The organism is Ornithinibacillus halotolerans (assembly GCF_014637405.1).
In the GTDB taxonomy this organism is placed as follows: Bacteria; Bacillota; Bacilli; order Bacillales; family Amphibacillaceae; genus Ornithinibacillus; species Ornithinibacillus halotolerans.
Map to the genome: position 1 here is coordinate 1 of NZ_BMEY01000018.1, position 56,913 is coordinate 56,913.

Sequence of the window (56,913 nt, forward strand, 5' to 3'; positions counted from 1 at the left end):
AGCTTATATCCAAGAGGTCCTTCCAGATATTCAGTCACAACTTCTTCCCTAAATTCCTCACTATACGTTGCCATAAAAAATCACCCCAAAAGTTATTTTTTACTCTAACTTTTGGGGTGCAGGTCCATATACGGAGACTCCTGTGGGAGGAAAGGCATCGGTGAGACCCCGCAAGAGCGTTAGCTCTGAGGAGGCTCACCAGCCGCCCACGGAAAGCGCAGTATATTTCCGGGGCGGGTCTGATGCTCTAGTTTAATGTTCGGTTTTTCCTATGTTAGAAATAGTTTTGTCTCAGCCTCTTATTTATTATTGAAATTTTCAAAGATACATAGGACTTCTTGACTATATTTTTAAAAATTTGAAACTTTTTCCATTCGATAAACGTCTATATATAAGAGAGTAGGAGAATCCTCACAATTTAATTCTAACCCTCGCAATGATAAAACTATATCAATATAAATTCCATATAAATAAAGAAAACGGGCACATACATATATAGCCTTAGTATAGGGAGGAGAAAATGAGAAAGTTACTGTTTTTTTTATTACTAATCCTCATCATAACTGGCTGTTCAACACAAACACTCGAAGGGGCTTTAAGTAACAGTGGTTACGGAGAACATGATATACCAGAAATTTTATATCAAAATGATGAGGTCGGTGTAGTAATTTTTCTTACTAAAGATTCAGGCGGAGATTATGTTATTTGTAGAAGTACTTTTGAAAAGAATCGATTTGGCCGGTATGTAATTAATACAAATGATGATTTCTCCATGGCAGTGGATATTGGTAGAAAGACTGAATTTATCCACTTTGATACATTAGGTGAAGAAGCGAATAATTCACTAAATATTATTTGGGGCGGTGTTTTTAATTATCCGGGTGCAAAACAAGTAGATTATGAAATTCGTAATGAGGACGGAACATTAATGAAAAATAAAGTAGATATTAATAAAAGGCATATTTTTGTAGATGTACTTTCTGAAGAAGTGGCGGATTCTCATTCGATAACATTTGATGTAATGGATCGGGACGGAAATGTGATGTTTAGTTATAATTAATAATACTAAACAATACTTAACTAGGAGTGACGAAAGTGCCGTTTCAAGTATTTATTGTACTTTTTATAGGTCTAGTGTTTATAGTATTCGGCTATCTTATTTTCTCTGGAAAAGCGCCTACTTTACTGGACTTTTTCCTAAAACAGGGTGTAACTTATGAAGATAAACGCTCTAATCGATTTTTTGGACTCATAATTATCATCATCGGAATTGCTATTATGTTATTACCACTTATTCTTGGTGTAGAAAATATGAATATATAAAAAGTCGTACCACAACTATTGTGGTACGACTTTTTTATTTCTCTTCTATTTTTGAAGTTTCATCCGGTGCTACTGCCGTTTCTGATACAGGTTTTCCAACCGGAACTCTTTTGATGAAAAAGGCCAAAATTAACGCAACAATTAATATAATCGCTGAGACTAAAAATGAAAAATTGATCCCATTTAACATGGCAATATTTCCAATTTGTGTCGGTACATCTACACTAGAATTTGGATCGATTAGGCTCATATCTACTGGTTCATTAGCCATTTCTTCTAATCGAAATTCCATTCGTTTATTCATCACTGTTACAAGTAGTGCTGAACCAATTGCGCCCGATACTTGGGACAACGTATTATTTACAGCTGTACCATGTGGATAATCTTTCATTGGCAATTGATTTAATCCATTGGTCATAACAGGCATATTTACTAGTGACATACCGAATGTACGAATAGAGAACATTAGCGCAACTAGTAAATAAGGTGTAGTTAATGATAACTTACTAAAGAAGAATGTAGCTACAATGACGATCGTTAAACCAATAATAGCTAATCCTCTTGCCCCATGTTTATCAAATAGTCGACCAGAGATTGGTGACATAATTCCCATGATAATTGCTCCTGGAAGCATAAGTAATCCTGCTTCTGTTGGAGAGAATGGACGAACAGTTTGTAAATAAATTGGGACTAAAATCATACCAGAAAATAATGCAAGTGATATCGTAACCGAGATTGCAGAAGAAAGAGCAAACATCGGATATTTAAACACTCTAAATTCCAATAATGGTTCTTCAAGTTTAAATTGGCGAAGAATTAACCAAACAAGTCCAATGACACCAGCGATAATTGTTCCATAAACAAGTGGATCATTCCAACCTAAATCACCAGCTGAACTGAAACCATATAGTAATCCACCAAAACCAATACTTGATAAAATAATAGATAACACATCTAATTTAATCTTATTCTGTGGTGTAAAGTTCTTCAGACGGAAGATTGCATAAACAAGTGAGAAGATGGAGAAAGGTAAAACGATATTGAATAGCATTCTCCAGCTAAAGTGTTCAACAATTACTCCAGATAATGTTGGTCCAAGTGCAGGAGCTACAATCATGACTAAGCCAAAGAATCCCATCACTTGCCCACGTTTTTCAATTGGGAATGCAACAAGCATAACATTCATGAGTAGGGGCATCATGATAGCCGATCCGGATGCTTGAATCATTCTTGCAGTTAGTAATATACCAAATGTTGGTGAAATACTAGCAAGTAACGTACCAATTGTAAATAACGACATCGCAGCAATGAAAATGCTTCGATTCGTAAATCGTTGAATAAAAAAAGCGCTTGCTGGAATTAATATCCCGTTAACAAGCATGTATCCTGTTGCTAACCATTGTACTACGGCAGGTTTCACTTGAAACTCTTCCATAATAGAAGGTAATGCAACATTTAAAAATGTTTCATTTAAAATAGCTACAAACGCCCCAATAAAAAGAATTGCAATTATACCATAAGGGGGTTTTTGTTCTTGTGTTTTAATTTCTGTCATTCACTTCAACCTACCTTCCGTTTCACATAGCACTTATGTATTTTATACCGACAGTACAATTTTGGCAATAGGGAAATTTATATATAACTGGTTTCATTTGAAATAATAAGGTTTATACGTTTAAATAAGATTATACTAATGTTCCAATAAGGTGATGAAAAATGAAAATAAATGAACGGAAGATGAGGATTATAGATACCGCTCATCAATTATTTATAAAAAAAGGATTCCATACAACATCTATTCAAGACATTATTGAGGAAGCCAAAATTTCTAAAGGGACTTTCTATAATTACTTTGTCTCGAAGAACGAATGTTTATTAGCTATACTGGAAAAGGTTCAGGCTGAAGGTGATCAAAAACGGATGGAGCTTGAACACGGAAAAAATCGTAATGATGAGGAAATTTTTATTCAACAAATTGCGGTTCGTTCGAATATGAATCGGAAATATAGTATGCTGGCATTATTTGATGCCATTGCTCATTTGGACGACCCTGGAATTAAAAAGTTCCTAAGGAAACAGTATCAGACAGAAGTTAACTGGACAGCGAAAAGAATTAGTGAGATTTATACTCCAGGAACAATTGATTATTCTATTGACCAAGCAGTGATGTTAGTAGGAATGATTCATCATTTTATGCATACATGGAAAATGGGAACTGAACAGGATGTTGAAGCAGAGACTGTTATTCGTTTCCTATTAAAAAGGTTGAGACCTATGATTAATAATCAACTCGAAACAGGTGAACGGTTCTTTTCTCCTGGTTGGCTTGGTAATGAAATGGATACGAATAAACCAATGGAAATTCGTGATCAAATAATACAAAAAATAGAAGAATTGTCCCCCTTTGCTAATGCAAAACAAAAGAAATACCTACTATTCTTAAAAGAAGAACTGGTAACTGATGAGCCGAGAGAGTTCTTAATCGAAAGTGTTATACTATCATTGCATCACTTATTTGAGAAAACGAAGTCATGGCATGAAGTTAGACAAATCATTCAATTAACGAAAAAGTTTCTCGATAAAAAGGAGGATAAAATTGGGATATAAACAAGCATTAGCGAATTATATTGAAGCAACAAATACTCATGATTTTCGTAATGTGCGTAAAGTATTAGATGAACAAGCGGTATATTGGTTTTCCAATCGAACGTGTGAAACACTTGAGGATATTGGTAATTATTTTGAAAACGCATGGAATACGATTAAGGAAGAAGTGTATTCTGCAGTAGACGTCAATTGGATTGTTGTAGAAGATAAAACAGCAACGTGTTTGTATACGTATCATTATGAAGGTTATTATAATGGTGAATTTATTAGCGGGGAAGGTAGAGCAACAAATGTTTTTGTTAAAAAATCAAGCGGAGAATGGAAATTAATACATGAGCATTTGAGTCCAATGCCTAATTAATAGAGGAACTATTGATAAAAGAAGGAGTAACATTTCTTGTAAATGTTATTCTTTTTTTGTTGATGGCTTAGTTGCATACATTGAGCGCCCTAATCTCGTTACGGCTCAATGATAATTTATGATTCCTGTTTCTTTCGTTATTCAATGGTACATAGTACTCATCCTATCTTTCTCCCCATTTTTATTACTTCTACTAATTGATCATTTCGCTAAATTCCATCTAATAATATTTTTACAAAATCTTCTCTAATTAAAGGATTTTCGACAACAAAACTAGAATAATAGAATAGGATCAATTTTGGAGGATTGATAACATGATTCGTCTATTACAACCTAGTGATGCTGAGCAATACTATGCTCTTCGTTTAGAAGCCTTACAAGAAAATCCAGAAGCATTTGCCACAAGTTATGAGGAAGTTATTCGAAATAAAGATGCAATAAAACAATATGAAAAAAGCTTTGCCCAAAAGAATTTTTATACTTTTGGGGCATTTGAAGATGAAAAGCTTATTGGAATGATAACATTACTTCCAGAATCTAAGGAAAAGCTAAAACATAAGGCAAATATTTTTGCAATGTATGTGACCCCATCTTTTCGTGAAAAAGGAATAGGGTATGGGCTGTTAGATGCCGCTATAAAAAAAGCCCGGGAACTAGATAGGATTATTTCTATAAATTTAACGGTTGTATCCATTAATCATGGTGCTAAAGCACTCTATAACAAGTTTGGTTTTCAAACATTCGGGTTAGAGGAGAGGGCATTAAAAATTAATAATGTATACTTTGATGAAGAATATATGACATTAAGTTTAGACAAAGAATAGAGGGAAGTAATTGAATTGGACAACTAGAAGGATGACGGATACATATGCAATAGAAATTCTTAGTTGGAAATATGAAAAACCGTATGATTTATATAATAATGTATTATCAGGTGAAGCAATTTTGGAATTAACTAGCCCTTCCTATCATGCAATTGTCTCGGACGAAAAAGTAATTGGTTTCTTTTGCACTGGTAAAGATGCTCAAGTACCTGCCGGTAACCAAGTTGGCGCATATGAAAATGACTGTATTGATATTGGTTTAGGGATGAGACCTGATTTAACAGGCAAAGGGTTAGGTGCTGAGTTTTTCAAGTATATATTAAAACAAGTAATGGAAAAGAATAGTGGCTGTTTGCGATTGACCGTTGCTGATTTTAACAAGCGGGCAATCCGTTTATATGAAAAGTTCAACTTCGAAAAAACATGTGAATTCCTACGAAACGACCAAAAGTTTATAGTAATGGTAAAGGAAGATTAAACAATGAAGGTTGGTCCAATCAATCATTTATTATTTTCTGTTTCTGATTTAGAAAAATCTATTAAGTTTTACGAACAAGTATTTAATGCAAAGCTACTAGTAAAAGGTAGAACTACTGCATATTTTGATTTAAATGGACTATGGCTTGCGTTAAATGAAGAAAAAAATATACCAAGGAATGAAATCTCTCAATCCTATACGCATATTGCTTTTTCAATTGATAATGAGGATTTCGATAGTTGTTATGAAAAATTAAAAAGTCTAAATGTAAAAATACTACAAAGTCGTAAACGAGATAGCCGAGATAAGAAGTCTATCTATTTCACTGATCCAGATGGACACAAATTTGAGTTTCATACAGGTACATTGAAGGATAGAATGGATTACTATAAGGAAACAAAGCCACACATGAAGTTTTTTGATTAGTGACTGTTAGGAAGCTAATTAGTATATTTATTGAAAGGATGTCCTAGATGAGCAAAACAGAAGTAACATCAAAAATGAACATAAAAAGATCAGCAAAAGAAGTGTTTGAAGCGATTGTAGATCCAAATAAAATCGGGAATTTTTGGTTCACCTCTAGTTCAGAACGTTGGGAACAGGGAAAACAAATTACATTAACATATGCGGAATATGAGGCAGTAGGAACAATTAATGTTCAGGAAATCAAGCAAGATGAGAAAATTGTTTATACGTGGGGACAAGAACAGGGAGAAGTAACAGTTGTTACCATTACCTTTCAAAAATTAGAAGATAATAGTACGACCATTGAAGTAACGGAGTCTGGCTGGAAAGCTGAAGACAAAGAATTATTTAATAAAATGTTGGGCCAAAAAGAAGGTTGGGTGTATACGCTATCTTGTTTAAAAGCCTATTTAGAGCATGGAGTTAGTGATTTAAGGGCCTCATTGGTTCATTGATAAAACGGAAGGAATTTCCTTTAATAGGTGAATTCCTTCATTGTTTATACATGCTTATGTAACTGCCATTTCAACATCTGTTTTTCTACTCCAACTACAGTCATTCCTAATTTCTTTAACACCTTTATAGATGCAATGTTATCTTCGAGGCATTCAGCAATAACCATATCTACATCATCATGAGTAAAGGCCCAGTCTACTATTGCCTGTGCTACTTCAGTAGCAAACCCATTATTTTGTGCAACAGGGACGACCGCATATCCAATCTCTACTGTGTTATTTAAAGTTGGCTTTCCTTTAAATCCGATATCACCAATAATTTGGTCTGATTTTTTCTCGATAATTAACCACGGTCCCCAACCTAATAGACTAGAATCAATAAGAAGATCTTGTAAGTGCATTTTTATATGAGGTCTTAATTCATATGTGACAGATGTCATTAATTCTTCGGTGCACGGTAATAACTTTAATCTCTCCGTATTAATTTCCATTAAACTCTTCCTTTTTTCAGTATTAGCTTTCCGTATCTACTATTTTATTTTACAATGTAATTGGAGTTAAAACATTATTATTTTTCAGAAAAAAAATAACAGTTGGATTGGGGGAATTAATATGAATAAAACATACCAACAATTTGAGAGTACGATTGATGAGATTACTAAAATAAGCGATACTGAGTATACATTATTATTAGAACCAATACAGGAAGGGAAATGGTCAATTCGAGAGATTATTGGACATTTATATTATTGGGATAAATATAATGTGGAAGTAATGGTTCCGAAGATGCAAGAGAACGCAAATTTGCCACCATTCCCAGACCATGATGAACATAATGCCGAGGGAATTGCTAAATTAGAAGGTAAAAGCTTAGAAACTATTATTGATCTATTTATTAAAACAAGAAAAAGACTCATCGACAGCATTTTAGAAGTAAAGCCTGAAACTAGATTTACGATAGGAAAGGGAAAAAGGCAATTTTCTGGTGAAAGCTTTATCAAAATCTTTCTGAAACATGATCAACACCATTTAAAGCAAATACATAATAAATTAGCATGAAATGAGTAAAACACAATAAAAAGGAACCCCATAACAAATAAGGGGTTCCTTAATATTATTTATTCAAATCCCAGCTGCTCAATTTGATTCATCAAATTCGTTATACTGTCAATCGTCTTAAATAACTCTGTATTTTTAATTTCTTCAATTGCTACTTCGCCATTTTCTTGTATATGATCAATTGTCTGAATAAGTTTTTCATTTTTTTCTACTAAATTATGATGAACACTTTCAGCAATGGCAGGAACTTCAATCGTATTAAATTGCTCCGCCATCCCTTCGATGTCTGTTAACATATTTTCTAATTCTTGCTCATTTACATTTCCATCGAAAGAAGATTGAATTTCTTCCGCAAAGGTACTTAGTTCATTCAAATATTCAGTTGCTTCTGTTGCATAGTTAATTGTATTTTGAGTCTCTTCTAAAAATCCACATCCAGATAAAAATAGGATGGTAGATAGTAGAAAGATGCTAATTATTTTCTTCATGTAAGGTCTCCTTTGATGAATAGGTTACCATTAGGATAACATGTTTAGCAAAAGTTGTCGTCTTCCTATTATTTAACACTTTTCTGAAAATTGTTGACATGAAGGTTATAATACGATAACCTATATATAACCAAATGGTTATATAATTGAGGTGAGAGAAATGACAGATGTATATCGTGCATTAGGGGACCAAACAAGGCGAGAAATTTTACAGTTATTAAAAGAAGGTAACAAAACCCAAAAAGAAATAGTAGAGTCATTTGCAATCTCTCAGCCAGCAATTAAGAAGCATTTAACGGTTCTTTTAGAAGAGAAAATGATTACATCATATGTTCATGGTAGATTTAGGGTTTATTCCTTAAATACTGAATTACTGCACGAAGCTTACCAGGAAATGCTTCAATACATCGGAGATTTACTAGATGATCAACTCGTAAGTTTAAAAAAATATGTGGAAGAAGGAGACATTCGAGATGATTAAAGTGAAAGATTCCGTTAGTCGAGAAATTATTGTGAAAGCAGCGATTCAAAAGGTTTGGGATGCATTAACAAAAGAGGAACATTTAAATCGCTGGTATACGAAAGAGGCTAAAGTAGATTTTCGGATCGGTGGGAAGGGATTCCTAAACCATGGCTGGGGTGCAACATCGGAAGGTATTTATACGGAAATTGAACCTTTAAAACGTTTTGTGATGCAAAGCCAAGATGGAGATTTTCAGACGATTACAGAATTAGAAGAGGTTGATAATGGAATTCGTGTGCGTATAACATATCATGCACCATTTATTAATGAAATGGATGCAGTAGCTAAGGAGAACATGCTCTTTGGAACAGGACAATTTCTAGGCAATTTAAAGAGTGTATATGAGGCAAATCAAGATCAACGGAACAGGTTTTGGAGAGTGTGGATTGGTATTTCACATTCTTCTAATGAGGAAATTCCAGGTACAAAAGTACAAGCAGTGAAAGAAGGAACGTCAGCTGATAAAGCAGGATTACTTCCAGGAGATATAATTATAAAAATGGATCAAGATCGAGTAACTGGCTATCAGTCATTTGAGCAGCTATTAAATGCGAAAGATTCTAGTTCTACTGTTACATTAACCATCTTACGTGGCAAAGAGGAAGTTAGCATGGAATGTCCATTGGATGCATATCCTGTACCATATTAACAATAAAAAGAAGATGGGACAATAATAAATTTCTAATTTAAAAGCCGAATAATACGATACATTAGCTCCGGAAATATACGTAGACTCCTCGAAAAAGGAAAACGCTTTTTCTTCGTGCGATGTTTCGCTGACGAAGCGTTCCTTGTCCTGCGGGAGGAAAGGCATAGGTGAGACCCCACAGTGTGATAGCACGAGGAGGCTCACCAGCCGCCCGCGGAAAGCGAAGTATATTTCCGGAGCGGGTTAGTTGCACCCAAATCGTATAATCCGGTTTTTATGTAGAAGAACGTTCGCCTCAGCCCCAAAGAAAATTTATCGCTCATTATAAAAAGCAAGGTAGATCCCAAATATAAATACAATACCAATCAGAAAATAAGGTAAATAATTAGTTTCCTCGCTGCCGAACCCAGCTGTAAAAAACATCGCATCACTTAAATTTAGTAGAACAATAACTAAGGCCAATGTTAATAAAGAAAAACCGGCTAATAGGATTCCTAATTTTCTCAAACTACTCATCCCCCTTTTCTTCTGCAAACTTTTTTAGTTCCCTTGCTCGATTGCGAATAAATGTTGCCATGTATTTTTCTAAGAACCATTTATCAGCTAGTACACCAATGAAACCGAAAGGAGAGCGATAATCAAAAATATCGACCATCTTTGTTCCTCCATCTATTTCAAAGAATTGGTGTGTATGTCGAAAGGAGTGGAATGCACCACGAACCATAATATCAACAAATTCGTTCGGTTTATCCATCGAAATAATCTTAGCTGTTAACCTTTGTCGTATTCCAAAATGAGTAGCTTCCCAAGTGACCATATCGCCTTCTTCTAATAAACCTTCTGTCACTCCTCCGATTGCTATTTCCTTTGATTTTCCAGTTGTTTTTATATGGATATCTACACTTCTAGCAAGATCAAAGACTACTTCCACAGGTGCAGAGATAAATTCTTCATGTTTTACGATTGGCATTTTATTCTCCTTTACCTCATCAAGTAACGCTAATTCCATATTATCATAAATTTCAAAAAATTGTCACAAAAACAACTCCTATTTCGTTTAATTTATAAATAGAAGATAGGGGTTGAAATTGTGTCTACGTTAACATGTATCATAATCGGTGGGGGCTATGCTGGAATTCATGCTATCCGGTCGATTCAAAGAAGGATGGGGCAAACAGTTAGGCTTCGTATAATATTAGTCGATCCAAGTCCATATCATGTACAGAAAGTTCTCCTTTTTAAACCAGCAGCTATAAAAAATTCAACCATTAAAATACCATGGAAAAAAATATTCCCTACTAATCTGAAAGTAATCCAAGGTGCAGTGACATCAATTAATCATGTTGATAAAGTTATTCATTTGAAAGAAACATCAGATGAAGATAACACACTAGCATATGATATAGCAGTCGTAGCGGTTGGAAGTGTGTTTCAATCTGTCGACTCAAACAAAGGTGGAATACCTCTTATAAGTGCTGAACATGGAAATAAAATATATATTCCTTACAACAAGGAAATGTTGACCAATTACTCCCATTATTATCTGATGAAATTACGATTTACTCAGACGGTGGAGGCAAGGTTCCAGCAGCCATTCGACCAATACATTCTCCCGAAATGGTCCTTCGTTTCCTAGCTGGCTTACTGAAGCGACTGCCTTTATTTGGTGAACATACGGAAATTGAAAATAGTCCATTAAACAATGAAGAAGCAATCATTGTTCGAGTAAACAGTCAAATAATACTGGCAGCATTGTTTGATATTAAAGCAAATAAAATAAATAAGATCTACTTTGTGCGAAATCCAGATAAATTAGAAAGATTGGAATAAATAAATAATAGAGGCATTCTTGCTATTTTGGCAAAAAATTCAAGTGGAAACCGAACAATCGAATAAAATAAATGAAATAAATTCGGAAAAAGGGGTTGATTTTCGAAAGGTATGCCATTATACTAAAAACAATTCAATACTATTTTCATATAATCGCGGGGATATGGCCTGCAAGTTTCTACCAGCTTACCGTAAATGAGCTGACTATGAAAAGTAACTGAATGACAACACGCCAATCTTTTTGGTGTATTTCATCATTCTATTTTTCAAGCATATTATGCTCGGAAATTTACTTCTTCATAGGGAGGAGTATATTTTCGAGCTTTTTTTGTATTTGAAATTACTTTCATAGCTTCTGGTAAACAATCAATCGGAAAGGAATATGAACATGAATCTATTAAAACAAGCAATAACCGAAAAGGGTAAAGTACTATCAGATGAAGTGTTAAAGGTAGATGCTTTTCTCAATCATCAACTAGATCCAGAGCTAATGCAACAAATTGGAAAGGAATTTGCGGACCTGTACAAAGATGCGGGAATTACCAAAATCCTAACCATTGAATCATCGGGTATTGCACCAGCAATTATGGCAGGATTAGAGCTTGGGGTACCTGTAGTTTTTGCTAGAAAACGAAAATCTCTTACTCTAGTAGATTCTCTTTTGACAGCAAACATTCATTCCTTTACTAAAAATGAAACGAATGAAATATCTGTCTCCAATGATTACTTGCAGGAGAACGATACCGTCTTAATTATTGATGATTTTCTTGCGAATGGTCAGGCGGTTCGTGGTCTATTAAATATTGTTGAAAAAGCAAATGCGACGTTAGCCGGAGTTGGAATCGTCATTGAAAAAGGCTTCCAAGCTGGTGGGGATTTGTTAAGAGAACAAGGTGTTCGTGTCGAGTCATTAGCAATTATTGATTCAATGAGTGAGAACAAAATAACGTTTAGGGAGGAATTTTAATGAAGACAACAGCTTTAGGAATCCAACATGTGTTAGCAATGTATGCAGGAGCTATTCTCGTTCCATTAATTATTGGAGGATCATTAGGTTTAACGGCTGAACAATTAACGTATTTAGTAGCCATAGATATTTTTATGTGTGGTATTGCTACACTTTTACAAGTTGTGAGAAATAAATTCTTCGGTATCGGCCTCCCGGTTGTTCTTGGATGTACATTTACTGCAGTAGGTCCCATGATCGCCATTGGTAGTGAATTTGGCATTAGTACTATGTATGGAGCCATTATTGCTTCAGGAGTAATTATTGTAATTATTAGTGGATTCTTTGGAAAACTTGTGCGATTTTTCCCACCGATTGTTACGGGAACAGTAGTAGTAATCATTGGGGTGACGCTAATCCCAGTTGCAATTAATGACTTAGGTGGCGGTCAAGGAGCAGCTGATTTTGGTTCAATTTCTAATATTGCGTTAGGATTTGGTACGTTATTATTTATTATTTTGACATATCGTTTTTCAAAAGGATTTATGCGTTCAGTTTCCATTTTACTTGGCTTAATTGTTGGGACAATTGCTGCTGGATTAATGGGTAAAGTTGATTTCAGTGCGGTAGCAGAAGCTTCTTATTTCCGTTTACCGGAACTATTTTATTTTGGAACGCCTACTTTTGAATGGTCATCCATTCTTACTTTAACATTGGTTGCTATGGTTTCCTTAGTAGAGTCAACTGGAGTTTACTTTGCAGTTAGTGATATGACGAAGAAAAAGTTAACAGAAGCTGAACTATCAAGAGGATATCGAGCAGAAGGATTAGCTATTTTCTTAGGTGGAATTTTTAATGCTCTTCAATATACGGCATATTCTCAAAATGTAGGACTATTACAATTATCTGGTGTTAAAACTCGAAAAGTTATCCTTGTTGCTGGAGCGATGTTAGTTGGATTAGGTTTAGTTCCGAAAATTGCAGCCTTCACAACGATCATTCCCAAATCTGTTTTAGGTGGAGCAAGTATTGCTATGTTTGGAATGGTAATTGCTCAAGGAATTAAAATGTTAAGTAAAGAAATTTCCATTTCTACTGGAAATTCCATGATTGTTGCTTGTTCTGTTGGTATGGGGCTTGGTGTTACGGTAGTACCAGAATTATTTGCTCAATTACCAAGTGGAGTACAAATCTTAACAAGTAATGGAATTGTTGCAGGTAGTATCACTGCAATTGTACTGAATATTGTATTTAATATGTTGCCTACTAAACAACCTGTACCTGTGTTACAGGAAAAAGAAGCATAAAGGAAGTATTGAAGTGGAAGGACACAAGCCGAGTTGGTTTGTGTCTTTTTGTTGTATTTGTAAGGAGTGATACATTTGGATTTGAGTTTATTTGGGGTGGAAGGGTGCATGATCCAGGGGGAAGGTCACAAATGCGAGAAGATAGGGCACATAGTTCAGTGGGAAGGTCACATATGCGAGAAGGAAGGGCACATAGTTCAGAGGGAAGGTCACATATGCGAGAGGAGCGGGCGCATATTTCTTTGGGAAGGTCACATATGTGAGAGGATAGGGCGCATACTCCAGAGGGAAGGTCACATATGTGAGAGGATAGGGCACATAGTTCAGAGGGAAGGTCACATATGTGAGAGGAACGGGCGCATAGTTCCTTGGGAAGGTCACAAATGTGAGAGGAACGGGCGCATAGTTCAGAGGGAAGGTCACATAAGTGAGAGGATAGGGCGCATACTCCAGAGGGAAGGTCACATAAGTGAGAAGATAGGGCGCATACTCCCGTGGGAAGGTCACATACGCGAGAAGGAAGGGCGCATACACCAGAGGGAAGGTCACAAACGTAAGAAGGAAGGGCGCATACACCAGAGGGAAGGTCACATACGCGAGAAGGAAGGGCGCATACACCAGAGGGAAGGTCACATACGTAAGAAGGAAGGGCGCATACACCAGAGGGAAGGTCACATACGCGAGAAAGAAGGGCGCATACTCCCGTGGGTAGGCCACAAATTCGAGAAGAAAGTTCACACCCCCCACGAGATCGAGCACATACTCAAGATGGACAGTCATAAATGTGAACAAAAAAATACCCAAGGCAAATTAAAGCCTTGAGTATCTTAAAAATTTACTATTAATTATTAGCTACAAACTTATTATAAGCCCCATGCATAACAGGACCGACGTAATCATTTAATTGCCATCCATATTCAATAGCAGCGGAAACAAACTTTTTCGCATTTGTTACTGCATCTAATACAGATTGTCCATTGGCAAGGTTTGCTGTTATTGCAGCAGCAAAGGTACAGCCTGCACCATGGTTATAGGTGGTATCAATTTTTTCACTTTCTAGAAGTGAGAAATCTTTACCATCATAGAATAAGTCTACTGCTTTGTCATGTTCGATGGCACGTCCACCTTTTATTACCACATGTTTTGCACCAAGTTCATGAATTTTTACTGCAGCTTCTTTCATTCCATCAATCGTTTTAATTGGACCAGAAGTGCCTGCAAGTTGCCAAGCTTCAAATAAATTTGGTGTAGTTACAAGTGAAACAGGTAGTAATACTGCACGCATTGCATCGGTATTTTCAGGTAAAAGAAGTTCATCTTCTCCTTTACATACCATTACTGGATCAAGTACATATTTATCAATATGATGTTCGTGGATTTTCTTAGCTCCAAGTTCAATTACATCAACGGTGCCAAGCATTCCCGATTTCATCGCATCAATACCAACAGATAATGTTGTTTCTAATTGTTTCTCAACAACGCTCACATCAATTGTTGTTACATCATGATTCCATCCATCAGGTTTCATTGTCACAATAGATGTTAAGGCATTCATACCATAGACACCATGTTCTTGGAACGTCTTCAAGTCAGCTTGAATTCCCGCTCCGCCACTAGTATCTGAACCTGCTAGGGTTAATGCTTTTTTTAATGCCATGGTGTTACCCCCTCAAATTAAGTCATACTACTTTACTAGGATATAACATTTTTTTCTATAGATAAAGAGGTGTGACTCAAAAATTCACATAAATTCCTTTATCAAAAGTATAAGTCCCTGTACAATAGTAATAATAGTAAATACTTCAACTAAGATGAGCCTCCATGATATAAATGGGGGCTTTCTATGTTTATAGGAGGTTATATGAGTGGCAACGATTGATGATTTTATGAAGCTCGATTTGCGGATAGGGACTATTGTTAAGGCGGAAAATTTTCCTGAAGCACGAAAACCTGCCATAAAACTAGAAATTGATTTTGGTGAACTAGGAATGAAACAATCTTCTGCACAGATTACCAAACGATATGAAGCCGAACAACTTATCGGCAGGCAAGTGGTGGCGGTAGTTAACTTTCCACCGCGAAGGATTGCAGGATTTAAATCTGAAGTTTTAGTGCTTGGTGGGGTACCAGGGGAGGATGATGTTGTTTTATTACGTCCAGACGAAGAAGTAGAGAATGGTACGAAAATCTCGTAATAGCTCGGTTTACAAAAAAGGAGAATCATTCATGGCAAGGAACTCTGAAAGATTTATTACAGCATTTAATCGAATTGATAAGGCAATGGATGCCGAGTTAGAAAACAGTAAAGGATTTGGTTTTGCAAAATCGGTTAGGATATTAACAAAATATAATGCAATTGTTCGTAAGTATAAAGATGATTTATTAGAATTTGCGGAGTTAAGAAATGCAATTGTACATAATCGAATGGATACTGAACTAGTTATTGCAGAACCACATGATTCGATCGTCGAAAAGATTGAACAAATTGAAGTGGAAATGACTAAGCCAAAATTTGTTACCCCCCAATTTGAGAAGAAAGTTAAAACTTTTGATATGAAAGATACGTTTACTCAATTGTTAGATGCAATACAAGAAAAAGGATTTTCTAAATTTCCTGTGTACAATGGGAGAGAATTTAAGGGGTTAATGACGGAAAACGGCATTACAAAATGGCTTGCTAAAAATAAAAATAAAAATAAACATGTAGAAGATGTATTAATTGAAGAGATTTTAACGTATCAGAAAGAAAATAACTATCAATTCATTAGTGCAGATACTTCTGTTTATGAAGCGGTTGAAGTATTTAAGGAACAAATCGGTAAAGGAAACAGGATTGATGCATTATTGATTTCTAAAAATGGACAGATAGATGAAACATTAATAGGTATAATTACTGCTTGGGACATTATGGGGATTGAATGAAAAAAATGAAGTTCAAACACAAATAAATGGTTTGAACTTCATTTTTTATTTACTTCCTATTTGAAATTCGTAGGTTACTTCATCTACGAACTTACCAGCTTTATATGTTCTTTCTTTAAATAAGACTTGGTTATTTTGATCAATTGTTAGTACAGTGGAACAACGTGTCCCATAATCAGGTAAATTGATAAATAATGGGGAAAGCTTTTTTTCTAAATCAAGTCCGATACCAGTATCAGGCAGAGATTCTTCTCGTGCTTGTTCTGAATTAGCTAAGATAGTAAATAATTCATTCGGATCCACGATATTGTTGTTTGATAAATATTCTTGCATATTCCTTTTCCCTATTTCTACTTTGGGCCAAGGTGTATTAAGGAAATGGTTGCTTAATCCATGCACACCAGGTTCAATTACTGTTTTTCTATCTTCTATATTGTTGTAATACATCAATTCATCAGGTTGGCCAATTAATACATTAAAACCAACATAATCTTCTTTTTGACTGCTTAACTTCTCTAAATAAGTAGCAGTTGATTCCTGTCCTTTTAAAAAGTTCGTTACAATTTCTCCTCGCGAAATTTTGCTCGGGCGCATGTGATCAGGATGGCGGTAATTAGTAAGAGCACTAAAACGTCCTTCTCGTGTAATTCCGAGCCATGTCCCCATCTGTTCTAAATCTCGACCAGCTAAAATATTTGGTTCGTCTTCCCAATAACTAGCTTTAGCAGTTGGTCGATTATATGCCTCATCACGGTTAGCGGCTAATACGAATTTATAGTGAGGATGATTTTGATATTGAAATAAGATTAAACACATATGCTTGATCCTCCAAAAAAGTTATATATTCATTATAATCGTTATGTTTAGGAGAGGAAAAGAATAAGTATGCATGATATTCGTCATGTTTAATTGAATAAACAATTAATTCGTGTCTAGAAGTATTTTTTGCTATAATTGTAACCTACCTATTTGATACGGAAAAAAATGGGTATTATTTTACCGTTTTAAATTAAACATAAAAACTCATTATGGTGGTATCAATAATAGAAGAGATAAAAGAGAAAGTAGGTTACAATATGGTTCATCATCATGAGATGCAACCAAGTGAACCCATACGTAAAGGCCCGTTGTTAATTGTATTATTAACGGGTGCTTTTGTAGCAATCCTGAACCAGACGTTATTAGTTACAGCATTACCAGTAATTAAAGCTGATTTAGGAATTGGCGATACAACGGTTCAATGGTTACAATCGATATTTTTATTAGTAAATGGAATTATGATCCCAATTACTGCCTTCCTAATAGCTCGATTTACAACAAGGGAATTATTTCTATATGCAATGGGGTCATTTACATTAGGTACATTAATCTGTGCAATTGCACCTGAGTTTTATACACTACTTTTTGGACGGGTTCTTCAAGCGGCTGGTGCTGGCGTAATGATGCCACTAATGCAAACAATTATGTTTCTCATTTTTCCAATTGAAAAAAGAGGAACTGCTATGGGACTCTTCGGATTAATTATTTCCTTTGCACCTGCAATAGGTCCAACTTTATCAGGTTATTTAGTGGAGCATTATCCTTGGAGAAGTTTATTTTATGTTGTCTTTCCGATAGCAGTAATTGATATTATACTAGCTTATGTTGTATTAAAGAATGTCACGAAACAAACATTTCCAAAAGTGGACATCTTATCAATTATCTTATCTACTGTAGGATTCGGTGGATTGTTATATGGATTTAGTGTGGCTGGAGCAAAAGGATGGTCCAGTGCCGAAGTCATCCTTACGATGTTAATTGGTGCATTAACATTACTATGGTTTATTTTAAGACAGTTAAAATTAAAACAACCTATATTAGAATTTCGGATTTTTAAAGACAAAATTTTCACGTTAACAACCGCTCTAGGGATGACAGTATTTCTAGCGATGATAGGTGGAGCAGTTATTCTACCACTACTTATGCAAGATATGTTAGGATTTTCACCAGTAGAATCTGGATTGGCATTATTACCAGGGGCTATAATGATGGGACTGATGAACCCAATTACAGGTCGTTTATTTGATAAGTTTGGTGCCAAATGGTTGTCATTGATTGGATTAATACTGGTAACAGTAACAACTTTTATGTTAACTGTATTAACGCCAAATACAACTTTTATGTATATTGCAACCGTACATGCTTTTCGAATGATCGGTGTTGCCATGGTTATGATGCCTGTTACAACTGCAGGCTTAAATCAGCTTTCTAGGGAAATGCTCCCTCATGGTACGGCTATGAATAATACGTTACGGCAAATTGCTGGTGCAATTGGAACAGCATTACTTGTAACCATTATGACATCTACTGCTCAACCTGAAAGAGGACTGGATGGAATTATTCATGGAGTAAATATGGCCTTTGCAGTCGCTGGTATTACGGCAGCGATAGGGTTAGTGATTACTTTCTTTATTAAATATAATCAACCAAACAAAAGGAAAATGAATACGTAAAAGCGGAGCACTGAAATGGCTATTTCAGTGCTTTTTCTATTTGGTTTGGAATAGTTTACATACCGTCTATCATAGGTTAAGTTATAGATATATATAATCTAAAAGGAGAATGCCGATGAGGATATTAGTTGTTGGTGCGAGTGGGACAATTGGGAAAGAAATATGTAACGTGTTAGCACATCACGACCTGATTCGTGCAGGGAGAAATGGATTAGATGTTTCTGTTGACCATACATCCGTACAGAGTATTAAAGATATGTACAGTAAAGTAGGAAAAGTAGATGCCGTCATTAGCGCAGCAGGTGGAGCAAATTTTGCTTCCATATCGGAACTTACTCCTGAGATAAATGAACGGGGAATTGAAAGTAAATTAAAAGGTCAAATTAATCTAGTATTGCTTGGTTTAGATTATGTAAATGATGGTGGTAGCTTTACGTTAACTACTGGTGTCATGATGGATGATCCAATTCGTTTTGGTGCCTCTGCAGCAATGGCAAATGGAGGAGTAAGATCCTTTGTAAAAGCAAGTGCCATTGAAATGCCTAGAGGAATTCGCATAAACAGTGTTAGTCCCAACATTGTCCAAGAATCATGGGACAGATTAGAGCAATACTTTATTGGATTTACACCTGTTCCAGCAAGCCGTGTAGCCCTTGCTTATCGTAAAAGCGTAGAAGGAGCACAAACCGGCCAAAATTACGAAGTGTATTAATCGTGGTAGATACCGAAGTAGAGAATTCTTTGCTTCGGTTTTATTTTTGGGTTTGGGCGGAGTTGAGGGAAGTGGGGTGGGGAATCAGTTGATTGGTGTATTAGCCCGAATTGTGGTCTAATCATCCAAACAGCGGTTTAATCAGCCAAAAAATGGTTTAATCGCCCAAACAGCGGTTTAATCAGCCAAAAAATGGTCAAATCGCCCAAACTACAGTGTAATCAGCCAAAAAACGGTCTAATCGCCCAAACTACAGTCTAATCAGCCAAAAAACAGTCTAATCGCCCAAACTTCGCCTCTAATCACCCAAAAAACTGATCTAATCGTCCAAACTACAGTCTAATCACCCAAAAAACGGTCTAATCGCCCAAACTAAAGTCTAATCAGCCAAAAAATGGTCTAATCGTCCAGACTGCGGTTTAATCAGCCAAAAAATGGTCTAATCGGCCAGACTTCAGTGTAATCACCCGAAAAACCGATCTAATCGCCCAAACTTCAGTGTAATCACCCGAAAAACAGTCTAATCGCCCAAACTACAGTCTAATCACCCGAAAAACGATCTAATCGCCCAAACTTCAGTCTAATCATCCGAAAAACAGTCTAATCGCCCAAACTTCGCCTCTAATCACCCGAAAAATCGATCTAATCGCCCAAACTACAGTGTAATCACCCGAAAAACGATCTAATCGCCCAAACTATAGTCTAATCACCCAATCCCTCATCCCACCCCACAAAAAAACATCCCAACTATGATAAACTAAAATTAAAAAAGGTGGAGATAAAATGAATGTTTTTGAAGCGATTCAAAATCGTCGTGAGATTACGAAATTTGAAGACCGAAAAATACAAGAAAATATTCTTGAGCAAGTCGTAGATGCAGGTCTATTTGCTCCAACAGGAAATAATCTACCATCGAAGAATTTGATTGTCGTGCAAAATCGAGACATGTTAGATCAATTAGCAGAAACTACTCCGTATATGAAATGGTTAAAAGAAGCGACTGCAGGAATCGTTGTTACAGGAAAGCCTAATGTGAGTAAATATTGGTTACAAGATGCATCATTTGCTTGTGCGTTTATATGGCTGGAAGCTGTTGAAGTAGGGTTAGGTTCCGCTTTTGGTGCGGTGTATCATTCCGAAGACCAGAAGGAAACGGAGAAGAGGGAAGGGTATGTAAGGGATTTATTGAATATTCCTGATGAACAGCGAATTGTTGCGGTATTAGGGCTTGGATACCCATCAATGACACCAGATCCGAAGAAACATGTACCGAGAGAAGAAGTTGTATTTTATGAAAAATTTGGCGAAAGCTCGAAATAGGTGAAACGAATGCTAAAGGCTATCATTTTTGATTTAGATGATACATTATTAAATGATAAAAAAAGTATTAACAAAGCTTTTGAAGCAACCTGTCAATTAGCAACAGAAAAATACGGGACTAATCCAAAACAGCTTGAGGAGCATGTTCGCTACTATGCTCGTGAGTTATATAAATCGTATTCCACTTATGAATTTACCCAGAAAATTGGTATCAATCCATTCGAAGGGTTATGGGGAACATTTGAAGATGAAGGGGAAGAATTTAAAGGACTACATAAAATTATCTCAGAATATCAACATGCAGCATGGAGAAAGGGATTAGAAGAATTAGATGTTATAGATGAACAATTTGCAAATGAATTAGCGGAAGCTTTTCCAACATATCGAAAACAATTTCCGTTTGTATACAAAGATACCTTTGCCATTTTAGAGAAGTTAAAGAATAAGTTTCAATTAGTCATGTTAACGAATGGAGCTCCTTCCCTTCAAAACACAAAACTAAATCTAATCCCAAAGTTAAAAACCTATTTTCACACCATCGTTATTTCTGGAGAATTCGGCGTTGGAAAACCCGATCCATCTATTTTTCAACATGTGTTAAGACTTACGAACTTAACTAAAGATGAAGCAATCATGGTTGGAGATAATTTACACACGGACATTTTAGGTTCTAATCGTATTGGAATGAAAAATGTGTGGATTAACCATCATAGTAAACCAACACAAGACATACTACCAACCTATGAAATTACTCATCTAATGGAATTACTTCCTATTCTAAAAGAAAAGGAAAACTAGCATCCAATTGAAAAGGATGCTAGTTTTTTATTACCCAAACTTTTTCAATCCTCTAAATACGGCCCAACCTATTACAATAATAAGCCCGCTAATAATAAATAGATCCAACGGCAATTCTTTTACACTTCCCAGTTTCCGAACGACTCCATGCCAAAATGGTTCTGGAATATGCTCGAGACGGTTTTCTTCATAATGAATATGATGGACAGAATATCCACCTAACACGGGTTCTAATCCATGCTCGGAATCATCTAACCAAACTTCTACCACATCGTTCACGACAATATCCATTCTTTTTCCACCAACATACTCCGCACTATTCCAACTCGGGATATAATGATAAACAATTTCTACAACGGAGTTTAGTTCAGACTGAGATTTAATAATTTCATCCAATTGAATCTTCATTTTTCGTAATTGTTCTGGATGCTTATCATCGGTCGTAACATCTTCTATTAATTCATCTGAAATTATTTTTCCACGAATATGGTATGGTGCTTCTTCGTGGCGTTCTTGTATGATAGCTGGATCGATGGCTGCAAATATAGTTAGTGGGCTTAAAATGCTAATGATTACTAAAACTAATACAATGATACTGCCACTAAATAAAGATTTATTCATACCGAACTTCCTTCTTTACAAGTCTATTGTTTTCACATCATGGATATCGTTTAAAGCTAGGAGTTCAATTAAAACTTTTCCCTCTATATGTTTGTCGACGGTTAACATCATAATTGCTTCACCGCCAATGTCAGCACGATCTACTTGCATCGTTGCTATATTTACATCGTGCTTGGCTAGAATACTTCCCATTCGTCCTATTACGCCAGGTTGGTCCGTATGCTGTATGACAATGATATGTCCTTTCGGTGTGACATCGACTCGGTAATGGTCGACTTTAACAATCCGGGGACCGAGGCCATCTAGCAGTGTCCCAGCAACGCTTTTCACTCCTGATTTCGTGCTTGTTTGTACAGAGATTAAATTAGAGAATCCTTGTTTTGTATAGGATTTGTTCTCTTGAATTCGAATTCCTCTCTTATCTGCGAGAAGGAGTGCGTTTACTTCATTGACATGGGTGCCAAGATGTCTTTTTAATATCCCTTTTGTAATTCTTCGAGTAAGAGGAGATAATTCATGTTCAATGACATCACCATGATAGGAAATCACAATTTCTTCGATAACATCATCTGTTAAGTAAATCAAAAATTCCCCGAGTTTCTCTGCAAGGTAAAAAAATGGTTCTACTTTGCGAAGGATTTCATTATTTAGGGAAGGCATGTTCACTGGGTTTCTGACCGACTCTCCATTAATGAAATGAAGAATGTCATGACTAACATCAATAGCCACATTTTCTTGCGCCTCCACCGTACTTGCTCCTATATGCGGAGTTAGAATAACTTCAGGTAAATCTAATAATCTATGATGGTAAAATGGTTCTTCCTCCATAACATCTAACGCAGCTCCAGCAACTTTCTTTGATAGAATAGCTTCATATAATGCATCTTCATCAATGATTCCACCGCGTGCACAATTAATTAACTGTACGCCAGTTTTCATTTTTTCAAAAGCGTCATGATTGAGAAGATGTTTTGTTTCCTTAACTAGAGGAGTGTGAACGGTAATAAAATCAGCTTTACGAAGTACATCATCCAGATTTCCGTATTCGATGCCCATTTTTTCTGCCTGCTCTTTTGTAAGAAAAGGATCATAAGCAACGACATGCATTCGCTGACCCTTAGCTCGATAAGCTACTTCAGCACCAATTCGTCCAAGCCCAATAATTCCTAGTGTTTTATTTTTGATTTCTACTCCAACATATTTTTTGCGATCCCATTGTTTTTCTTTCAATGCCAAATAAGCTTGTGGGATTTTTCGAGATAATGCCATCAGCATAGCCATCGTATGTTCTGCAGCAGAGTTCGTATTGGCGTTCGGTGCATTTACGACAATTATGCCTTTCTCTGTTGCAGCCTCAACATCAATATTATCCACACCAACTCCTGCTCGACCGATTATTTTTAGATTTGGAGCGCATTCTATCACTTCACGGGTTACTTGGGTTTGGCTCCGAACAATAAGCGCATCAAAATCAATAATGTTCTGCTTTAATTCCTCCGTATTCCAATTGGTCTGTATAACAATATGCACTTCTTTTGATTGCCTAAGGGGACTAATTCCTTCCTCACTAATCGGATCTGTAATTAACACTTTAAAGGTCATTGTTTATCCCTCCTTTATGTACAATTCTTGTGCAGCGCGTACACCATCACCTAATGGAATGTTTTTGCCAATTCTTTGGATTCCAATCTCGATACAACTAATGGTTTGTAACACATCTTGCGGAGTACAGTATCCCAAATGACCGATCCGAAATATTTTCCCTTTTAAGTGGTTCTGCCCACCTGCTAGTATAAGTCCAAATTCTTCTTTTACTATGTTGCGAAACTGATCTGGATTGAAATCTCTAGGTTGTATCGCTGTTACAGTAGGAGAAGCATCGGTATCATTGGTTAGCAGTGGTATTCCTAGCGCTTTAAATGCTGCTCTTGTCATTTTTTTCATCATTTGATGTCGGTTATAAACATTTTCTAGACCTTCTAATTTTAGTAAGTTTAAGGACTGTTCTAATCCGAATAGTAAGGATAGTGCTGGTGTGAATGGTGTGGAATCTTCGATGAGGTTAGTTCGGTATCTTCTTAAGTCTAAGTAAAAGCGGGAATGATGGTTCTTTTCAATACGATTCCAGGCTTTTTGGCTGACAGCGATGAAGGTGAGTCCAGGCGGTAGCATAAGTGCCTTTTGGGATCCTGTAACACAGATATCAATTCCCCAATCATCCATCATCATTGGCGTGGCACCGATAGCAGACACACCATCAACAATGATTAATGCGTCAGAAACTTCTCTTACAACAGATGCTAGCTCTCGCACGGGATTTAATACACCAGTCGATGTTTCACAATACGTTGCAAAAACGGCTTTTATTGAAGGATGCTTTTTCAAGTAACTTTTGATTTCTTCTGGGAGGAAAGCCTTCCCCCAATCATACTCATAACGATGGACATTCATGTTGTAGCTCTCACAGATTTTTGCAAAGCGCTCACCGAATGAACCCGTTACGATGACAAGCACTTCATCTCCAGGACTTATTGTATTGACAACTGCGGCTTCCAATCCCGCAGTTCCACTACCAGCCACAATCATCACATCTTCTTTTGTACCAAATATATGTCGTAGACTAGGTTTAATTCGTTTTAGTAATGCTTTTGTAGTATGGTCTCGATGGCCAATCATTGGCTTCATCATCGCTTGTTGTACACTTGGTGGAATTGGAGTTGGACCTGGGATACGTAATAATTGATATTCATCCTTCATGATAGGACTCCTTTCTTATATAGCAAAAAAACATCAGGTATCACCTAATGCTTTCGTCTTAATCTTCTTTGTTTTCTTGTATTTTCTGTTTCTACTGGTGTATTATCAAGTTGTTCTTTTGGTTGTTTATTAAAGGCTAAACGATTAAATAGATAATACAAGCCTTCTTCTAATATAATTAATAAAACTATTCCAAAAATAATCCAATATAACATTGGAGCTTCCTCCTGTATAATAATATGTAAGAATTCGATTATCTTTCATTTTACCAAAGTTCTTACAATAATATTAGACTTTTTTTAAAATTATGTGGGGCAAATCCCTAAATAGAAAGGTGGGTGTGTATGACACAGTTAAGTCCAGAAGAAAAAAGGGAGATTGTACGTGAGGAATTACATCAGCTAGTTAAAGCTCGATATATATCATTAAATGTTGCTGCAAAGATAGTAAATGCTCATACGAAGTATTACAAAAATCTCCCTAACGTTACTCAAATTAAACAAAGTATAGAAAAAACAACGAAACCAGCTGTAGAACCACAAGTTAAAATCACTCCTCAGAATCCTACAGAAAAAGAGATAGAAAAAACAAGCAGTATTCAACAACCTACAATACCAGTCACCAAACAGAAGAAAAAGTTAACAGATAAACAAATAAGAGACAGAAATATTACGTGGGGATTAAGCCTCGGTGTAATTTTATTACTTTTGGGTGGATTAGTGTACGCTACAAGTACATGGGATACTCTTGGAAATTGGTCCAAAACGGGCTTGATTGCTACTGTTTCATTCTTATTTTTTGGATTAGCATGGTTTACTGGTCGGGTGTTACATATTCAAAAAACAGCTTTTTCCTTCTTAATATTAGCTAGTCTATTTTTACCTATTGTCATAGTTTCAGCAGGCTATTTTGGACTATTTGGAAATTATTTATCCTTTTCGGGAGAAGGAAAGTATTTATTTGGTGCGATTGGTACAGGTATTTTATTACCAATCTATGTTTATTTTGCCATGAAACTTGGCTCGCGTTTATACGTTTGGTTTTCTTATCTTTCACTTAGTGTATTAATTGGGTTACTTATTGCAACATTATATCTTCCAGTAGATGGGTTTTATTTAGGTGTTATGTTGTACAATGCCTCTTTAATCTTTGCTTATCGTTTGCTAAGAGGAAATAAGAAATTACAGCAATTTATAAAAGAGTTTATACCATTTATCCAAGCGAATCTTATTTTATCAACCTTATTAATGCTTGTATTTTATGAAAGTGAATTAATGTATAGTTTTAACTTACTATTAACTGCTTTAATCTATTTCTCAATGATCTTTGTCTCTAGGCATAAGTCTTACCATTTTGTATTTACTGCAATGTTAATTTATGGTGCACATCAATTCGTAGAGAACTCAATTTTAGTAGGAGTAAGCGAGATAGCATATGCTGTTTTAGGGATTGTTTTCCTAATTATTCCGTTGTTAGTAAAGAACGCGAAACACATGCAAAAAGTGTTTCAAATTACGAGTGCAATCGTTTCTTCTTTAGCCTTTTTGTATATTAGTTTTGAAGGGTTAATGATACGAGTAGGGGAAGGTTCGATTGTATTAGTCATCGCTTATGTTATTATTGCAATGAATTTTAGTTACCTTGTATCTGTCGTGAAAAATAAACTTTTCACTTATTTAAGTCCTTTCTTTCTAATCAGTGCCTTGTACCAATTAGCACTCTTAGGAAAAGAATGGTTTCATGTTGAATCAACAATTCTACCTTTTTATATACTAGTCATCTTTTTCTATATTACTGGCGGCTGTCTCGTTGCCCATTCGTTTTGGAAGCCTATAAAGAATAGTACTCGTGATATAAGTGGAATTGCATTATTACTTACATTATTAATGAGTACAATCGATACATCTTTATTCCAACAGGGAATTATGCTTATTCTTTTATCTGGAATAGCAATAGTCATGGATCGTTATGAAACTAGGGATAGTTTTAAACAATTTGCTCCATGGATACATGCATTATCGTTAGGAACAGCGGTAGCAGTCATAGCTAGATTTATAGAACTCCAGTCACCGTCACTTTATATGGAACCTATTTATGCTGAACATATTGTACTTGGAAGTATTGTTGTTTTAGGGATTAGTTTTATTTGGAGAATGGCAGGTCAAGAAAGATTCTCAAATAGTAGTTTTTATATTGCGCAAGCTTTCTATGCGTTTGGAATTCTACTTAGCTTAGGGTTTGTAGCAGATGCATTAATTAGAACAATAATTACTGTCGGAGGAATCGGTATGGCTTATTTCATGTACAAGAGAACGAAATGGCCTGCCATACCATACGTCGTTAGTAGTATGTCACTAATTGCATACTCGAGCATACTAGTATTAATCCATGAGGGGACTGTCCTCCATTTATTCAAACTCTATGAATTTATCATTGGTGCGATACTTCTTCTAGTTATAGGGATTTTACTTAGGAAAAAAGACAGCAAGCTATCAAAAGCCTTTTATTGGATTGGGCAACTATATATTCCTTTTGCTTTACTACTAAGCTTGCTTTCAAATGGAGAAGATGCACTCTGGACATTTTTAATTACTACCATTATTTATATGTTAACGGTGAAACTAGTAACAATTGAATGGAAAATAAAAACATTCTTCTATAGTGGAATTACTGTGTTGTGGATATTCTTTCAACTATTGTTTGCAAAATTAAGTTGGAACAATGAGTTTTCTTACACATATTTAATTGTAAGTATACTGTTATTGTTGGGTTGGTTTGTTACGACAGACGTATGGAAAAAACGAATAGCTTATTACTTTGTACCATTCTCCATCCTAGGCTTATGGAGTTTTACAATGAATTACCCATTTGACTTAATGTTATTTAGTGTAACACTCGCGTATGGCATACTGGTTCTATTTATGCTACATCGTAGTAAATGGGATGTATTTTCTATTATTCCATTAATCTTGCTATATACAGGTGTAGGGAATATAAATGTTACTATATTTGCCGATGGTCCATATCTATATGCTTTATTTGGGGTAGTTGTAGTCCTTGCCGGTCAATTTCTTTATCGAACATTCTATGAATCTAAATCTAAGTACGTACAGATTGACTGGTACTCTTTTATAGGCTTGATTGTTTTCCTTAATTTATATCAATATAGCTTTGGAAGTTTATTTGCTAAAATTCTTCCAGGTATTTTAATAGTTACGACGTTAATTATGAATAGAAGTCGTATAAATGGTGTTCCTTCTAAATGGATTACTTTTACAGCCCTTGTATTTCTTTTACAACCATATTATTCGTTGCTAGGTCATTTTGAACTACCACCTTTATTCGAGCGAGAGTTCTATGTCTTGCCTTGGGTTGTTTTAGTTATAGGATTACGGAGTTTTGTGATGATAGAAAAACGTGAGATGGCAAGCTATATTCAATGGGCAGTACTTGTCATTGTTGCTCTTATCTTAGTTCAAGATGGATTAGCAAGTAACACGATTTATGATGCATTAATAATCGGTGTATTGTCCTTAGCATCTTTAATCGCTGGGATGGCATTCCAAATGAAATCTTTCTTCTTCGTCGGTACAGGAGTGTTATTATTTAATGTCTTTATGCAAACAAGGCCATATTGGGGGAAACTTCCTTGGTGGGGTTACCTCGTTATCGCAGGATCTATTTTAATAGCTATTGCAAGTTACAATGAATGGCAAAAACAAAAAAGTTCAGAAGGAAAAGACACCATTGTATCGAAGTTTAAAAAGAATGTTGTCAATCGAATGAAAGAATGGGATTAAGAAGTGATATTTCCAAGTTGTTTTTTTAGTTCAACTCATTAAAAATTAAAGATAAAGCAAGTCCCGAGTGAATCTCCTCACTCGGGACTTATTTTAACCCCAAATTTCTTTTGTAATCTCTACTATAAATCTCAATTTCTCCCACTGTTGTTCTTCTGTTAGCTTATTACCATGGTGAGTAGAGGAGAAGCCACATTGTGGACTTAATGCTAATTGCTCAAGTGGTACATATTTAGAAGCTTCTTCGATTCGTCTTTTAATAGTTTCTTTATCTTCTAATTCACCAAACTTGGAGGTGACAAGACCTAATACAACTTTTGGTCCACCATCCGGTATATGTTGTAACGGTTTGAAGTCACCAGAACGCTCATCATCATATTCTAAGAAAAATCCATCGACATTCTCCTTAGCAAATAGAGTAGGAGCGATTTGCGCATAACTACCTTCAAAAGCCCAACGAGATTCATAGTTACCACGACATAAATGAGTCGTAACATATAAATCATCTGGCTTATCTTTAAGTACACCATTTGCAACATATAGAGCCAAGTCTATTAATTCCTCGCGAGTTAATCCAGGCTCATAAGCTACTAAACTATCTGCATTTAAACCTGCGATATACACATCATCGAACTGTAAGTATCGTACACCAGCATCATAAAATGCCTTTAATGCATCACGATATGCTTGAATAATGTCATCTGCATATTCCTGAACAGTCGGATAAACTTCTGGATTGCGAATACCGCGATGGAATAACTGGTCTGGGCTTGGAATGGTTTGTTTTGCAACCGCTCTCCCAGCTACAAGGTCATTGAAAATACGGAAATCCTCTAAAAATGGATGATCTAGGTTAAATGAAATTTTTCCGGTATTCCGTACATCATATGGTTCTGTTTCGATTCCTTGGAAAGGAATACCTCGTTCTGGTACATACCCTTCAAACCCATTTAAATTTTCTAGAAAATCAATATGCCACCAGGAACGACGGAACTCTCCGTCAGTGACTAATTCTAATCCAACTTCAATTTGTTTATCAACGATTCGTTTTAATTCTTGATTTTCAATTAGACGTAAATCATCTTTGGTTATATTCCCGTTCTGATAATCTTTTCTTGCTTGTAACAGATTTTTTGGACGTAATAGACTACCAACATGATCTGCTCGAAATGGTGCTGTTAATGTTGTTTGACTCATATTATATTCCTTCTTTCTCTTATTATGGTAATAATGCAAATGAACGTACTGGAAATCCAGAGGCTTTCTCAGCTTTTGGAACAATGTTAAAGATTACTGCCCCTTTTGTTGGAACTTTATCTAAGTTAGTTAATAATTCCACTTGGTATGTATCTTGTTCCAACACATAATACTCACCAAGCAGTGCGCCATTCTTTCGATAATCAACAGCAGAATCGGTATCAAATGTTTCATGGCCAACTGCTTTTATATTTCTCTCTTTGAATAAGAACTTCAACGCCTCTAATCCCCAACCAGGTGCATGAGCGTTTCCTTCTTCATCTTTGTTGTTAAACAAGTCTTTATCTGGCCAACGCTTGCTCCAGTCCGTTCTCAACGCTACAAAACTTCCTGCTTCAATTTGTCCATATTCTTCCTCAAATGCAAGAATATCTTCCACGGATAGCGTAAAGTCATTATCTATAGCTGCCTCTTTTGATTTATTAATAACAACTAAAGGTAAAACTAGTTCCTTCAAATCTAGTTCTTCTAGATAACGTGTGTCTCGAACAAAATGAATAGGGGCATCTATATGTGTTCCATACTGCCCAGGGAAGGTAAAGCTTTGAGCAAAAAAGCCATCATCATGTGTGAAAAGTGTTTGAAATTCAGCATCTTCAAATGCAGAAAAATGTGGAGAATCTGGACCGAATGTATGAGTTAAATCGATCCATTCTTTTTCTTTTAATACTTCAATCGCTTTTAATAATTCATTCGATACTTGCAAATTTTCCTTTGTCATTTTCATCACCTCATGTTTTTTTCAATTAAAAAACCTCTTCTCATAGAATAAGAAGAGGTTTGTCATATCAAAAAACAAGGTCACTCTTCTTATCTTCAAGCATTACACTACTGGAATTGGCACAGTACTCGCATGAGTCCGCTGCCGAGGCTTCAAAGGGCCAGTCCCTCCACCTCTCTGGATAAGAGAATTCGGTAATTTAATTGTTAGACATCAATTTACACTGTATCTAGAAAATTGTCAAGGGAATTATTGGTCTATTTTAAAAATTATAGTAAAAAATTAATAATCTACATTAATTGACTTGTAAGGCCTTTCAAAGGTTAGAATAGATGGTAATGATGAAATAAAGGAGTATATGAATGGCTGAACAGAAAAGTATGATATTTTTTGATATCGATGGAACGTTATTAGACCATGAAAAAAACTTACCAAATTCAACTAAAGAAGCAATTCAAGAATTAAAAAGAATGGGGCATATTGTTGCTATTGCAACAGGAAGAGGTCCATTCATGTATAAAGATCTTCGTGAAGAATTAGGGATTAATACATACGTGAGCTACAATGGTCAATATGTTGTTGTGGAAGGGGAAGAAGTTTATACGAACCCATTAGACAAGTCTTCATTAAAAAAATTGACTGAACAAGCGTTATTAAATAAACATCCAGTTGTGTTCATGGATCCAAATGTAATGAAAGCAAATGTACCAGAGCATCCATTCATTACAGAAAGTATTCAAACACTTAAAGTTAATTTACCAGCGTACGCACCATTACACTATGAGGAAAATGAGATTTTTCAAACGCTTTTATTCTGTGAAGAAAAAGATGAAAAGCAATACAAAGAAGCATATCCTGAATTTGATTTTATCCGTTGGCATCCTTATAGTACGGATGTGCTACCAAAAGGTGGATCAAAAGCAAATGGGATAGAAAAGGCGATTCAAAAACTCAACATTACAATGGAACGAGTATATGCTTTTGGAGATGGATTAAATGATGTTGAGATGCTTTCTACTATCGTAAATAGTGTTGCGATGGGGAACGGAGTAGACGAGGCAAAAACTGTTGCCAAGTATGTAACGAAGTCTGTCGATGAAGATGGTATTTATCATGGATTAAAGATGGTTGGTTTATTATAATTTTTTAAAGCTGCTGTACCTTGTAGGACAGCAGCTTTTTTGTGTGGGGGAGAGGGAGGCATGGAACTTGTTTGGGAATGAATGAAATTAGTAGTAGGGATTTTAGTGAAATTATCGTTGCTAGCGCTGATGAGTGCCCGTAGCATCATAAAAAGGATAGCAACCGTCACTCATAGAGCTGATGAGTGCCCGTAGCATCATAAAAAGGATAACAACCGTCACTCATAGGGCGAATGAGTGCCCGTAGCATCATAAAAAGGATAGCAACTGTCACTCATAAAGCTGATGAGTGCCCGTAGCAATGAAAAAAGGCTCGCAACTGTCACTCATAGAGGCGATGAGTGCCCGTAGCAATGAAAAAAGGCTCGCAACTGTCACTCATAAAGCTGATGAGTGCCCGTAGCAATGAAAAAAGGCTCGCAACTGTCACTCATAGAGGCGATGAGTGCCCGTAGCAATGAAAAAAGGCTCGCAACCGTCACTCATAGGGCGAATGAGTGCCCGTAGCATCGAAAAAAGGATAGCAACCGTCACTCATAAAGCTGATGAGTGCCCGTAGGATCATAAAAATGCAAGCAACCGTCACTCATAGGGCTAATGAGTGCCCGTAGCATCGTAAAAAGAATCACAACCGTCACTCATAAAGCTGATGAGTGCCCGCTGCATCGAAAAAAGGATCTCAACCGTCACTCATAAAGCCTATGAGTGCCAGTAGCATCAAAAAATGAATCACAACCGTCACTCAGCCCGCTTAAATACTTTACCCAACCAAGAAAACACCCCCTCCGTCATCAATTAATTCCCTAAATTTATTTCAGACAGATAAAGAAACATGTTATGATACATATATAAATAATCTTATTAAAGGAAGATTTAAATGAACTTTGTGTCGATAGATTTTGAGACGGCGAACGAAAAAAGATATAGTCCTTGTGCGGTTGGGATAGTAATAGCTAATGAAAAAGAAATACTAGATGAATATTATAGCTTGATTAATCCAGAAACCTATTTCAATCCATTTAATATTCGTGTGCATGGAATTAGGGAAGAAGATGTACAGGATGCTATGACTTTCCCAGAGATTTGGCCTACACTTAATAACTATTTAACTGGGAATTTGGTTGTTGCACATAATGCTAGTTTTGACATGAGTGTAATTAGACAATCTCTTGATCGTAATCGGCTAAACTATCCAGAAATGGACTATCTATGTACAGCAAATATTGCGAAACAAGTGTGGCCAGAGATGGAAAATCATAAATTAAATACATTGGCAGCTCATCATGGAATTAATTTTAACCACCATAATGCGATAGAGGATGCTAGAGTTGCTGCGAAGGTAATGCAGCGTGCTATGGAGACAGTTGAAGAAAATTCTATTGATTCGTTCTTAAAGCAATGTAATATGACAAAAGGTAGAATTTTTGAAAGAGGGTATTATCCACCTAAGGTTAAACGAATAAAAAAGTATACGACTTTAAGAGTAAGATAAAAAGGAGAAACGTGAAAGGACGTTTCTCCTTTTAAATTGATTACTTCCTAAAACTACCTTGATAATCCTCGATTTTTGACTGTAGTTTATTAATCAATCCTACAACCCATTCAGGGTACTTTGTATTACTTTCAAGATCTAATGAATCTAATAACTTAGTATAGGTTAAAAGATTGTATAATCGTAAAAACATGGATATGTTTTCAACTTCATCATCTGTTATATTTGTTTTACTTTTATACCCATTTAAGAATTGAAGGAATATTGGGTTAGTAAAATCTACTTCCTGTGCAAACACATCTCTTAGTGCAAATGCGATATCAGCAGCATACCACCCATCTATACTACTTTCAAAATCTATCATTTTTATATTGTTTTCATCCCAAATTAAATTATCCAGTTCAAAATCAAAATGAATTCGTCCATAATTTTGGCATGTAACATTTAAATTTTCTATCCAACTCTTAATCTCTTTAAATTCTTGTTGCGAGGAAACATCCTGACTTGGTATAGATTCTTCTACACTTGGTAGTAAGTCTTGCAAGGTATAAATTTTTTTATCATTATTATAGGAGTTATACTGTTTAGAATTATGATGTAAGTTGCCCAACGCTTTTCCCCATTTATATAGCTGTTCGTCACTCAATTCTTCTAGTTCATATTGCTTTCCCTCAACAAAATTAAAAACAACAGCATAGAAGGTACCTAGTGCACTAGGTACTATTTCTATTGTATTTCCTTCTCTAGAAATAATCGGATAATTAACATGTACATTGTTTTTCCTAAGGTACAAAAGAAAATTAAGTTCGTTTTTAATCTTAGGAAGGTCTCCATGAGGTGTGAGTCTTAATATATATTCTGTTCCATCCTTCTTAAAAATAAAGATAAAATTACTGCTTGCTCTTACTAATCCTACTGAACCATCATCAAATCCCCATTTTTGCAACACATCCAAAACGATAGGAGATTCTGATTCAAGGAAATCATACATCGTTGATAATTTCATCATATTAATTTGTCCTCCTAATTAATTAGCAAGAACAAAATCGTCAGGATGCTATGTATCCCCACATTTGGACAAGTAAAAAGGACTACCATAATTCACTACGGTAGTCCTCTTAATAATGCATAAGTCTATTTGGAACGAAGGCCAATATTGGGTAGCGTAGTTTTTTGTTCTTGCATGAAATTTTGAATAACCACAATATCACCTTCCCTTTTCTAATCATTTCCTAACAAAAGTAATTATATCATTTTAAAATGTTTCAGTAAATGGAATGTTTAGATAATTAATTTTAAAACTCAGCCACAATAGGTAACATTATTGGTGTTTCCATTAACTCGAACTCTCCTCTAACCATAAGATAATCGACATCATTATATTCTACTGCCTCAAATTCCTCAGGAAATAAATCTGGACTAAAATATATGTTAATATCCGTAAATGAAAAAGGAATTACTGAACAAATTTTTTCTAATGATGGTAATTCTGGTCCAATAATATCGTAAAGTTCTAATACACCGTCATCAACTTCATAAATGATTATTACGTTCAATTCAGGAGAGAAAAATACCATTTCATGTAAAATTGGATTATACATATTTAAGTAAAATGATGGTGCATAGTTAATTGGATAAAATCGTGAGGAAGATGGTTTATTATTAGCAAATGCCCAACGAATTATTTGAATATCATTCGAGTCAAACATATCTAAATGGATTAGGCTCGATTCAGTCTGAGCTGCCGTGTGAGTCCATTTCCTTGTAAAGTAATATTCTTTAACTATTTTAAATCCAAATTTCATATACAAATCTGAATTGGAAGTCATTAAAAATGTTTGCTCGTACTTACTATCAATATACTTCAATGCTTTATTCATGAGAGAATTCATTAATCCTTGTCCGCGATAATTAGGATCTGTCATGACCGATTGAATTCCTGCAGCAATTTTCTTTTCTCCATTTATTACGAGCGGCATGTCAAATACCGATACATTCGCAATAGCCCTATTCCCATGAAACAAAGTAAATGGGGTATATGTTGCATCCCAAAATCCTCTCGCATAAAAATCTTTAAACGTATCTACTTCAATACCAAATACCGTTTCAAACAAAGGATAAAGCTTTTCACGTAAATAATTATTATTTGAGTAATTTGTTTCTAATTTAAACTGTTTCAATAAAAGTCCTCCCTATTTTTTCATCTTAAGGTTGGATAGTAGTTCCTGGCATTGTAATACCTCCTTAATTTGGCACAAATATTCATTATAGTCAAAAAATAGTACGTTATTATTCCATAAAATTAGAATTTGCTTTATAAATAGTGTATCCTTTTTACTGTACATATTTTGGTAAAACAGGAGGATTTTACATGAATAAGAAACGTTGGTTTGCGCTACTTGCTGCAGCCGTTTTATTTATCGTCTCTATTGGTTTTCAGTTTGTAACAAGTGTTGCAAGCACTAATTTTGACCAATTATTTGCCTTTCCAGAAAGTAAATTTGAAGAGGAAGTCATAGAAGAAGGAACTAGAGGTAAAATTGTAGTTCTTCATTTAAATGGGGTCATTCAAGACACCACTCCAAGTACGGTACTTAATACAACTTCTTACAATCATAAAGTATTCTTAGAAATGCTTGAAGAAGCTGGGAAAGATAGTAGTGTAGATGGAATTGTATTACGTGTAAATACACCTGGTGGTGGCGTTGTAGAAAGTGCAGAAATACATGATAAGATCGTTGAAATTAAAGAGGAATATAAAAAGCCTATTTATGTTTCCATGGGGAATACAGCAGCATCTGGCGGATATTACATATCAGCACCAGCAGATAAAATTGTAGCTCACCCTGCAACATTAACAGGGTCAATCGGTGTAATCATGCAAGGGTATGATATTTCCGGGTTAACTGAAAAATTAGGAATTGAATTTAATACGATAAAAAGTGGCGAATACAAAGATATTATGTCCACTTTCCGTGGGATGACAGACTCCGAACGAGCGCTATTACAAGAAATGATTGATGACATGTATGGTGATTTTGTTCAAGTTATTGTAGATGGCCGAGGAATGTCCGAAGATAAAGTTCGTGAACTTGGTGATGGACGTGTTTACACTGGTAATCAAGCAAAAGAGAATGGTTTAGTGGACGAGATTGGATCACTAGATGATACGATTGCTATGATGCAAGAGGAACATAAATTAAAAAATGCTCAAGTTGTTCAATACAATCAACCACAGGGTTGGGAACAATTATTTGGATTGACGGTTGAGAATTTTGTAAGTAAAGATGAAGAATTAATCAATGTGCTAAATATTGTACAAGAATCTAATATCCCTAGAGCAATGTACTTATATTCTAATTAAGGAGGGCCAATGATGAGTGAGGACAGTGTAATTTATCAAGGTACCCAAATATCTGAACAACGCTTCGCAGGGTTTTGGATGAGATTTTGGGCATATATCATTGATTTGTTGGTCATCGTTAGTGTGAATGGTATCTTGCTCTCACCATTTAAATTTATTAATGATGGAGTAGCGATTGATATCGGCTTCTGGACTGTTACCGGTATTCTTGGCGGGATAGTCTTTTATGCATACTTTTTACTCATGACCAAATATTTTGGACAAACAATCGGAAAGATGATCCTTGGTATTAAAGTTATTCGTGAAGATGAAAAGCCCCTACAATGGAGCGATTTATTTTTTAGAGAAGTGATTGGCAGATTCATCTATCAAGTGTTTGGATTTCTAATGTTGTTGTATGTTATTGTTGGCTTCACAGATGAAAAACAAGGACTTCATGATATGATTTGTGATACAAGGGTAATATTTGACAGATAATCGATGCAGACACGGGCTTTAGGGTTCGTGTCTTTTTATTTTCATGATGATAAAATATAAGGTAAATCTCTAATAGTCATTCTTTTGTGCAACTGATAAACTATTTATAATAAGTCTAAACTTGAAGAGGTAATTATGACAATACATACTAATACATTTCCAATACTTGAAACTAACCGACTAATATTAAGACAAATCACAGAAAAAGATGCAGAAGATATTTTGAAATATCTTTCCGATGAAGAAGTGATGCAATATTATGGATTAGAACCTTTTGAATCAATTCACGATGCGTTAGAAGAAATATCGTGGTATCAATCCTTACAAAATAATAAAACAGGTACTCGATGGGGTATTACCTTAAAAGAGAGCGACGTAGTCATTGGGAGTTGTGGTTTTCATAATACTAACTCAGAGCACTATCGAACAGAAATAGGATTTGAATTAAGTAAAGAATATTGGGGAAAAGGCATCGCTCGTGAAGCAGTGGAAGCAATACTAACTTATGGTTTTAATGAGTTGAATCTCAACAGAATCGAGGCCTTAATTGAACCGCCTAATCAATCGTCACAAAAGTTAGTAGAGCGGTTAGGCTTTATAAGAGAAGGATTATTAAGAGATTATGAATTTACATCTGGTAAATTTGATGATTTATATATGTATTCGTTGTTGAAAAAAGACAATAGACATGATTAAAAGTTAGAAAAATACTGTATCTAAAACATTGATGAACATCAACAGTTTAGGTGCAGTATTTTTATTTTTAAATCCCATTAGGTCGAATATTGTGGAATTCTTAATTCTTTTGCCAAGCTATTGATTCTATGAATTATCTGAATTAAAATAATATATAGAATTTTGTTTCGTGAAAGTCATCAATCTATTTGGAGGAGTGGTAGGAGAATGAACACAGATTCAAATGTACTTGATGGACTAGAGAAATTATTGAAGCGGGCTCGAAGAAATACATTAGGGGATCTACTAGCAAGAACGAGAGAGCGGACGCCAGATAAATTTGCGCTTGTATACCGGGATAAACGGTTAAATTACGAAGAACTTGATTCTTTAGTTAATCAAACAGCCTATGCTTTTCGCCAGCGAGGAATGAAAAAAGGTGACATGATAACAGTAATGTCTAAAAATAGTTTGGATTTTGTCGTTGTGAATTTTGCCCTTGCAAGAATTGGTGCAGTCATGGTTCCGATTAACTATATGCTGACAAAAGAGGATGTTGCTTACATATTAGAACATGCAAAAGTATGTGGATTAATTGCCTCGGAAGAATACGCACCAGTTTTAGAACAAGCATCTCTTGGACGAGAGATGAAATTCCGATTTCTAATGGATATTGATGACGGGGATATATTAGATGGTAGGATGGAGGATTGGTCGGCATTACGTGACATCCGACAAGATCAACCAACTGATTTTGTTGATGCAGATATATCCGATGACGATTTATGTCATGTTCTATACACAAGTGGAACAGAGTCACGTCCAAAAGGTGTCATGCTTACTCATAAAAGTATTGTAAGTGAATATGTAAGTTGTATTGTTGATGGAGACATGGCTGACGGTGATGTATTAATTCATGCATTACCGATGTATCATAGTGCACAATTACATTGTTTCTTAGGTCCGAGTATTTATCTCGGGTCGAGTGGAATCATTCTCGATGGAGCAAGTCCAGAAGTAATTTTGCATACGATTGAAAAAGAAGGAGCAACCCAATTATTCTGCCCACCAACTGTGTGGATTGCTCTATTGAGACATCCTGAATTTGATACGAGAGATTTGTCTACATTAGAGAAATGTTACTATGGTGCTGCCATTATGCCACGAGAAATATTAAAAGAACTTTCCGAGCGATTACCAAATGCACGTTTTTGGAATTTTTATGGTCAAACAGAGGTAGCTCCACTTGCCACTGCTTTACAACCAGAGGATCAATTGAGAAAACTAGGTTCAGCAGGGAAACCAAGTCTAAATATGCAAACAAAGATTGTCGATGAAAATGATGAAGAAGTACCACGTGGGGAAATTGGAGAGATTGTTCATCGTACACCACATGCTATGAAAGGTTATTTACATGATCCAGAGAAAACATTAGAAGCATTTCGTGGTGGTTGGTTCCATAGTGGAGATTTAGGAGTAATGGATGAAGAAGGTTATATTACGATTATTGACCGTAAAAAAGATATGATCAATACTGGTGGTGTCAATGTCTCCAGTCGAGAAGTTGAAGAGGCGATTTACCAATTAGAAGGCGTTTCCGAGGTAGCTGTTATCGGCATCCCAGATAAATATTGGATTGAAGCGGTAACCGCAATTATTGTCCCGAAAGAAGGTAGCGACCTAACAGAAGAATCAGTCATAGCGTATTGTAGAGGAGTCTTATCAAAATTTAAAGTCCCAAAATATGTTGCATTCGCTGATTCACTTCCGAAAAACCCTAGTGGTAAAGTATTGAAACGAGAACTTCGTGATGAATATGAAGGATTAGGAGAAGAGAATTAATTGAAAAGGCAAGCATTCCAGATGGAGTGCTTGTTTTTTTATGGATGGCGGATTATTGCTGAGTTTGGCGGATTAAATTGTGATTTGGCAGATTAAGCTGTGGAATGGCGGATTATTGCTGAGTTTGGCGGATTAAATTGTGATTTGGCAGATTAAGCTGTGGAATGGCGGATTAAATTGTGATTTGGCAGATTAAGCCGTGGAATGGCAGATTAAATCGTGAAACGGCAGATTAAGCCGCAGTTTGGCAGATTAAATCGTGAAACGGCAGATAAGGCCGCGGTATGGCAGACTAGACCCGAGAACGGCAGATTATTTTTTTATATCATAACCCGCTCATCTAATTTACTATCCCCCTTGGATAAAATATTCCAAACCAACTAATACTACTTAATGGAGGTGTTTATGATGGCAGAAAAAAGTGATAACTGGAGCAAAAAACGTGTTGTATCAAGTGTTAATCCTCAAGGCTTAACTGAGGAAACTGCAGACCACCGTCCAAAATCACAACTTGAAGATCGGGCAAAGAAAAAGAATACAAAGATATGAAGTAGGTGAAGACAATCGATCATACTTTACATTACTTACGTGAGTCATTGTCCAATTATGAAGACCATGAATTAAGTACGACGATATATAACAAGTTAACAAACAATACTTACCAAAATGAAAAGGCTTTTGTCGATGCATTAGATGATAAGGAAATGCAGTATTTGGAAAAGATTTTAGAAAGAGAAATTAATTATGCAGAGAATGCACAAGATCCACTAAGGGTAGAGCAATTAAAAGAAGTATATGAACAGATTTTTTAAAAAAGAAAACATAGGACATAGGCCCATTTTCCATTATTGGATGACATTAACATTGCTATTTTAAGATGGTCATAGTAATATATAAATACAAGCTACGATGTTCGTATTTCAATAAGTTTTAACCTCTAATTGGATAATAGGGAGTTTTATATTGGAACTCTAATGCCGAGCCGTCATTGCGTTGCGGAAGGCAGGAAGGTTTCTGCAAACACCCACTTGGTGAAGTGGTGGTTTAAAACTTTTTATATCAAATACGGCATATGTGGCTGCTGAATATGTAAATGTAACGACCAGTTTCCTGTCAGGAGACTGGTCATTTTTGAATCTTTTTAATATCTTCTGGTAAAGAACTATTCGTTATCCAGCCTTCTACTAAATCATTAAAATAATTTGGATTTGCAAGGCTTATCCCATGCCCAATCTTAGGGATGATAATGCCTTCCGCTTGGTGGTGCAATTGGACAAGTTTTTCTGCTGACTCTTTCATCATTGGTTTTTCCTGTTCTCCTACAGTTATTAAAATATTTGCCATTGACTCAGAATAACGTTCAGGAATTTGAAAGGACATATTTTCATTCATTACTTGCATAAATGTATTCAAGTCAGTTTGCGAACTTTCTTTGAAGTATAGTTCAAACTGATTATTATCTATATACAGTACTTTAGATTGAAGCTTAGCAAATGACCTTAATTTCACTAATGGATATGTAACTTTCAAAATAGGTAATAAGAGCTTTGCTCCGAATTTAATAGGAATAGTTAAGGCACTATTTATTATCGCAAAGTCTATTAAATCTTTCTTTATACTTAGCATATGTAATAATATTTGTGCTCCTAAAGAAAAGCCAATTACAATAACAGGCTTCTCCTTACCTTTGTCTTGAATTAATTGAATTACTCGTTCTGCACTATCCTGAATTGAAAAATTTTCCCCACTACTATTTCCATGTCCGGGTAAATCAGGTACTAAAATATGATATTTTGAGGCAAAATGAGAAACTTGTTTATCCCACATCCATCCACTAACGCCTCCACCGTGTAAAAATACCATTAATGCATCTTTGTCCTTAGAATATTCCTTGTATTCCATGTGTAAGCCAGCCACCTTTCCTATCATTAGTCTATCATAAGTATATTAATGATAAGTAAAACTTTTCGAATACAATTACTTTTTAGTATTATCTTTTATCATAAGATTACACTATCATTAAAGTTAGAGGGGGAATGGAGATGGAATTTAGATATGAGCAATTAGACCATGTACAGCTAGCCGCTCCTAAAGGGGCAGAAAATCAGGCTAGGGCATTTTATCAAGATTTACTAGGCTTTATGGAGGTAGAAAAACCTGAAAACTTGAAGCAGCGAGGTGGGGTTTGGTTTTCAGATGGAAATATCTGTATTCATATTGGAATAGAAGACCCATTTCAACCTGCTAAAAAAGCTCATCCTGCATTCCAGGTAAAGAATATAGAAGCGATGAAAAAGTATTTACAGATAAAACAAGTAGATTTTATGGATGATAAGAACCTTCCAGGTGCTAATCGTTTCTATTTACATGATCCGTTTGGGAATCGACTAGAATTTATTGAGTGGATATAAGTAAAAAGGGATTTCTCAGTCAAGTAGTGAGAAATCCCTTTTTTATGGTAATATTATTTGAAAAGTAAATTATTTAGGGGGACCTGTGTTGAAGAAAAAGATAGCAATCATTCTAGGTAGTATTGTTGGAATACTGCTAATTGGGTTAATAGTAGCTGGCAATTACTTTTACAGTGAAGGGATTAAGCGAGGGACTGAAGTAGAATTACATCAAGAGCCAGAAAGTGTTAATGCACAAGCAAACGAAACTGCACGATCTATTATAGAAGAAGCAGAAACATGGTATAAAGATCAAGAACTAGATGAGTTAGAAATTTTATCTTATGATAATTTACGATTGAAGGCGGGTTTTTTTGACAATGAGGCTCAAACTGGAAAAGCAGTCATTTTAGCACATGGCTATCGAGGAAATCGAGATCATATGGATGATTTAGTAAAGTTTTACTTTGATCAAGGATTTGATGTGTTATTACCTGATGCGAGAGGTCATGGAGAGAGTGAGGGTGACTATATCGGGTATGGCTGGCATGATAGACTTGATTATGTGAAATGGATTGACTTAATGATTGAGGAGTATGGTGCCGAACAATTGTTATTACATGGAAATTCCATGGGAGCTTCCCTTGTATTAATGACTAGCGGTGAGGAATTACCAGACGAAGTAAAAGGGATTATTGCTGATAGTGGATATACGACTGTGAAAGAAGAATTAAAACATCAGTTAAAACATCTGTACCATCTTCCTAGTTTTCCAATATTAGATGTAACTAGTGTAATTACTAAAGTACGGGCAGGTTATTTCTTTGGAGAAGCTTCGGCACTGGAGCAGGTGAAAAAGAATACTAGACCATTATTTTTAATACATGGAGATGCAGATGAGCTAGTGCCAACTGATATGGCATATGAACTCTATGAAGCAGCTGGTGGGGAAAAGGAGCTGTGGATTGTACCTAACGCTGGGCATACAAAAGCTTATTCAATAGCAACGGAAGAGTTCCAGACTAGACTACAAGAGTTTATCGATAAAACGATAAGTAACGAGTAGGAGGTAAATCATTCATATGTCCATTCATGTACGACTAGCTACAGAAAAAGATGCCGAACAACTATCCAGATTAAATCAATTATTTAATGGTGGAGAAGCAGTATCTCCTGAAAAGATAAAGGAAAGTATGAAAAATAGTAATGAGTTAATTGTCGTTGCGATAGTAGATGAAAAAATAATGGGATTTAGCTGTGCACAAGTATTTTCATCTTTTTGCTATGATGAACTACAAGGTGAAATTACAGAAATGTATGTACATGAAGGTGTAAGAAGGCAAGGACTAGCTAGCTTAATGATTAACCTACTAGAAGAAAAGCTAGCAGAATGTAATGCTAAACATGTAAAAATTTTAACAGGCAAGCAAAACAAAGCAGCAATCAAGACATATACAAAAAATGGTTATCAATTAGAAGAAGATGTGTTATTAGAGAAGAAATTATAACAAGTAGATTGGCTCTTCAATCTACTTGTTCGTGTAGTTACATTATGAGAAAAGAAAAAATATATATCCAAATGTTAAGCCAATCATAATATAAATATCCTTATCAAAACGAATATGATTGTTCTTTTTATCCTTTACTGTAAGTAACTTTCCTATAATAAATAAGAACAATGGTACACCGATTATTGCTTTTCTAATGAATCGATTATCTATTGTGTAATCGGATGCTAGCGGAATAAAAAAGAGAAAGAACGTAGCGATAATTGCTAAAATATAGAGTCCAATTTTTACACGATTGATTGTCACTTATTTTTCCTCCTAAACGAAATACTCCATTACTAATTCATTTTCAATTATTTCCTCTGTCATTAGAAAACCTAGCTTTTGATAGAATTCTATTGCTCCCTCATTTTCTGTTACTACAGACAAGCGAATTCGATCACAATCTTCATGCGACGAAATCATCTCTATTAATGCTTTCATCGCTTTCTTTCCGTATCCCTTACCTTGAAAACCTTCGCCAATCATAAAGCGTGGTATCCAATGTTTATCTTCAGGATCATTTTCAGGTATGTGTTCAACTGCGGCTAATCCTACTACTGTATCTTCATGACAGATTGCATAGGGAGTAAATGTATCATCCACATAAGCCCATGCAATCGTAGCAATATTTCTTGCAACAAATTCTTTTTGCTCTTCAGAAACTTCTAATTTAACACAATCTCGTATATTTTCTTTTGTGACGGGTAGTATTTTTATTGTCATTGTTCACTTCCCCCTACTTTAGTAAATTCTAACACTACAGTATAATTATTACATTTAGATACATAAAAATATATAGTTCATTTTTATTATATAAGGGACTTTTTGCTAATTTCGTAAATTTACTAAAAAAATACAAGGGGGATGTTCCCTCTAAAAATTTTTTAATTCACGTACGAGCCTTGCGATTGGTAAACCAACAACATTATAATAGTCACCAATAATCTGTTTGACGAGAATTGCCCCTTCACTTTGAATCCCATAAGCTCCTGCTTTATCAAAAGGATCTTCTGTTTTGATATAATCCAATATCTCCTGATCATTCAATGGCCAAAATTCTACAGACGTTTTTTCTACAAAAGAGAATTGTTTTACATGTGATTGAAGGGAAACTCCAGTGTATACTTCATGTACATTACCACTTAAATTAGAAAGCATTTTATATGCTTCATCCTTATTAGCAGGTTTTCCGTATATATTCCCATTCAAAGAAACAACGGTATCCGCAGTTAAAATAATCTCATTCGAATTTTCAAATGGAATATGTTTTCCCTTATGTATTGCTAGCTGTTCTGCTCTTTCGGCGGGATTTGGAGTCGAAATAACTGATTCATCCACTTCTTGTTTTCTTATTGAAAATTGGATATTCGCTAATTCTAATAATTCTTTTCTTCTTGGTGATGTCGAGCCAAGTATAATGGTTGGTTTACTATCCATCCTTCGTTCCTCCTTGTTTGATACATAAACTGTTCTGTATAGAATATATTAAAATAACTATATCGTATATTAGTTAAGCTTGTCCCTATATACATATTTAGCTAATTTTGCTATTTTAATAAGTAGCTGTAAGTGAAGAGAAGGGGGAATAAAATTGGAACCACAGGTGACGAATGGGAAGGCAGTTGCTGCCTTAGTTCTTGGTATACTATCAATTGTTATACCATATATGGGATTGATTCTCGGAATTATTGGTCTTGTTTTAGCACATGGTGCACTAAAGGAGATTGTTGTATCTGGTCAAGAAGGTAGAGGGCTTGCTATAGCTGGAAGAGTAACAAGTATAGTTGGGGTTTGTATTTGGGGTGTGTTTTTCTTGTTTTTGATTTTAAGTCTATTACTTGCTATTTCATTTTCTTATTCAGTTTAAGAAAGAGGTCCATTTACTTGGACCTCTTTCTATTTACCTTTTTATAGGTAGAAGTTCGTTTTGTTTTGAGTAATTTATTTTGGATGAATTCTTTTGTAATCGTTAAAAGGCCAATATTATTTTGATTATGCAATATTTTTCCACTTGGTGGAGATAGATATTTAATTTCCTCATACCAAAGTATATGGTTTCTATTTTCTTCTGTTATGTTACCGAATTGAAGGTTATTTCCTTTATCATATGAACGGAAAAATTTCTTCTTTCTTCTTGAGTAGGATTTAAAAGATACAATTATTTTTAAAAGCATTCCCCAGATTCCTGAAAAGCTCATATTGTGAATGGGACTACTTGTAAACTGGTGAACTGTTAATCTGTGTTTTTGTTGAATATAAATGTTGGAACGAACGGCACTTGCATAATGGACATCTCCAGACAAGATAATACTTGTTTCAGGGTTCCATCTCATTAAATTTTGAATGAATCGATTAAAACCTATACCGTTATACTTCCAAGCCTCAAAGTCTAATGCATAACGAACGGGAAGTCCTATTGCACGAAGCGGATAAACAAACTTATTAAGAAATGATTCGATAATACCAAGGCCGTAAAGCGGTGTAGGAGATACGATGATTAGAGGATCACCTGTTTTCCAATGGCTATTTAATAACGTATGATTGGTAATCTGCCAACCTTTCTTGCCAATTAATTGAGGTGCAGTTCTACCTTCTTGAAATGTCCGTCCGACTTGAAGTGGCTTTGGCCGATAGTCAAATTCCCTCATTGTTCGAATATCTAAGAAAAGCGCCTTAGGTGAAGTAGGCGCAACAAAACTCCATCGTTGTAAGTTAGGTAATCGGTCTAACCAATCATTTGAGAATTTGGAGTATTTTCTATGATAATTAAACTGGGCATTAAAATAAGGTAAGTTTTGCTTAAATGAATTTGGATCATTTCCCTATCCTTGAAATAAAAAATAGGCTGCTAATCCATTTGAAATAATATGTTTGCCTAGATTAGAACGATTAACTCCATCTATCCATTCTTGTGATATATTCCAATCATCGGTAATATCATGATCGTCAAAAATCATATAGGTAGGAACATTTGCTAATATTCTTCTTAAAGCTGGTAATGTTGGGAGAAAATCGTGAATTTCTTTTAGTTGGGTTTCATATTGTTTCTTTTGTTTTTTCATTTCCTTTTTTCTTTTTCTTTTCCTATATTTAGGGAAAAATATATAGTATTCATCGTTTTCTAGTAATTGCTCAAAAGTGGGGAATTCATCATTGTTCTCCCAAAATGCTGGCCCTAATGTTAATAGATACATTGAAACATATTCTTGAAATCGGATTAAGTGATTACTAGCATGATTTGAAGTGAATTTAGCGAAGGTTCCCATAATAAATTGGCGGCCATTAATTTTATTGATTGATTGACGGAATGGCCGTTTTTTTAACTTTGGTTCCAATGATAGTAAATTATTTTCATCTTCCCCAACTATTTTTTGTGAAACTTGTTTAATTTTATGAAATAGAGGGTCTGCCACATCATCAGCATAAATTTGATCACCCATGAGAAAAAGGGAATTCGGCCTTTCTTCAAGCTGATAAAAATTATCTTCCATTTTTTCATCAGCACGAATAATTGCACTTATTTTAGTTCCATGAGGTTTTTGACAAGAGCCATAAAAGATGTTTGCAGGTATTTTATTTGGGATAATAAAGGCTGGTAAGTTTAAATCACCATATACAATATGATGTGGGTTTTCTTTATTTAGTAGATTCATATCGTTTAAATCGATCGTACCATATCGATTATAAAATTTTATATTGTATCCAATTAAACTATCCAATGGAAATTGACTTCCATAAGGTGTTATCCGCAATAAATACGTATATAAATTTCTACCGGATTGAATATAATTGACCTCTGTTATAGTACGAATTGGAGTATATTCATAGGATTGATTGTTTTTATTATTTATTGAATAAAATAAAGCTTCAGGTTGTACGTGTCTACTCGTTGTTAGCCAAATATATACTTGATTAAATTCCGTTCGTCTAATAATTGGCCCTGCTAATAATAATGGTAATGTTTTAATTATGAAACACCCCCTTACTACAGACAGTGTATTCCTGTAGGGAGATGTTGTTGATTAATTAATTGTTTTGTATTATTTCTGTATATTAAATGGTAGGATTTTACGGTGAAAGGAGTGGTAAAATTATGAAAGAAAAAATAATTGGACTCCCCCCTATTGTTGATAAGGAAACGAAAATTCTAATATTAGGTTCTATGCCGAGCGTACTTTCATTAGAGCACCAAGAATATTATGGGAATCCGAGAAATCACTTCTGGCCAATCATTTATAGTATGTTTGGGGAAAATCCAGCTGATAGTTATGAGAAAAAAAACCAATTTATCAAACAACATCGTATTGGATTGTGGGATACAATAGGTGCATGCTATCGGGAGGGAAGCCTTGACCAATCCATTTATGGAGAAGAACCGAATGATATTCCAAGTTTACTTCATACTTATTCCAACATTCACTTAATTGCATGTAATGGAACAAAGTCTTTCCTAACCTTGAAGAAGTACTTCTCTGCAAACGCTTTACAAGGATTGCCTGTTATGAAACTTCCTTCATCAAGTCCAATACCAGGTAAGTATAATAAGTCATTAGGTGAAAAAATAAAGGTCTGGGGGGAAATGTTGGATTATCTTTAGAAAATAATGTAATTTTCTAAAAAGTGTTGTATGTGACATGCCCATTTCGGTATAATTGACTTTGGGAGTTGCCGTAGAGGGAGACGAGTCGTAAGCTGCAACTTACGACTCGGACAATTTCGTAGGCTGCGGCGACTTCCTTAATTGGTGAAAAAGGTAATTATCCTGGACATCTACTTCTGAGTGACAGGGTGATTACTTTTTTTCACGAGCGTTCACAACTAGCAATACGAGCGTTGAGAACATGATCATCAATTCAATAGTCTTGTCAATTGGAATCACAAGCTTCAGCCCCTTCCCGTTGGGGATTTCTTGAAGCCGCCAGTTTTTTTCCAATTATAGAGCCGTATCTCAAGCCTACAGTATTGTCCACCTCATTATACTACATATGAAGGGGTCTCGTATCAAGATTATTGTGAAATGGTATAATATTCTTATAATATTCAGTAGATAATACTATTTACCTACAATGCAATTAGATGAAATAATTAGGACTTTGGTTGGTAATCCCTCTAAAGGAGTGGTTTCATGAGAAAAGTAATACTAGCCGGTGGAACAGGGTTTATAGGTACATATTTTGAGAAACGTTTTAAGGAATTAGGCTTTGATGTATTAATTATCTCTAGACAAGGTAACCATATATCATGGGAAGACAGAAGAGGGATCGTAGAAGCATTAGAGGGTTCAGAACTACTAGTGAATCTTGCTGGTAAATCTGTAAATTGCCGATATAATGTAAAAAATAAACGAGAGATTATGGAATCTCGCGTAAGCACTACGACTATATTAGGAGAATGTATTTTAGCTTGTGAAAAGCCGCCTAAGGTGTGGATGAATGCAAGTACTGCAACGATTTATCGCCATGCAGAAGATCGACCAATGACAGAAGAAAATGGTGAAATTGGTTCTGGGTTCTCCGTAGATGTTGCAACAAATTGGGAAGAGACATTTTTTCAATTTGATTTACCAACTACGAGGCAAGTTGCCTTACGTACCTCTATCGTGCTAGGCAAAGATGGAGGCGTAATGACACCATATAGAAATTTAGCTAAATTTGGACTTGGTGGTGTTCAAGGTAGTGGTAAACAAATGTTTAGTTGGATTCATGTAGAAGATGTATTTCAAATTGTAATGTTTCTTTATGAGAGAAATGAGTTAGAGGGAGTAGTTAATTGTACATCGCCTAATCCAATTACTAATCAAGCTTTTATGAAAGCTGTTAGGGAAACAATTGGTGTTAAAATTGGTCTTCCTTCACCGAAATGGCTATTAGAGATTGGGGCGGTTTTGATTCGTACAGAGACCGAGCTCGTATTAAAGAGTCGATGGGTCGTGCCAGAACGATTATTAAAGGCTGGTTATTCTTTTGCTTTTCCTAATATAGAAGAAACATTGAAAGATGTACTTTCATAGTTATGTAGAATGATAGATATTCAAGGAAATAAACAAGCTTTCTCGGCTTTTAGCTGAATTGAGGAAGCTTGTTTGTTGTGTTTTGGATTTTAGTCACTGAAATTTAATATTGAGTTGTGGTGAAATCGACTCTCATAAACATTTTTGCCAATAAATTGGTGGAAATGTTAATGACAGCCGTTCTCATAAACAATATAGCCAAAAAATCTGCAGAAATGTTAATGATAGCCCTACTCATCAACATTACTGCAAAAAGCTAATTAATTTTTATATGCTTACTCTCGTCATCTTTATATTTGCGATAGAAATTAATCATCGGTTCCACAGTGTCTATTAGATCTGGGCAAGCTATTCCAGATCCTTCTAAATCTTTTGTCGTTTGACTAGAATCATAGGATGAATGAATCATAAAATAGTCCAGGGCTTCTACTTCTGTTTTTAACCATTTGCGTAATGGTTTTATAGATAACAGCGCTTTTAGCATACTTAGTGGAATTCTACCTTTTGGTGTTCTACCTAAATATGCATAAGTAAGTATTTTTTGTAGTTCCCACATTTTATATGGATTTGGATCGGTTAAATGATAGACTTTCCCTTCGCCATTAGGATGAAATGAAAGATAACTAGTCGCTTCTAATACATAATCAGATGGTACAAAATTTCCTTCTGCGGTACCTTTGCCAAAATACGGAAGAACAGGCATAAATTTTAGCTTATCCAGTACATTTAATTGGAAGTATAATCCATCAAATTTAATCGTTTCCCCAGTTGTAGAGTGTCCTTTCACTACACCTGGGCGGATAATAGTCGTTGGGACAGTACCCATTATTTCTTGTACGAGTACTTCAGCTAAGTATTTTGTATGCTCGTAATGATTTCTGAACTCTTGTCCTGCTATAAGTTCATGTTCGTAAATTTTTCCTTCACGTTTTCCAGAAACATAGGCGGTACTAAAGTAAATATACCGTTGTAAATTAGGGATTTTTGCTACCCAATTATTTACATTTTTCGTACCGTTAACATTGACTTGGTAGGCAAGTTTTTTCGGAACTGCTAAGTCGTATATTGCTGCAAGATGAAATGCATGAGTAACTTTATTAAGTAAGTCTTTTTCAATCTCAGGCTTGATTGCAAGATCTTCTTTTGTAATATCTCCAATTACAATGGAAAACTGATTTTTCGTTATTTTTCCTTGGTTAGTGATTTGCTGCAATGTCGTCTGTGCTAATTTTTGTTGATTCGGTAAAACAAGTAAGTAAATATGATCTATCTTTTCATTATGATCATGAATTAACTGGCTAATTAAACTGGATGCAAGAAAACCAGGAAATCCTGTAATAAAAAGTGAATGCTTCATATTTGTATCCCCCCTTAACGTTACTAATTCGCTATGTTTAGACAATTTCCCTTCTATTGCAAAATAATCATCCAGAAAAAAATTCCTATGATAGAATATATAGTAATTATTTGAAAATTATAAGGCTAGGAAAGTAGGGTATTATGAAGTACTTTTGGATACGATTTCTAATATTTGTTGCACTTTGGGTATTTATGATTCTAACTTACAGCAATCAGGTTGGGTTGAGTATTTTGTTCTTCTCTGCTGCTATAGGTGTTTTCTTTTTCTTTTCTTTACAACATGTATCAATTTATCTATATTTACTTTTAACTGTCATCATTGTATTACATGGAATTTTATTAACTGATAACTATTTGTTTCCCATTCTACTATTACTATTTGAGTCTATTATTGCTTCCTATCGAATGAATGGTAATAGATTAATATTATTTTTATCCGTTCAATTGATACTCTCTATAGGCTTCATTTATGCACAATCTGAACAAATTGGCTTTTTCCTGCTTGTAATGATGGCATATTATATTATCTTTACAATGAATCAACAACGGGCGGAACTACTCGAACAGCGACAAATGTATGAAGAGTTAGTAGGGGAGTATCGAAAACTAAAACGAATTAATCTACTAAATGAAGAAAATGTAAGAACAGAAGAACGTAATCGAATTGCTAGGGATATTCATGATTCAGTTGGACATCGACTAACGGCATTAATTATGAAACTAGAGATGTTGGCAATTCAAACGAAGAATGACGAATATCGGGCATTAAAACATATGGCTGAGGAGAGTTTAGGAGAAACAAGGCAAGCGGTAAAAGCACTCCAGCAAGCAGATAACGAAGGGATTGCAACTGTAGTCAATCTTATTCGAAAGTTGGAAGCACAAAGTCAGATGGTGGTACAATTTACGATAAAGCAGGGGGCATTAACGGTACCATTATTAAATCATCATAGTGTAGTTCTTTATCGAGTCATCCAGGAAGCATTAACTAATGCAATGCGACATGGTGAATCACGTGAAGTCCAAGTAATAATCGGAAAGTCGCCAATAGGTGATATAACCTTTGAAATAATGAACGCAATTTATAAAGCGAGACCATATGAAGAAGGATTTGGACTGACTGGCATGAGAAAAAGAGTTCAAGAAGTTCAAGGACGACTTGATGTATATCAAAAGGAGAATAAATTTATTGTTTCCGGAATTATTCCTGCAGGGGAAGGAGGATAATGCATGTTGCGAATGTTATTAGTGGAAGATCAAGCAATTGTTCGTCAAGGTTTGAAAGTTATTTTGGAGCAAGATGAAAATATACAAGTTACCCATGAAGCTGAAAATGGTGCACAAGCGATAGAAATTTTAGAGAAATATTCTATTGACCTAATCATGATGGATGTGCGAATGCCGGTCATGAATGGCATTGAAGCAACAAGAATTATAAAAAAACAGTGGCCAGAAGTGAAAATTATTATTTTAACAACGTTTAATGATGATGAATACGCAGTGGAAGCATTAAAAGAAGGGGCAAATGGGTTTTTATTAAAAACAGCAGATTCTTCCAAACTTATTGATGCTGTTTATAGTTGTATGAAAGGTGGCCTAACCCTACATGATGATGTAGCAGCAAAGGTGATGCCAAGATTGCTTCAACATGAGCAAAAAGAAGCAATTGATGTTGAATTATCGCCTAGAGAATTATCGATTACAAGACTCGTCGGGGAAGGAAAGACAAATAAGGAAATAGCAAGTGAGTTATATTTATCGATTGGTACAGTGAAGAATCATATTACACAAATCTTACATAAAACAGGTTTACGAGACCGTACACAACTTGCCATCTTTGCTGTAAAACATGACTTGTAAAGTGGATAAAGCGATTCAGAAAGATTAGCCCATATTCCTTCAATAATTTGTAATATATCACATCAGTATGAATCAATTTCTTCAATTATAATGATAGTAAAGCATCATAATTGAAGAAAGTAGGTGTAACGAGATGCTTGATATTATGTTGAAGGAATTTCCTTTTTCCTCCTTATGGAATATGGGAATATTTTTATTTCTAGGTTTTATAGTTATTATTTATCTATTTATTCTGCCTCAAGAAAAAAAGCATCCATTTTGGAAATCAATCATTTTTTTTATCGGATTACTTATCGTATTTGCTGGTGCAGGTAGTCCGTTAAATATTATCGGTAGAATAGAATTTAGTACCCATATTGTACAAGTTGTACTACTTTCACTTATTGCTCCACCGTTACTAATCATTGGAATGAAGAAAAAGATTTTTGTTCTTGCTCAAAAGATCACTATTCTTCAAAAGATATTGTTTGTTTTAACAAAGCCATATATAGCAATTATTTTGTATTTTTTAGTCCTATATATTTATCATCACCCACCAATTTTTGATCAAGCAAGAGTAGATTTGTATGGAAATTATTTATATTTATTGCTTTTATTTATAACTGCAATATTCATGTGGGTATCCCTATTATCTAGAGATTTAAATAAGAAAATGAAAACTATTTTCCATTTCATTGCTGTTGCAGGTTTTGTGCCACTTAGTGGAATATTGCTCTTTTCAAAGAATATTCTTTATAAGGCATATACCGATATGACGACGTTTAGTCAGGCATTGGAAGTATGTTTACCACCAGGAAAAACAATATCCCCTGAGTTAGTTCTCATGCTACTACCATTTGAACCTATTGGCGAACAACACCAAGGTGGAATGATCTTACTTGGAGTAGGTTTCATCGTGATGATGATGTCATTATTAATTAATAAAAAAATGCAGTCGAATAGAATTAAGTAGGAAAAAGCTTGGATCTTCCAAGCTTTTTTTATGCCTTTTTCCGATAAATGACTTAAGTCATATCCTTTTAATTAAATATGGTGACTCTAGATAGTGTATTCTTCCTACAAATAACCGTATTCTTATGGTAGGAGGGGATCGGATGATTGAATTAATCGATTTAACGAAGAAGTTTAAACAAAATTTCGCTGTTAAGAATTTAAATATGTTTATTGAAAAAGGAGAGATAGTAGGACTTTTAGGGCCCAATGGGGCAGGGAAGTCCACTGCGATTTCAATGTTATCATCACTCGTTGAACCAACTAGTGGAGATGTTCAATTTGAAAATAAAAGCATTTTAAAAAATCCATCATCATTTCGGAAAATTGTTGGGATGGTTCCTCAGGAAATTGCATTATATGAAGACTTAACTGCAGAGGAAAATTTACAATTTTTCGGTAGAATTTATCAACTACGAGGAAAAAAACTATCGAAGAAAGTAGATGAAGTATTAGAACAAATTGGCCTAACTGACAGGAGAAAGGATATTGTGAAAAAGTTCTCTGGTGGAATGAAACGAAGATTAAATATCGGGGTTGCCATGCTCCATGATCCAGAAATGCTAATAATGGATGAGCCAACAGTTGGGATTGATCCACAATCGCGAAACTATATTTTAGATACTGTGAAGCGGTTGAATGCTGAAAGACAAATGACCGTACTTTATACAAGTCATTATATGGAAGAAGTAGAATTTCTATGTGACCGGATCTATATCATGGACAAAGGTAATCTAATTGCAGCAGGAACAAAAGAAGAAATAAAACAAATCATCTCATCTGAAAAAACAGTTTCCATTAAAGCAGAAATATTGAAACATGATTTTATTCAAGCATTAGAGGAAAACCCACTTATAAATCGCGTAACGGTTGGTGAAAAAGAGGTAACTATTTTAGTACCGAAAGATGCAAATGTTTTTTCTGAAGTAATTAAACTTGCTGAAACAAATGGCATGGAACTTACGTCAGTTGATAATAAAACTCCTACCCTTGAAGATGTATTTCTTCATCTTACTGGTAGAGCATTACGGGATTAGGGGTGAGGGAGAGTGATTTGGCATATTGTAAAGAAATTAGGACTTTATTTCTGGAGAAACCCTCAACAATTATTTCTATTTCTTGCTTTACCAATTATTTTAATTATGATTTTAGGGGCGGCATTAGGAAGTAATTTCAACAGTGAAAGTTCGCTAATTACGTTGAAAGTTGCTTTTATTGAACATGAAGATAGCAATGAGCAGATGGTTGCATTTTTACAGGATATACAGGATGAAGTTCCAGACGAAGCATTACAAGCGATAGAATCATCACTTCCGAGTATGGAACCTATTCAAATAATCACATCAGTATTCGATAACGAGGAAGTTAATGAATTTTTACAGGTAGATTATGTAGACCCATCCGAACGGGATGTTGTGATGAACGATGATTCCTACACCGCGATAATAGAAGTACCAAACAATTTTACTTATAACGTACTTCACACAATGGTGTTCGGTAATAATGATGCTCCTACCTTGTCAGTAACCTATAATGAGGAAGAACAATTTGGTTCAACTATTGTTAATAACTTCTTATCTGATATACAAGAACAGCTGACAAAGGGAAGTTACCTAGGAAAGAATGGAATTGACTTATCCACTGTAGAAATCGAAGAGATTAAGACAGAAACCATTTCCCTTAATGAAAAGAATCCAATATCTGCTTCAGCCTACTACACCATTGGAATGATTGTGATGAATGTTTTATTTCTAGCAGGTGCTGTTAGTTACTATGCATTTTATGAGAAAGAGTTAAAAGTGTTTAATCGGATCATCTTAGCTGGTGTTTCTCGGTGGACTTATTTCTCAGGCATTCTTATTTCTGGAACACTTTATGCATTCCTCCAGTCTTGCATCATTTTTTTATTCTCAAAGGTGTTTTATGGCATTAATTGGCCAAACATTATTGATTTTCTAATTGTTACCATTGCCTTTTCCTTTGCGGTAGGTGGTCTGGCAGTGTTGTTATCAGCGATTAATTATCGACTTAACTCAGAAACCATTACGAGCTTCTTTATGAATATCGTTGTTACAATACTAGCTGTAATCGGAGGAAGTTTTTATCCAATTGGGGATTTTGTACCACTTATACAAACTATTAGCAATATGACACCAAATGGGGCAGGATTAACAGCGTATTTATCTTTATTACGTGGTGATGGCTTAGCGGCAGTTAGTGATAATTTACTATTTTTAGGATTGTTTGGAGTTGTAATGGTGGTTATCGCTGCGTTATGTTTTCCGAAAAGAGGGGTGTCAGCATGATTGGAATATTAATCGCAAAGTTTAAAAACTTTATACGGAATCCCTGGACGTTTTTAATTTTTACTGGAATGTCATTGTTAATGGCTTTTATATTTGGTGGAACTAATGCACAAGAGGTCTATATTCCTATATCTACTGTTGATAAACAAATAAAGGATTCCTATATTGGGGAGCAACTGGAAAAGGAGGAAGGGATTAATTTTAGTTGGATGTCTGAAGAACAACTTAGGGAAAAGATTGAAACTGGAAAAGCAGAGCTCGGGGTTGTTTTAGATAATAATACCTATCAGATTATTGTAGGAATTGATTCCCATAATACAGGTCTTGTAGAACAAATCATTTCACGTATTTATTATGAAAAACAAGAACAAGAAAAGATTCTTACTATTGTAGGACAGGATGAGACTGTTATTGAGGAATTGAATCATGCTTTGGAACAGCCAGTGTTTGAAATAGAATCTGCAACTTTTCGAGGAGAAGGGGCATTTATTTATGATAATTCCCTTCATCGCATATTTGGTTTTTCCTTATTTTTTGTTATCTATACGATTGCATATAATGTGCTTCCAATTCTTATCGAAAAAAGAGGGGGAATATGGGATCGATTAATTCTTTCTCCTGTAAAAAAATCGGAAATGTATATTGCGAATTTGCTTTTCAGCTTCCTTACAGGATATTTTCAAGTGTTAGTTATTTTCTTTTTCTTCCGTTTTGTCATAGGGGTTAATTTTTATGGTAGGT

Annotated in this window: 65 protein-coding genes, 1 other RNA gene and 2 riboswitches (1 of these 68 only partly in view); of the genes, 43 read left to right on the plus strand and 23 right to left on the minus strand. The window is 35.2% G+C overall.

Annotated features, from left to right (window positions below; translation table 11 throughout):
- The first annotated feature begins 520 nt into the window (after positions 1-520).
- Positions 521-1,060: a hypothetical protein gene (locus IEV35_RS15110; protein WP_188385506.1), complete on the plus strand. Its 540-nt coding sequence runs from the start codon at positions 521-523 to the stop codon at positions 1,058-1,060.
- Positions 1,061-1,095: 35 nt separating this feature from the next.
- A complete protein-coding gene (locus tag IEV35_RS15115; RefSeq protein WP_188385507.1) occupies positions 1,096-1,323 on the plus strand; it encodes a hypothetical protein in 228 nt (75 codons plus the stop codon).
- A 34-nt stretch (positions 1,324-1,357) separates the two neighbouring features.
- Here the strand turns inward: IEV35_RS15115 and IEV35_RS15120 are convergent, their stop codons facing one another.
- Positions 1,358-2,878 carry a DHA2 family efflux MFS transporter permease subunit gene (locus IEV35_RS15120; protein ID WP_188385508.1) on the minus strand — a complete coding sequence of 507 codons (1,521 nt, stop codon included), beginning with the start codon at positions 2,876-2,878 and terminating at the stop codon, positions 1,358-1,360.
- Positions 2,879-3,039: 161 nt separating this feature from the next.
- Between IEV35_RS15120 and IEV35_RS15125 the strand changes: the two genes are divergently transcribed.
- From IEV35_RS15125 to IEV35_RS15150, 6 genes are all read left to right on the plus strand, one after another.
- Positions 3,040-3,930, plus strand: coding sequence for a TetR/AcrR family transcriptional regulator (locus IEV35_RS15125; RefSeq protein ID WP_188385509.1), 891 nt, complete (start codon positions 3,040-3,042; stop codon positions 3,928-3,930).
- Positions 3,920-4,291, plus strand: a complete 372-nt coding sequence (locus tag IEV35_RS15130; protein ID WP_188385510.1) for a YybH family protein — start codon at positions 3,920-3,922, stop codon at positions 4,289-4,291. Before IEV35_RS15125 ends, IEV35_RS15130 begins: the two co-directional genes overlap by 11 nt.
- 314 nt (positions 4,292-4,605) lie before the next feature.
- Positions 4,606-5,115, plus strand: a complete 510-nt coding sequence (locus tag IEV35_RS15135; protein WP_188385511.1) for a GNAT family N-acetyltransferase — start codon at positions 4,606-4,608, stop codon at positions 5,113-5,115.
- A gap of 31 nt (positions 5,116-5,146) precedes the next feature.
- Positions 5,147-5,593 carry a GNAT family N-acetyltransferase gene (locus tag IEV35_RS15140; RefSeq protein WP_188385588.1) on the plus strand — a complete coding sequence of 149 codons (447 nt, stop codon included), beginning with the start codon at positions 5,147-5,149 and terminating at the stop codon, positions 5,591-5,593.
- 3 nt (positions 5,594-5,596) lie between these two features.
- Positions 5,597-6,019, plus strand: coding sequence for a FosM family fosfomycin resistance protein (fosM, locus tag IEV35_RS15145; protein WP_188385512.1), 423 nt, complete (start codon positions 5,597-5,599; stop codon positions 6,017-6,019).
- Between the two features lie 47 nt (positions 6,020-6,066).
- Positions 6,067-6,513 carry an SRPBCC family protein gene (locus IEV35_RS15150; protein ID WP_188385513.1) on the plus strand — a complete coding sequence of 149 codons (447 nt, stop codon included), beginning with the start codon at positions 6,067-6,069 and terminating at the stop codon, positions 6,511-6,513.
- 44 nt (positions 6,514-6,557) lie between these two features.
- On the opposite strand, the gene IEV35_RS15155 is transcribed toward IEV35_RS15150, so the two are convergent.
- Complete coding sequence (locus tag IEV35_RS15155) at positions 6,558-7,004, minus strand: GNAT family N-acetyltransferase (protein WP_188385514.1); 447 nt, start codon at positions 7,002-7,004, stop codon at positions 6,558-6,560.
- Positions 7,005-7,125: 121 nt separating this feature from the next.
- Here IEV35_RS15155 and IEV35_RS15160 point away from each other — a divergent pair, with 121 nt between their 5' ends.
- Positions 7,126-7,572 (plus strand): DinB family protein, encoded by a 447-nt coding sequence (locus IEV35_RS15160; RefSeq protein ID WP_188385515.1) that lies wholly within the window; start codon positions 7,126-7,128, stop codon positions 7,570-7,572.
- Positions 7,573-7,631: 59 nt separating this feature from the next.
- On the opposite strand, the gene IEV35_RS15165 is transcribed toward IEV35_RS15160, so the two are convergent.
- Entirely contained in the window at positions 7,632-8,060 is a 429-nt protein-coding gene (locus IEV35_RS15165) for a DUF6376 family protein (protein WP_188385516.1), read from the minus strand.
- Positions 8,061-8,220: 160 nt separating this feature from the next.
- On the opposite strand from IEV35_RS15165, the gene IEV35_RS15170 reads away from it, so the two are divergent.
- On the plus strand, positions 8,221-8,541 hold the full coding sequence (locus IEV35_RS15170) for a metalloregulator ArsR/SmtB family transcription factor (protein WP_188385517.1): 321 nt from the start codon (positions 8,221-8,223) through the stop codon (positions 8,539-8,541).
- Positions 8,534-9,232 (plus strand): SRPBCC domain-containing protein, encoded by a 699-nt coding sequence (locus tag IEV35_RS15175; RefSeq protein WP_188385518.1) that lies wholly within the window; start codon positions 8,534-8,536, stop codon positions 9,230-9,232. The genes IEV35_RS15170 and IEV35_RS15175 overlap by 8 nt, the downstream gene beginning before the upstream one ends.
- Positions 9,233-9,544: 312 nt before the next feature.
- Here IEV35_RS15175 and IEV35_RS15180 read toward each other — a convergent pair whose 3' ends face one another.
- Together IEV35_RS15180 and IEV35_RS15185 are read right to left on the minus strand one after the other, a co-directional pair.
- Positions 9,545-9,739 (minus strand): hypothetical protein, encoded by a 195-nt coding sequence (locus IEV35_RS15180; protein ID WP_188385519.1) that lies wholly within the window; start codon positions 9,737-9,739, stop codon positions 9,545-9,547.
- A 1-nt stretch (position 9,740) separates the two neighbouring features.
- Complete coding sequence (locus IEV35_RS15185) at positions 9,741-10,202, minus strand: SRPBCC family protein (RefSeq protein WP_188385520.1); 462 nt, start codon at positions 10,200-10,202, stop codon at positions 9,741-9,743.
- Between the two features lie 120 nt (positions 10,203-10,322).
- Between IEV35_RS15185 and IEV35_RS15190 the strand changes: the two genes are divergently transcribed.
- The 4 genes from IEV35_RS15190 (at position 10,323) to IEV35_RS15205 (ending at position 13,315) form a co-directional block, all read left to right on the plus strand.
- Complete coding sequence (locus IEV35_RS15190) at positions 10,323-10,868, plus strand: FAD-dependent oxidoreductase (RefSeq protein WP_188385521.1); 546 nt, start codon at positions 10,323-10,325, stop codon at positions 10,866-10,868.
- The gene (locus IEV35_RS15195) at positions 10,850-11,062 is read left to right on the plus strand and encodes a sigma-70 family RNA polymerase sigma factor family protein (protein ID WP_188385522.1); all 213 of its coding nucleotides are present in this window, start codon (positions 10,850-10,852) and stop codon (positions 11,060-11,062) included. Before IEV35_RS15190 ends, IEV35_RS15195 begins: the two co-directional genes overlap by 19 nt.
- Positions 11,063-11,187: 125 nt before the next feature.
- A riboswitch (purine riboswitch) is annotated at positions 11,188-11,289 on the plus strand.
- Between the two features lie 161 nt (positions 11,290-11,450).
- A complete protein-coding gene (locus IEV35_RS15200; protein WP_188385523.1) occupies positions 11,451-12,029 on the plus strand; it encodes a xanthine phosphoribosyltransferase in 579 nt (192 codons plus the stop codon).
- Positions 12,029-13,315, plus strand: coding sequence for a nucleobase:cation symporter-2 family protein (locus tag IEV35_RS15205; protein ID WP_188385524.1), 1,287 nt, complete (start codon positions 12,029-12,031; stop codon positions 13,313-13,315). The genes IEV35_RS15200 and IEV35_RS15205 overlap by 1 nt, the downstream gene beginning before the upstream one ends.
- Before the next feature lie 87 nt (positions 13,316-13,402).
- Here IEV35_RS15205 and IEV35_RS15210 read toward each other — a convergent pair whose 3' ends face one another.
- Positions 13,403-14,095: a hypothetical protein gene (locus tag IEV35_RS15210; RefSeq protein WP_188385525.1), complete on the minus strand. Its 693-nt coding sequence runs from the start codon at positions 14,093-14,095 to the stop codon at positions 13,403-13,405.
- 61 nt (positions 14,096-14,156) lie between these two features.
- Positions 14,157-14,972 carry a pyridoxine/pyridoxal/pyridoxamine kinase gene (gene pdxK, locus IEV35_RS15215; protein WP_188385526.1) on the minus strand — a complete coding sequence of 272 codons (816 nt, stop codon included), beginning with the start codon at positions 14,970-14,972 and terminating at the stop codon, positions 14,157-14,159.
- Between the two features lie 208 nt (positions 14,973-15,180).
- Here pdxK and csaA point away from each other — a divergent pair, with 208 nt between their 5' ends.
- Both csaA and IEV35_RS15225 read left to right on the plus strand, forming a co-directional pair.
- Positions 15,181-15,510 carry a chaperone CsaA gene (gene csaA / locus IEV35_RS15220; protein WP_188385527.1) on the plus strand — a complete coding sequence of 110 codons (330 nt, stop codon included), beginning with the start codon at positions 15,181-15,183 and terminating at the stop codon, positions 15,508-15,510.
- Positions 15,511-15,541: 31 nt separating this feature from the next.
- Positions 15,542-16,237: a CBS domain-containing protein gene (locus IEV35_RS15225; RefSeq protein ID WP_188385528.1), complete on the plus strand. Its 696-nt coding sequence runs from the start codon at positions 15,542-15,544 to the stop codon at positions 16,235-16,237.
- Positions 16,238-16,282: 45 nt separating this feature from the next.
- On the opposite strand, the gene IEV35_RS15230 is transcribed toward IEV35_RS15225, so the two are convergent.
- Positions 16,283-17,053 carry an NRDE family protein gene (locus IEV35_RS15230; protein WP_188385529.1) on the minus strand — a complete coding sequence of 257 codons (771 nt, stop codon included), beginning with the start codon at positions 17,051-17,053 and terminating at the stop codon, positions 16,283-16,285.
- A 260-nt stretch (positions 17,054-17,313) separates the two neighbouring features.
- Between IEV35_RS15230 and IEV35_RS15235 the strand changes: the two genes are divergently transcribed.
- From IEV35_RS15235 to IEV35_RS15250, 4 genes are all read left to right on the plus strand, one after another.
- Complete coding sequence (locus IEV35_RS15235; protein WP_188385530.1) at positions 17,314-18,729, plus strand: DHA2 family efflux MFS transporter permease subunit; 1,416 nt, start codon at positions 17,314-17,316, stop codon at positions 18,727-18,729.
- A 115-nt stretch (positions 18,730-18,844) separates the two neighbouring features.
- Positions 18,845-19,441, plus strand: a complete 597-nt coding sequence (locus tag IEV35_RS15240) for a short chain dehydrogenase (protein WP_188385531.1) — start codon at positions 18,845-18,847, stop codon at positions 19,439-19,441.
- Positions 19,442-20,224: 783 nt separating this feature from the next.
- Positions 20,225-20,761, plus strand: a complete 537-nt coding sequence (locus IEV35_RS15245) for a nitroreductase family protein (RefSeq protein WP_188385532.1) — start codon at positions 20,225-20,227, stop codon at positions 20,759-20,761.
- 9 nt (positions 20,762-20,770) lie between these two features.
- Positions 20,771-21,559 (plus strand): HAD family hydrolase, encoded by a 789-nt coding sequence (locus tag IEV35_RS15250; protein WP_188385533.1) that lies wholly within the window; start codon positions 20,771-20,773, stop codon positions 21,557-21,559.
- 30 nt (positions 21,560-21,589) lie between these two features.
- Here IEV35_RS15250 and IEV35_RS15255 read toward each other — a convergent pair whose 3' ends face one another.
- From IEV35_RS15255 to IEV35_RS15270, 4 genes are read right to left on the minus strand one after another with little or no spacing between them, the layout of a single operon-like run.
- A complete protein-coding gene (locus tag IEV35_RS15255; protein ID WP_188385534.1) occupies positions 21,590-22,180 on the minus strand; it encodes a hypothetical protein in 591 nt (196 codons plus the stop codon).
- A gap of 15 nt (positions 22,181-22,195) precedes the next feature.
- Positions 22,196-23,782, minus strand: coding sequence for a phosphoglycerate dehydrogenase (gene serA, locus IEV35_RS15260; protein ID WP_188385535.1), 1,587 nt, complete (start codon positions 23,780-23,782; stop codon positions 22,196-22,198).
- 3 nt (positions 23,783-23,785) lie between these two features.
- Complete coding sequence (locus tag IEV35_RS15265) at positions 23,786-24,937, minus strand: pyridoxal-phosphate-dependent aminotransferase family protein (RefSeq protein ID WP_188385536.1); 1,152 nt, start codon at positions 24,935-24,937, stop codon at positions 23,786-23,788.
- A 44-nt stretch (positions 24,938-24,981) separates the two neighbouring features.
- Positions 24,982-25,152 carry a hypothetical protein gene (locus IEV35_RS15270; RefSeq protein WP_188385537.1) on the minus strand — a complete coding sequence of 57 codons (171 nt, stop codon included), beginning with the start codon at positions 25,150-25,152 and terminating at the stop codon, positions 24,982-24,984.
- A 129-nt stretch (positions 25,153-25,281) separates the two neighbouring features.
- Between IEV35_RS15270 and IEV35_RS15275 the strand changes: the two genes are divergently transcribed.
- The gene (locus IEV35_RS15275; RefSeq protein ID WP_188385538.1) at positions 25,282-28,737 is read left to right on the plus strand and encodes a hypothetical protein; all 3,456 of its coding nucleotides are present in this window, start codon (positions 25,282-25,284) and stop codon (positions 28,735-28,737) included.
- A gap of 93 nt (positions 28,738-28,830) precedes the next feature.
- Here the strand turns inward: IEV35_RS15275 and IEV35_RS15280 are convergent, their stop codons facing one another.
- Entirely contained in the window at positions 28,831-29,934 is a 1,104-nt protein-coding gene (locus IEV35_RS15280) for a 5-methyltetrahydropteroyltriglutamate--homocysteine S-methyltransferase (RefSeq protein WP_188385539.1), read from the minus strand.
- 22 nt (positions 29,935-29,956) lie between these two features.
- Complete coding sequence (locus tag IEV35_RS15285) at positions 29,957-30,715, minus strand: cyclase family protein (protein ID WP_188385540.1); 759 nt, start codon at positions 30,713-30,715, stop codon at positions 29,957-29,959.
- Between the two features lie 86 nt (positions 30,716-30,801).
- Positions 30,802-30,903: riboswitch (SAM riboswitch) on the minus strand.
- Between the two features lie 174 nt (positions 30,904-31,077).
- On the opposite strand from IEV35_RS15285, the gene IEV35_RS15290 reads away from it, so the two are divergent.
- A complete protein-coding gene (locus tag IEV35_RS15290) occupies positions 31,078-31,857 on the plus strand; it encodes a Cof-type HAD-IIB family hydrolase (RefSeq protein ID WP_188385541.1) in 780 nt (259 codons plus the stop codon).
- Positions 31,858-32,734: 877 nt separating this feature from the next.
- Positions 32,735-33,349, plus strand: a complete 615-nt coding sequence (locus IEV35_RS15295; protein ID WP_188385542.1) for a 3'-5' exonuclease — start codon at positions 32,735-32,737, stop codon at positions 33,347-33,349.
- 40 nt (positions 33,350-33,389) lie between these two features.
- Here the strand turns inward: IEV35_RS15295 and IEV35_RS15300 are convergent, their stop codons facing one another.
- The gene (locus IEV35_RS15300) at positions 33,390-34,358 is read right to left on the minus strand and encodes a phosphotransferase enzyme family protein (RefSeq protein ID WP_188385543.1); all 969 of its coding nucleotides are present in this window, start codon (positions 34,356-34,358) and stop codon (positions 33,390-33,392) included.
- Between the two features lie 286 nt (positions 34,359-34,644).
- Complete coding sequence (locus tag IEV35_RS15305; protein ID WP_188385544.1) at positions 34,645-35,529, minus strand: GNAT family N-acetyltransferase; 885 nt, start codon at positions 35,527-35,529, stop codon at positions 34,645-34,647.
- Between the two features lie 191 nt (positions 35,530-35,720).
- On the opposite strand from IEV35_RS15305, the gene sppA reads away from it, so the two are divergent.
- From sppA to ssrS, 7 genes are all read left to right on the plus strand, one after another.
- Complete coding sequence (sppA, locus tag IEV35_RS15310) at positions 35,721-36,713, plus strand: signal peptide peptidase SppA (protein WP_188385545.1); 993 nt, start codon at positions 35,721-35,723, stop codon at positions 36,711-36,713.
- Between the two features lie 12 nt (positions 36,714-36,725).
- Positions 36,726-37,190 (plus strand): RDD family protein, encoded by a 465-nt coding sequence (locus IEV35_RS15315; RefSeq protein WP_188385546.1) that lies wholly within the window; start codon positions 36,726-36,728, stop codon positions 37,188-37,190.
- Between the two features lie 135 nt (positions 37,191-37,325).
- Positions 37,326-37,886 (plus strand): GNAT family N-acetyltransferase, encoded by a 561-nt coding sequence (locus tag IEV35_RS15320; RefSeq protein WP_188385547.1) that lies wholly within the window; start codon positions 37,326-37,328, stop codon positions 37,884-37,886.
- A 207-nt stretch (positions 37,887-38,093) separates the two neighbouring features.
- Positions 38,094-39,707: an acyl-CoA synthetase gene (locus IEV35_RS15325; RefSeq protein ID WP_188385548.1), complete on the plus strand. Its 1,614-nt coding sequence runs from the start codon at positions 38,094-38,096 to the stop codon at positions 39,705-39,707.
- 408 nt (positions 39,708-40,115) lie between these two features.
- Positions 40,116-40,256, plus strand: coding sequence for a small, acid-soluble spore protein L (sspL, locus tag IEV35_RS15330; RefSeq protein WP_188385549.1), 141 nt, complete (start codon positions 40,116-40,118; stop codon positions 40,254-40,256).
- A 14-nt stretch (positions 40,257-40,270) separates the two neighbouring features.
- Complete coding sequence (locus IEV35_RS15335; protein ID WP_188385589.1) at positions 40,271-40,519, plus strand: sporulation protein; 249 nt, start codon at positions 40,271-40,273, stop codon at positions 40,517-40,519.
- 86 nt (positions 40,520-40,605) lie between these two features.
- Positions 40,606-40,792, plus strand: a non-coding RNA gene (ssrS, locus tag IEV35_RS15340) — 6S RNA.
- Positions 40,793-40,832: 40 nt separating this feature from the next.
- Here the strand turns inward: ssrS and IEV35_RS15345 are convergent.
- The gene (locus IEV35_RS15345; protein ID WP_229740769.1) at positions 40,833-41,609 is read right to left on the minus strand and encodes an alpha/beta fold hydrolase; all 777 of its coding nucleotides are present in this window, start codon (positions 41,607-41,609) and stop codon (positions 40,833-40,835) included.
- A 140-nt stretch (positions 41,610-41,749) separates the two neighbouring features.
- Here IEV35_RS15345 and IEV35_RS15350 point away from each other — a divergent pair, with 140 nt between their 5' ends.
- The 3 genes from IEV35_RS15350 (at position 41,750) to IEV35_RS15360 (ending at position 43,605) form a co-directional block, all read left to right on the plus strand.
- Complete coding sequence (locus IEV35_RS15350; RefSeq protein WP_188385551.1) at positions 41,750-42,118, plus strand: VOC family protein; 369 nt, start codon at positions 41,750-41,752, stop codon at positions 42,116-42,118.
- An 85-nt stretch (positions 42,119-42,203) separates the two neighbouring features.
- Complete coding sequence (locus IEV35_RS15355; RefSeq protein WP_308419795.1) at positions 42,204-43,163, plus strand: alpha/beta hydrolase; 960 nt, start codon at positions 42,204-42,206, stop codon at positions 43,161-43,163.
- A 16-nt stretch (positions 43,164-43,179) separates the two neighbouring features.
- Complete coding sequence (locus tag IEV35_RS15360) at positions 43,180-43,605, plus strand: GNAT family N-acetyltransferase (RefSeq protein WP_188385553.1); 426 nt, start codon at positions 43,180-43,182, stop codon at positions 43,603-43,605.
- 42 nt (positions 43,606-43,647) lie between these two features.
- On the opposite strand, the gene IEV35_RS15365 is transcribed toward IEV35_RS15360, so the two are convergent.
- From IEV35_RS15365 to IEV35_RS15375, 3 genes are all read right to left on the minus strand, one after another.
- The gene (locus IEV35_RS15365; RefSeq protein WP_188385554.1) at positions 43,648-43,911 is read right to left on the minus strand and encodes a hypothetical protein; all 264 of its coding nucleotides are present in this window, start codon (positions 43,909-43,911) and stop codon (positions 43,648-43,650) included.
- A gap of 12 nt (positions 43,912-43,923) precedes the next feature.
- Positions 43,924-44,370 carry a GNAT family N-acetyltransferase gene (locus tag IEV35_RS15370; RefSeq protein ID WP_188385555.1) on the minus strand — a complete coding sequence of 149 codons (447 nt, stop codon included), beginning with the start codon at positions 44,368-44,370 and terminating at the stop codon, positions 43,924-43,926.
- A 150-nt stretch (positions 44,371-44,520) separates the two neighbouring features.
- Positions 44,521-45,084 (minus strand): Maf family protein, encoded by a 564-nt coding sequence (locus IEV35_RS15375; protein WP_188385556.1) that lies wholly within the window; start codon positions 45,082-45,084, stop codon positions 44,521-44,523.
- 154 nt (positions 45,085-45,238) lie between these two features.
- Here IEV35_RS15375 and IEV35_RS15380 point away from each other — a divergent pair, with 154 nt between their 5' ends.
- Complete coding sequence (locus IEV35_RS15380; protein ID WP_229740770.1) at positions 45,239-45,514, plus strand: DUF4190 domain-containing protein; 276 nt, start codon at positions 45,239-45,241, stop codon at positions 45,512-45,514.
- Between the two features lie 13 nt (positions 45,515-45,527).
- On the opposite strand, the gene IEV35_RS15385 is transcribed toward IEV35_RS15380, so the two are convergent.
- Both IEV35_RS15385 and IEV35_RS15390 read right to left on the minus strand, forming a co-directional pair.
- Positions 45,528-46,295 (minus strand): metallophosphoesterase family protein, encoded by a 768-nt coding sequence (locus IEV35_RS15385; RefSeq protein ID WP_188385557.1) that lies wholly within the window; start codon positions 46,293-46,295, stop codon positions 45,528-45,530.
- 174 nt (positions 46,296-46,469) lie between these two features.
- On the minus strand, positions 46,470-47,366 hold the full coding sequence (locus tag IEV35_RS15390; RefSeq protein ID WP_188385558.1) for a metallophosphoesterase family protein: 897 nt from the start codon (positions 47,364-47,366) through the stop codon (positions 46,470-46,472).
- Positions 47,367-47,740: 374 nt separating this feature from the next.
- On the opposite strand from IEV35_RS15390, the gene IEV35_RS15395 reads away from it, so the two are divergent.
- Both IEV35_RS15395 and IEV35_RS15400 read left to right on the plus strand, forming a co-directional pair.
- Positions 47,741-48,244 (plus strand): DNA-deoxyinosine glycosylase, encoded by a 504-nt coding sequence (locus IEV35_RS15395; RefSeq protein ID WP_188385559.1) that lies wholly within the window; start codon positions 47,741-47,743, stop codon positions 48,242-48,244.
- 528 nt (positions 48,245-48,772) lie between these two features.
- Entirely contained in the window at positions 48,773-49,657 is an 885-nt protein-coding gene (locus tag IEV35_RS15400; RefSeq protein WP_188385560.1) for a TIGR01777 family oxidoreductase, read from the plus strand.
- A 256-nt stretch (positions 49,658-49,913) separates the two neighbouring features.
- Here the strand turns inward: IEV35_RS15400 and IEV35_RS15405 are convergent, their stop codons facing one another.
- Positions 49,914-51,014, minus strand: coding sequence for an SDR family oxidoreductase (locus tag IEV35_RS15405; RefSeq protein ID WP_188385561.1), 1,101 nt, complete (start codon positions 51,012-51,014; stop codon positions 49,914-49,916).
- Between the two features lie 143 nt (positions 51,015-51,157).
- On the opposite strand from IEV35_RS15405, the gene IEV35_RS15410 reads away from it, so the two are divergent.
- The 6 genes from IEV35_RS15410 to IEV35_RS15435 all read left to right on the plus strand — a co-directional run.
- On the plus strand, positions 51,158-52,243 hold the full coding sequence (locus IEV35_RS15410) for a sensor histidine kinase (protein WP_188385562.1): 1,086 nt from the start codon (positions 51,158-51,160) through the stop codon (positions 52,241-52,243).
- 3 nt (positions 52,244-52,246) lie between these two features.
- The gene (locus tag IEV35_RS15415) at positions 52,247-52,876 is read left to right on the plus strand and encodes a response regulator transcription factor (protein ID WP_188385563.1); all 630 of its coding nucleotides are present in this window, start codon (positions 52,247-52,249) and stop codon (positions 52,874-52,876) included.
- A gap of 133 nt (positions 52,877-53,009) precedes the next feature.
- A complete protein-coding gene (locus IEV35_RS15420) occupies positions 53,010-53,828 on the plus strand; it encodes a cytochrome c oxidase assembly protein (RefSeq protein WP_188385564.1) in 819 nt (272 codons plus the stop codon).
- 142 nt (positions 53,829-53,970) lie between these two features.
- Positions 53,971-54,903, plus strand: a complete 933-nt coding sequence (locus IEV35_RS15425) for an ABC transporter ATP-binding protein (RefSeq protein WP_188385565.1) — start codon at positions 53,971-53,973, stop codon at positions 54,901-54,903.
- Between the two features lie 12 nt (positions 54,904-54,915).
- Positions 54,916-56,172, plus strand: coding sequence for an ABC transporter permease (locus IEV35_RS15430; RefSeq protein WP_188385566.1), 1,257 nt, complete (start codon positions 54,916-54,918; stop codon positions 56,170-56,172).
- Positions 56,169-56,913, plus strand: partial view of an ABC transporter permease gene (locus IEV35_RS15435; RefSeq protein WP_188385567.1) — the 5' portion only. It continues 353 nt past the right edge of the window; 745 of the gene's 1,098 nt are visible here — the first part of the coding sequence; its start codon is at positions 56,169-56,171; its stop codon lies off the right edge, out of view. Before IEV35_RS15430 ends, IEV35_RS15435 begins: the two co-directional genes overlap by 4 nt.

Bases quoted from the DNA above. Each gene is read 5' to 3' on its own strand.
- IEV35_RS15110 (WP_188385506.1), top strand. From the start codon at position 521: ATGAGAAAGTTACTGTTTTTTTTATTACTAATCCTCATCATAACTGGC.
- IEV35_RS15120 (WP_188385508.1), bottom strand. From the start codon at position 2,878: ATGACAGAAATTAAAACACAAGAACAAAAACCCCCTTATGGTATAATT.
- IEV35_RS15125 (WP_188385509.1), top strand. From the start codon at position 3,040: ATGAAAATAAATGAACGGAAGATGAGGATTATAGATACCGCTCATCAA.
- IEV35_RS15135 (WP_188385511.1), top strand. From the start codon at position 4,606: ATGATTCGTCTATTACAACCTAGTGATGCTGAGCAATACTATGCTCTT.
- IEV35_RS15140 (WP_188385588.1), top strand. From the start codon at position 5,147: ATGACGGATACATATGCAATAGAAATTCTTAGTTGGAAATATGAAAAA.
- fosM (WP_188385512.1), top strand. From the start codon at position 5,597: ATGAAGGTTGGTCCAATCAATCATTTATTATTTTCTGTTTCTGATTTA.
- IEV35_RS15150 (WP_188385513.1), top strand. From the start codon at position 6,067: ATGAGCAAAACAGAAGTAACATCAAAAATGAACATAAAAAGATCAGCA.
- IEV35_RS15155 (WP_188385514.1), bottom strand. From the start codon at position 7,004: ATGGAAATTAATACGGAGAGATTAAAGTTATTACCGTGCACCGAAGAA.
- IEV35_RS15160 (WP_188385515.1), top strand. From the start codon at position 7,126: ATGAATAAAACATACCAACAATTTGAGAGTACGATTGATGAGATTACT.
- IEV35_RS15165 (WP_188385516.1), bottom strand. From the start codon at position 8,060: ATGAAGAAAATAATTAGCATCTTTCTACTATCTACCATCCTATTTTTA.
- IEV35_RS15170 (WP_188385517.1), top strand. From the start codon at position 8,221: ATGACAGATGTATATCGTGCATTAGGGGACCAAACAAGGCGAGAAATT.
- IEV35_RS15175 (WP_188385518.1), top strand. From the start codon at position 8,534: ATGATTAAAGTGAAAGATTCCGTTAGTCGAGAAATTATTGTGAAAGCA.
- IEV35_RS15185 (WP_188385520.1), bottom strand. From the start codon at position 10,202: ATGCCAATCGTAAAACATGAAGAATTTATCTCTGCACCTGTGGAAGTA.
- IEV35_RS15195 (WP_188385522.1), top strand. From the start codon at position 10,850: ATGGTCCTTCGTTTCCTAGCTGGCTTACTGAAGCGACTGCCTTTATTT.
- IEV35_RS15200 (WP_188385523.1), top strand. From the start codon at position 11,451: ATGAATCTATTAAAACAAGCAATAACCGAAAAGGGTAAAGTACTATCA.
- IEV35_RS15205 (WP_188385524.1), top strand. From the start codon at position 12,029: ATGAAGACAACAGCTTTAGGAATCCAACATGTGTTAGCAATGTATGCA.
- IEV35_RS15210 (WP_188385525.1), bottom strand. From the start codon at position 14,095: ATGACTGTCCATCTTGAGTATGTGCTCGATCTCGTGGGGGGTGTGAAC.
- pdxK (WP_188385526.1), bottom strand. From the start codon at position 14,972: ATGGCATTAAAAAAAGCATTAACCCTAGCAGGTTCAGATACTAGTGGC.
- IEV35_RS15225 (WP_188385528.1), top strand. From the start codon at position 15,542: ATGGCAAGGAACTCTGAAAGATTTATTACAGCATTTAATCGAATTGAT.
- IEV35_RS15230 (WP_188385529.1), bottom strand. From the start codon at position 17,053: ATGTGTTTAATCTTATTTCAATATCAAAATCATCCTCACTATAAATTC.
- IEV35_RS15235 (WP_188385530.1), top strand. From the start codon at position 17,314: ATGGTTCATCATCATGAGATGCAACCAAGTGAACCCATACGTAAAGGC.
- IEV35_RS15240 (WP_188385531.1), top strand. From the start codon at position 18,845: ATGAGGATATTAGTTGTTGGTGCGAGTGGGACAATTGGGAAAGAAATA.
- IEV35_RS15245 (WP_188385532.1), top strand. From the start codon at position 20,225: ATGAATGTTTTTGAAGCGATTCAAAATCGTCGTGAGATTACGAAATTT.
- IEV35_RS15250 (WP_188385533.1), top strand. From the start codon at position 20,771: ATGCTAAAGGCTATCATTTTTGATTTAGATGATACATTATTAAATGAT.
- IEV35_RS15255 (WP_188385534.1), bottom strand. From the start codon at position 22,180: ATGAATAAATCTTTATTTAGTGGCAGTATCATTGTATTAGTTTTAGTA.
- serA (WP_188385535.1), bottom strand. From the start codon at position 23,782: ATGACCTTTAAAGTGTTAATTACAGATCCGATTAGTGAGGAAGGAATT.
- IEV35_RS15265 (WP_188385536.1), bottom strand. From the start codon at position 24,937: ATGAAGGATGAATATCAATTATTACGTATCCCAGGTCCAACTCCAATT.
- IEV35_RS15270 (WP_188385537.1), bottom strand. From the start codon at position 25,152: ATGTTATATTGGATTATTTTTGGAATAGTTTTATTAATTATATTAGAA.
- IEV35_RS15275 (WP_188385538.1), top strand. From the start codon at position 25,282: ATGACACAGTTAAGTCCAGAAGAAAAAAGGGAGATTGTACGTGAGGAA.
- IEV35_RS15280 (WP_188385539.1), bottom strand. From the start codon at position 29,934: ATGAGTCAAACAACATTAACAGCACCATTTCGAGCAGATCATGTTGGT.
- IEV35_RS15285 (WP_188385540.1), bottom strand. From the start codon at position 30,715: ATGACAAAGGAAAATTTGCAAGTATCGAATGAATTATTAAAAGCGATT.
- IEV35_RS15290 (WP_188385541.1), top strand. From the start codon at position 31,078: ATGGCTGAACAGAAAAGTATGATATTTTTTGATATCGATGGAACGTTA.
- IEV35_RS15295 (WP_188385542.1), top strand. From the start codon at position 32,735: ATGAACTTTGTGTCGATAGATTTTGAGACGGCGAACGAAAAAAGATAT.
- IEV35_RS15300 (WP_188385543.1), bottom strand. From the start codon at position 34,358: ATGATGAAATTATCAACGATGTATGATTTCCTTGAATCAGAATCTCCT.
- sppA (WP_188385545.1), top strand. From the start codon at position 35,721: ATGAATAAGAAACGTTGGTTTGCGCTACTTGCTGCAGCCGTTTTATTT.
- IEV35_RS15315 (WP_188385546.1), top strand. From the start codon at position 36,726: ATGAGTGAGGACAGTGTAATTTATCAAGGTACCCAAATATCTGAACAA.
- IEV35_RS15320 (WP_188385547.1), top strand. From the start codon at position 37,326: ATGACAATACATACTAATACATTTCCAATACTTGAAACTAACCGACTA.
- IEV35_RS15325 (WP_188385548.1), top strand. From the start codon at position 38,094: ATGAACACAGATTCAAATGTACTTGATGGACTAGAGAAATTATTGAAG.
- sspL (WP_188385549.1), top strand. From the start codon at position 40,116: ATGGCAGAAAAAAGTGATAACTGGAGCAAAAAACGTGTTGTATCAAGT.
- IEV35_RS15345 (WP_229740769.1), bottom strand. From the start codon at position 41,609: ATGGAATACAAGGAATATTCTAAGGACAAAGATGCATTAATGGTATTT.
- IEV35_RS15350 (WP_188385551.1), top strand. From the start codon at position 41,750: ATGGAATTTAGATATGAGCAATTAGACCATGTACAGCTAGCCGCTCCT.
- IEV35_RS15360 (WP_188385553.1), top strand. From the start codon at position 43,180: ATGTCCATTCATGTACGACTAGCTACAGAAAAAGATGCCGAACAACTA.
- IEV35_RS15370 (WP_188385555.1), bottom strand. From the start codon at position 44,370: ATGACAATAAAAATACTACCCGTCACAAAAGAAAATATACGAGATTGT.
- IEV35_RS15375 (WP_188385556.1), bottom strand. From the start codon at position 45,084: ATGGATAGTAAACCAACCATTATACTTGGCTCGACATCACCAAGAAGA.
- IEV35_RS15385 (WP_188385557.1), bottom strand. From the start codon at position 46,295: ATGAGGGAATTTGACTATCGGCCAAAGCCACTTCAAGTCGGACGGACA.
- IEV35_RS15395 (WP_188385559.1), top strand. From the start codon at position 47,741: ATGAAAGAAAAAATAATTGGACTCCCCCCTATTGTTGATAAGGAAACG.
- IEV35_RS15400 (WP_188385560.1), top strand. From the start codon at position 48,773: ATGAGAAAAGTAATACTAGCCGGTGGAACAGGGTTTATAGGTACATAT.
- IEV35_RS15405 (WP_188385561.1), bottom strand. From the start codon at position 51,014: ATGAAGCATTCACTTTTTATTACAGGATTTCCTGGTTTTCTTGCATCC.
- IEV35_RS15410 (WP_188385562.1), top strand. From the start codon at position 51,158: ATGAAGTACTTTTGGATACGATTTCTAATATTTGTTGCACTTTGGGTA.
- IEV35_RS15415 (WP_188385563.1), top strand. From the start codon at position 52,247: ATGTTGCGAATGTTATTAGTGGAAGATCAAGCAATTGTTCGTCAAGGT.
- IEV35_RS15420 (WP_188385564.1), top strand. From the start codon at position 53,010: ATGCTTGATATTATGTTGAAGGAATTTCCTTTTTCCTCCTTATGGAAT.
- IEV35_RS15425 (WP_188385565.1), top strand. From the start codon at position 53,971: ATGATTGAATTAATCGATTTAACGAAGAAGTTTAAACAAAATTTCGCT.